This is a genomic window from Pseudovibrio sp. W74, assembly GCF_001623085.1.
Lineage (GTDB): Bacteria > Pseudomonadota > Alphaproteobacteria > Rhizobiales > Stappiaceae > Pseudovibrio.
Genome location: NZ_LMCJ01000002.1, coordinates 272752 through 330422, shown reverse-complemented (window position 1 = coordinate 330422; position 57671 = coordinate 272752). Strand labels below are relative to the sequence as shown.

46 protein-coding genes (1 of these 46 running past the window's edge) are annotated in these 57671 nt (G+C 51.6%); 24 read left to right on the top strand and 22 right to left on the bottom strand.

Going from position 1 to position 57671, the window contains the following annotated elements; genetic code table 11:
• A protein-coding gene (locus PsW74_RS02200; RefSeq protein WP_063287648.1) for an isocitrate lyase/phosphoenolpyruvate mutase family protein crosses the window boundary here: on the top strand, nucleotides 1-94 show its 3' portion. The gene continues 671 nt to the left of window position 1, outside the view; 94 of the gene's 765 nt are visible here — the last part of the coding sequence; its start codon lies off the left edge, out of view; its stop codon occupies nucleotides 92-94.
• Between the two features lie 49 nt (nucleotides 95-143).
• Here the strand turns inward: PsW74_RS02200 and PsW74_RS02195 are convergent, their stop codons facing one another.
• The 7 genes from PsW74_RS02195 to PsW74_RS02165 form a co-directional block, all read right to left on the bottom strand.
• On the bottom strand, nucleotides 144-524 hold the full coding sequence (locus PsW74_RS02195; RefSeq protein ID WP_063287649.1) for a hypothetical protein: 381 nt from the start codon (nucleotides 522-524) through the stop codon (nucleotides 144-146).
• 258 nt (nucleotides 525-782) lie between these two features.
• Complete coding sequence (locus PsW74_RS02190; protein WP_057462935.1) at nucleotides 783-1121, bottom strand: hypothetical protein; 339 nt, start codon at nucleotides 1119-1121, stop codon at nucleotides 783-785.
• A 308-nt stretch (nucleotides 1122-1429) separates the two neighbouring features.
• Nucleotides 1430-2443, bottom strand: coding sequence for a glutathione S-transferase family protein (locus PsW74_RS02185; protein ID WP_063287650.1), 1014 nt, complete (start codon nucleotides 2441-2443; stop codon nucleotides 1430-1432).
• A gap of 61 nt (nucleotides 2444-2504) precedes the next feature.
• Nucleotides 2505-3419: an alpha/beta hydrolase gene (locus PsW74_RS02180; RefSeq protein WP_063287651.1), complete on the bottom strand. Its 915-nt coding sequence runs from the start codon at nucleotides 3417-3419 to the stop codon at nucleotides 2505-2507.
• A 130-nt stretch (nucleotides 3420-3549) separates the two neighbouring features.
• Nucleotides 3550-8298: an Ig-like domain-containing protein gene (locus PsW74_RS02175; RefSeq protein WP_063287652.1), complete on the bottom strand. Its 4749-nt coding sequence runs from the start codon at nucleotides 8296-8298 to the stop codon at nucleotides 3550-3552.
• 36 nt (nucleotides 8299-8334) lie between these two features.
• Nucleotides 8335-9180 (bottom strand): hypothetical protein, encoded by an 846-nt coding sequence (locus tag PsW74_RS02170; RefSeq protein WP_063287653.1) that lies wholly within the window; start codon nucleotides 9178-9180, stop codon nucleotides 8335-8337.
• Between the two features lie 361 nt (nucleotides 9181-9541).
• Entirely contained in the window at nucleotides 9542-10798 is a 1257-nt protein-coding gene (locus PsW74_RS02165) for an Hsp70 family protein (protein WP_063287654.1), read from the bottom strand.
• A 322-nt stretch (nucleotides 10799-11120) separates the two neighbouring features.
• Here PsW74_RS02165 and gmd point away from each other — a divergent pair, with 322 nt between their 5' ends.
• The 3 genes from gmd to PsW74_RS02150 all read left to right on the top strand — a co-directional run bounded on the left by gmd (nucleotide 11121) and on the right by PsW74_RS02150 (nucleotide 13633).
• Nucleotides 11121-12182, top strand: a complete 1062-nt coding sequence (gmd, locus tag PsW74_RS02160) for a GDP-mannose 4,6-dehydratase (protein WP_208987798.1) — start codon at nucleotides 11121-11123, stop codon at nucleotides 12180-12182.
• Nucleotides 12175-13143, top strand: coding sequence for a GDP-L-fucose synthase (locus PsW74_RS02155; protein WP_063287655.1), 969 nt, complete (start codon nucleotides 12175-12177; stop codon nucleotides 13141-13143). The genes gmd and PsW74_RS02155 overlap by 8 nt, the downstream gene beginning before the upstream one ends.
• Nucleotides 13144-13288: 145 nt before the next feature.
• A complete protein-coding gene (locus tag PsW74_RS02150) occupies nucleotides 13289-13633 on the top strand; it encodes a RidA family protein (RefSeq protein ID WP_063287656.1) in 345 nt (114 codons plus the stop codon).
• 670 nt (nucleotides 13634-14303) lie between these two features.
• Here PsW74_RS02150 and PsW74_RS02145 read toward each other — a convergent pair.
• The gene (locus PsW74_RS02145; protein ID WP_063287657.1) at nucleotides 14304-15827 is read right to left on the bottom strand and encodes a CoA-transferase; all 1524 of its coding nucleotides are present in this window, start codon (nucleotides 15825-15827) and stop codon (nucleotides 14304-14306) included.
• 228 nt (nucleotides 15828-16055) lie between these two features.
• On the opposite strand from PsW74_RS02145, the gene PsW74_RS02140 reads away from it, so the two are divergent.
• From PsW74_RS02140 to PsW74_RS02105, 8 genes are all read left to right on the top strand, one after another.
• On the top strand, nucleotides 16056-16718 hold the full coding sequence (locus tag PsW74_RS02140; RefSeq protein ID WP_208981797.1) for a YrbL family protein: 663 nt from the start codon (nucleotides 16056-16058) through the stop codon (nucleotides 16716-16718).
• Nucleotides 16719-16954: 236 nt separating this feature from the next.
• Nucleotides 16955-18244 (top strand): MFS transporter, encoded by a 1290-nt coding sequence (locus tag PsW74_RS02135; RefSeq protein WP_063287658.1) that lies wholly within the window; start codon nucleotides 16955-16957, stop codon nucleotides 18242-18244.
• Between the two features lie 115 nt (nucleotides 18245-18359).
• Entirely contained in the window at nucleotides 18360-19517 is a 1158-nt protein-coding gene (locus tag PsW74_RS02130; RefSeq protein ID WP_063287659.1) for an iron-containing alcohol dehydrogenase, read from the top strand.
• Nucleotides 19518-19544: 27 nt separating this feature from the next.
• Complete coding sequence (locus PsW74_RS02125; protein ID WP_063287660.1) at nucleotides 19545-20003, top strand: thioesterase family protein; 459 nt, start codon at nucleotides 19545-19547, stop codon at nucleotides 20001-20003.
• 228 nt (nucleotides 20004-20231) lie between these two features.
• Nucleotides 20232-22628 carry a HAMP domain-containing methyl-accepting chemotaxis protein gene (locus tag PsW74_RS02120; RefSeq protein ID WP_208980592.1) on the top strand — a complete coding sequence of 799 codons (2397 nt, stop codon included), beginning with the start codon at nucleotides 20232-20234 and terminating at the stop codon, nucleotides 22626-22628.
• 366 nt (nucleotides 22629-22994) lie between these two features.
• Nucleotides 22995-23519 carry a PAS domain-containing protein gene (locus PsW74_RS02115; RefSeq protein WP_057462945.1) on the top strand — a complete coding sequence of 175 codons (525 nt, stop codon included), beginning with the start codon at nucleotides 22995-22997 and terminating at the stop codon, nucleotides 23517-23519.
• A complete protein-coding gene (locus tag PsW74_RS02110; protein ID WP_063287733.1) occupies nucleotides 23497-24822 on the top strand; it encodes a methyl-accepting chemotaxis protein in 1326 nt (441 codons plus the stop codon). The genes PsW74_RS02115 and PsW74_RS02110 overlap by 23 nt, the downstream gene beginning before the upstream one ends.
• 107 nt (nucleotides 24823-24929) lie before the next feature.
• Nucleotides 24930-25949, top strand: a complete 1020-nt coding sequence (locus PsW74_RS02105; RefSeq protein WP_063287661.1) for a hypothetical protein — start codon at nucleotides 24930-24932, stop codon at nucleotides 25947-25949.
• Between the two features lie 34 nt (nucleotides 25950-25983).
• Here the strand turns inward: PsW74_RS02105 and PsW74_RS02100 are convergent, their stop codons facing one another.
• On the bottom strand, nucleotides 25984-27603 hold the full coding sequence (locus tag PsW74_RS02100; protein ID WP_063287662.1) for an alkaline phosphatase family protein: 1620 nt from the start codon (nucleotides 27601-27603) through the stop codon (nucleotides 25984-25986).
• A gap of 180 nt (nucleotides 27604-27783) precedes the next feature.
• Here PsW74_RS02100 and PsW74_RS02095 point away from each other — a divergent pair, with 180 nt between their 5' ends.
• Nucleotides 27784-28683, top strand: coding sequence for an alpha/beta fold hydrolase (locus PsW74_RS02095; protein ID WP_063287663.1), 900 nt, complete (start codon nucleotides 27784-27786; stop codon nucleotides 28681-28683).
• A gap of 124 nt (nucleotides 28684-28807) precedes the next feature.
• Complete coding sequence (locus tag PsW74_RS02090; RefSeq protein ID WP_063287664.1) at nucleotides 28808-29641, top strand: alpha/beta fold hydrolase; 834 nt, start codon at nucleotides 28808-28810, stop codon at nucleotides 29639-29641.
• A 63-nt stretch (nucleotides 29642-29704) separates the two neighbouring features.
• Here the strand turns inward: PsW74_RS02090 and PsW74_RS02085 are convergent, their stop codons facing one another.
• Nucleotides 29705-30166 (bottom strand): SRPBCC domain-containing protein, encoded by a 462-nt coding sequence (locus PsW74_RS02085; RefSeq protein ID WP_208987787.1) that lies wholly within the window; start codon nucleotides 30164-30166, stop codon nucleotides 29705-29707.
• Nucleotides 30150-30500, bottom strand: a complete 351-nt coding sequence (locus tag PsW74_RS02080) for a metalloregulator ArsR/SmtB family transcription factor (RefSeq protein ID WP_063287665.1) — start codon at nucleotides 30498-30500, stop codon at nucleotides 30150-30152. Before PsW74_RS02080 ends, PsW74_RS02085 begins: the two co-directional genes overlap by 17 nt.
• A gap of 417 nt (nucleotides 30501-30917) precedes the next feature.
• Here PsW74_RS02080 and PsW74_RS02075 point away from each other — a divergent pair, with 417 nt between their 5' ends.
• Nucleotides 30918-31808, top strand: coding sequence for a DMT family transporter (locus PsW74_RS02075; protein WP_063287666.1), 891 nt, complete (start codon nucleotides 30918-30920; stop codon nucleotides 31806-31808).
• Between the two features lie 82 nt (nucleotides 31809-31890).
• Entirely contained in the window at nucleotides 31891-32625 is a 735-nt protein-coding gene (locus tag PsW74_RS02070; protein ID WP_063287667.1) for an MBL fold metallo-hydrolase, read from the top strand.
• Here the strand turns inward: PsW74_RS02070 and PsW74_RS02065 are convergent.
• From PsW74_RS02065 to PsW74_RS02045, 5 genes are all read right to left on the bottom strand, one after another.
• Nucleotides 32622-34310: an EAL domain-containing protein gene (locus tag PsW74_RS02065; protein ID WP_063287668.1), complete on the bottom strand. Its 1689-nt coding sequence runs from the start codon at nucleotides 34308-34310 to the stop codon at nucleotides 32622-32624. The two genes, PsW74_RS02070 and PsW74_RS02065, sit on opposite strands and share 4 nt — an antisense overlap.
• A gap of 435 nt (nucleotides 34311-34745) precedes the next feature.
• Complete coding sequence (locus PsW74_RS02060) at nucleotides 34746-35816, bottom strand: Gfo/Idh/MocA family oxidoreductase (protein ID WP_063287669.1); 1071 nt, start codon at nucleotides 35814-35816, stop codon at nucleotides 34746-34748.
• Complete coding sequence (locus tag PsW74_RS02055; RefSeq protein WP_057461049.1) at nucleotides 35816-36598, bottom strand: ThuA domain-containing protein; 783 nt, start codon at nucleotides 36596-36598, stop codon at nucleotides 35816-35818. The genes PsW74_RS02060 and PsW74_RS02055 overlap by 1 nt, the downstream gene beginning before the upstream one ends.
• 326 nt (nucleotides 36599-36924) lie before the next feature.
• Nucleotides 36925-39432, bottom strand: coding sequence for a glycoside hydrolase family 95 protein (locus PsW74_RS02050; protein ID WP_082830447.1), 2508 nt, complete (start codon nucleotides 39430-39432; stop codon nucleotides 36925-36927).
• Between the two features lie 11 nt (nucleotides 39433-39443).
• On the bottom strand, nucleotides 39444-40472 hold the full coding sequence (locus tag PsW74_RS02045; protein WP_063287670.1) for a LacI family DNA-binding transcriptional regulator: 1029 nt from the start codon (nucleotides 40470-40472) through the stop codon (nucleotides 39444-39446).
• Nucleotides 40473-40865: 393 nt separating this feature from the next.
• Between PsW74_RS02045 and PsW74_RS02040 the strand changes: the two genes are divergently transcribed.
• The 6 genes from PsW74_RS02040 (at nucleotide 40866) to PsW74_RS02015 (ending at nucleotide 49476) form a co-directional block, all read left to right on the top strand.
• Nucleotides 40866-42821 (top strand): ABC transporter substrate-binding protein, encoded by a 1956-nt coding sequence (locus tag PsW74_RS02040; protein ID WP_063287671.1) that lies wholly within the window; start codon nucleotides 40866-40868, stop codon nucleotides 42819-42821.
• A 72-nt stretch (nucleotides 42822-42893) separates the two neighbouring features.
• A complete protein-coding gene (locus PsW74_RS02035) occupies nucleotides 42894-43898 on the top strand; it encodes an ABC transporter permease (RefSeq protein WP_063287672.1) in 1005 nt (334 codons plus the stop codon).
• Complete coding sequence (locus PsW74_RS02030; RefSeq protein ID WP_063287673.1) at nucleotides 43898-45022, top strand: ABC transporter permease; 1125 nt, start codon at nucleotides 43898-43900, stop codon at nucleotides 45020-45022. Before PsW74_RS02035 ends, PsW74_RS02030 begins: the two co-directional genes overlap by 1 nt.
• 11 nt (nucleotides 45023-45033) lie before the next feature.
• Nucleotides 45034-47136 carry an ABC transporter ATP-binding protein gene (locus tag PsW74_RS02025; protein WP_063287674.1) on the top strand — a complete coding sequence of 701 codons (2103 nt, stop codon included), beginning with the start codon at nucleotides 45034-45036 and terminating at the stop codon, nucleotides 47134-47136.
• A 5-nt stretch (nucleotides 47137-47141) separates the two neighbouring features.
• On the top strand, nucleotides 47142-48203 hold the full coding sequence (locus PsW74_RS02020) for a LacI family DNA-binding transcriptional regulator (RefSeq protein WP_063287675.1): 1062 nt from the start codon (nucleotides 47142-47144) through the stop codon (nucleotides 48201-48203).
• A gap of 43 nt (nucleotides 48204-48246) precedes the next feature.
• A complete protein-coding gene (locus PsW74_RS02015; RefSeq protein ID WP_063287736.1) occupies nucleotides 48247-49476 on the top strand; it encodes an HAD family hydrolase in 1230 nt (409 codons plus the stop codon).
• 90 nt (nucleotides 49477-49566) lie between these two features.
• On the opposite strand, the gene PsW74_RS02010 is transcribed toward PsW74_RS02015, so the two are convergent.
• The 4 genes from PsW74_RS02010 to PsW74_RS01995 all read right to left on the bottom strand — a co-directional run bounded on the left by PsW74_RS02010 (nucleotide 49567) and on the right by PsW74_RS01995 (nucleotide 54257).
• Entirely contained in the window at nucleotides 49567-50949 is a 1383-nt protein-coding gene (locus PsW74_RS02010; RefSeq protein ID WP_063287737.1) for an FAD-dependent oxidoreductase, read from the bottom strand.
• Nucleotides 50950-51173: 224 nt separating this feature from the next.
• Nucleotides 51174-52133 carry an ADP-ribosylglycohydrolase family protein gene (locus tag PsW74_RS02005; RefSeq protein WP_063287676.1) on the bottom strand — a complete coding sequence of 320 codons (960 nt, stop codon included), beginning with the start codon at nucleotides 52131-52133 and terminating at the stop codon, nucleotides 51174-51176.
• 147 nt (nucleotides 52134-52280) lie between these two features.
• Nucleotides 52281-52793 carry a GNAT family N-acetyltransferase gene (locus PsW74_RS02000; RefSeq protein ID WP_063287677.1) on the bottom strand — a complete coding sequence of 171 codons (513 nt, stop codon included), beginning with the start codon at nucleotides 52791-52793 and terminating at the stop codon, nucleotides 52281-52283.
• Nucleotides 52794-52886: 93 nt separating this feature from the next.
• On the bottom strand, nucleotides 52887-54257 hold the full coding sequence (locus PsW74_RS01995) for a cytochrome P450 (protein WP_063287678.1): 1371 nt from the start codon (nucleotides 54255-54257) through the stop codon (nucleotides 52887-52889).
• A gap of 259 nt (nucleotides 54258-54516) precedes the next feature.
• Between PsW74_RS01995 and PsW74_RS01990 the strand changes: the two genes are divergently transcribed.
• Nucleotides 54517-54786 carry a DUF2798 domain-containing protein gene (locus PsW74_RS01990; RefSeq protein ID WP_057461061.1) on the top strand — a complete coding sequence of 90 codons (270 nt, stop codon included), beginning with the start codon at nucleotides 54517-54519 and terminating at the stop codon, nucleotides 54784-54786.
• Between the two features lie 214 nt (nucleotides 54787-55000).
• Nucleotides 55001-55933, top strand: a complete 933-nt coding sequence (locus PsW74_RS01985) for a DMT family transporter (RefSeq protein WP_063287679.1) — start codon at nucleotides 55001-55003, stop codon at nucleotides 55931-55933.
• A 24-nt stretch (nucleotides 55934-55957) separates the two neighbouring features.
• Here the strand turns inward: PsW74_RS01985 and PsW74_RS01980 are convergent, their stop codons facing one another.
• Both PsW74_RS01980 and PsW74_RS01975 read right to left on the bottom strand, forming a co-directional pair.
• Nucleotides 55958-56704, bottom strand: coding sequence for a formyltransferase family protein (locus tag PsW74_RS01980; protein WP_063287680.1), 747 nt, complete (start codon nucleotides 56702-56704; stop codon nucleotides 55958-55960).
• A 33-nt stretch (nucleotides 56705-56737) separates the two neighbouring features.
• A partial coding sequence (locus PsW74_RS01975; RefSeq protein WP_208987786.1) for a hypothetical protein occupies nucleotides 56738-57671 on the bottom strand: 934 nt, incomplete at its 5' end.

The following is a 57671-nucleotide window of genomic DNA, read 5'->3' as shown; positions in this document are numbered from 1 at the left end:
AACGCTTGGCGTTTCGCGGGTGAGCTTTGGGCCGGGACCTTATCGGGAAGCAATGGTTGATCTGAAGCGGAAAGTTGAAACCATACTTGGTTGAAATGAGAGGGGAGCATATGCTCCCCTTCCCTTTTTGTAGGCGCCCTGTCTTATTTGCCTTCTTTGAATTTCTTTCTCATTTTATCGCGCATTTCCTGCTGCATCGCGCTGAACTTTTCCATCTGCTCTGCGCTGAGAACCTGAGCCATCTGCTCATTCATCTTTTCTCTGGACGCTTGCATTGGACCACGAACTTCGCGCAGTTGTGAGAGGGTTGGCTTCTTGCCACGCTCAATGCCAGCATCTTTCAGGATCGCGCGGCGTTCTTCCATGGATTGCTTCATGATTGGGCGGACTTTTTCTTTCTGCTCATCCGTCAGCTGTAGCTTTTCAGCCATCATTTCCAAACGTTGACCCTTGCCAGGATTCGCCTGGGCGATGAGAGGTGTTGCAAAGAGGAGAGACAGGGAGAGAGCGATTGCCTTGAACATGGGGGCTCCTTTTTTTTGTAAGTCGATAGCTCATGAAGACAGTGCGTGGACGCTGCGTTAAGTGCAAACCAATTAGTGTAAGAGAACGTCTTCGTTCTGATCCTTGTGACAGGTCGTTACACTTTCACTAACCCATTAAAATTATTGGGAAATATTCTATTCAGGTTATCTCGCATTTTCATAAAGATATGCCCGCCTCGGGTATGAGGCGGGCACTGTTGCCAGCATTGGGATTTAAGGCAACTTTAAAGGTGAAGCTCAGTCAAAAAGATCCTGACGAGCTTCGGTTCTGCGAATGACACGGCGCGCGGTTGCTCTGTCCTGACGGCGGTCCCATGCTTTGGGGGCGACAGCGACCGGGGCCGGAGTGACAACTGTTGTGGTCGGGGCTGGTACAACAACTGCAGCAGGCGCCGCATTCATTCGGCAGATCTGGAGTGGATTGCGTCCGGAGTCATAAATGGCAACGCATCCGGTTAATGAGTTTGTCTGAATAATCGTCTTGGTGCCGTTGCTGTCGTAAAAAGTCAAAGCATCGGCGAAAGCTGCGCCAGAAAGAGTAACGAGAGCGGCGCTTGCAATAGCAATTCTTTTCATTCTGATCTCCGGTGGTTCGGTCGTCCAACATGTCTGTTTGGGGTAAAGACACTGTTTGATTGCGTTGAAGGGACTATCGGAGATCAGTTGAAAGAGAGCAATTTGAGTTTTGTAATCGGCTGTCGCTCATCTTGAACTCTGACAAACTCGGTTACAAATTGGGCAGATAAGCGTCGTTGATGGATACATTTTGATGCACACCATCGCAGTTTTCTGCCGATTTTGGGGAAAAGTAACGCACAAGCAGGTGAGTTTGGCAGGGCGTGGGTGACTTGGCAGCTGCCAACAATTGCTGCCAAGTCGGAGTTTTAAGAGGCGGGTTGCACCAGTGAGACGTCGAGGATCTCTGTCCCTCCAATGAGGAACTCGCTGAGTGTTTCGCGGTGCTCAGGCGTCAGCTTCACCCACTCATCCCGCAGGCGGTCGAGGCACTTCTTCTGGTATTTGAAGATGTCTTGCGTAAAGAAACCTTCTGGCAGATCCGCTGTGAAGGTCGCCTCCCCTTTGTCGATGGCATTGGAGTTCGCTAACAGGAACGGTAGATAAGTATCGCCTGCCATCTTAAGAAGCTCTTTGACTGCCGGAGTAAGCTCGGTGATCCAATCACCGTCAAAACCGGAGGCGTCATCTATGTGGTCAAGCCAGCGGAAGACGAAAGGGAACTCCTTTTGCAACATGGCAGACGGGGTTGGGTCGTCTTTGAGTTGGTAGAGCTGGCCGAAGAGAGCCACATCTGCCAATGAGGCCATATCGCCAAACAGGAAATGCTGCTTAGACAGAACCGCTTGTTCCAAAATAGAAAGCATACGCTTGGTGGATGCTTCAATGATCGGCGCTGTTTCCGGTGTGCATCCAACCTTCGGCATGCGGCTGATCTGGCGGGCACCAAACTGCTGACCCATTGCCTTGATGGTTTTTTCATCCAGACCAAGACAAGCGTCGTAAAGCAACCAGCTCGGCACGATCTTTCGGTCTTCCTCATAAAACCACCGATAATGGAACATGGCTTTCACAAGCCACTCGTCTGCCATGTCCTCAATCAGGTAACACGCGAACCGTATCAGTGGATCGTCGGGAACAAGCGACCTCCCCTCCCCTTCTGCCTCCAGGTCCAAAAGCAGCGGAGTGGAATCGTTCACCCAGGTCTCATCCGGATACTTGACGACAGGGATGACTGGAATCTTCACATGCTTGGTCGGGCTGTTTGGCCCCATAGGTGCGCAGAGTTTCCATGCGTGTGGAATGCGTTTCGCTCGGAACGCTGCACGCACCTTCATTGAGTATGGTGACCCCAACGCGCCGTGTATTTCAAAATTCCCCATATTCCCCTCCCCTGACTTGGCAGATTCTGAATTCCCTCAGGTCCACTGCCAAACTTGGTTTTTAAATGTCGTTCAAGATCGCTCCATCACCCTGCCACCGGATCTCCTCTCCCCTCTCCATCTGAGCCATCATGTTCAAAATGGCGGCTGGATTTTCCATTGGCAGGAAGTGAGTGTGATCAGGAACGTAAATGTCTTTTGCATTGGGCATGTTCTCTGCCAGCAGCTCCCAAGTGGGCGATGGTGAGAAATCATGCAAGGGTTCATCTGGTTGCCGACGACGTGCGCGTACAATTGTCGTTGGCACAGTCACAGCATCCAGAAGCGGATAAATGTGGTCTCCGTAACAAGTGCGATAAACCTCTGCTTCAGCATCTGGTGGACAAGCGAGTTGGTATCCTTCGCTCTGCTCTGAAGCGACTAATCCGTGGTCGCAGTAATCCTGCAAAATTTCTGGCAGCCAGCTGTTGTATGGTTTGCGGGTTTTGAACCGCTCAAACATCTCGTCTACATCCGCCCACTGGTTTCGTCGCCGGGCAACCGGATGGTCCTGATCTGCAATTTGCTTGAAGAACGGAAGCAGCGGTTTAGGAAACACGACCGGATCCAACAGAAGAATGTTTTTGTAGAGTTCAGGAAACTTGGCAGCTGCCAAGATAGACAAATGACCTCCACAGGAATGGCCGACACCGAAGACTTGATTGAGCCCGAGTTGCTCGACCACTGCGAAAAGATCATCTCCCAGATCAGTCCAGAGTTTCGGTAAGGCGGCGTTGTCGCTTTGGCCATGACTGCGCATATCCCATGCTATGACATGGCGACCGGGAAAATGCTTGATGATGTAATCCCAGACGCGTCCATGAAATCCTGTGGCATGGAGAAGCAAGAATGTAGGACCTTCGCCCGCCCATTCATGAAGACAGATCTTATGATCTCCCGTATGGACGAACTTCTGAATGGGGGTATCTGAACGCATGGAATTTCCTCTGCAGCAATGTCAGAAGAAGTGTAGTCATACCGTATGGGAGAACAAGCTCTACCAAAGCAGAATAGTGATTTTATTTCGAAATTCTCGACTTGGCAGCTGCCAAGTTTGGTAAGATTGCCTAGGACATTGGGAATGCATTTTCAATTGGTAGCTCGACCTCCGGCATAAAGCCTTTCACTTCGATGCTCATTGTAGCTCCGCTTGTCGTTGTGTCCTGGACGTCGACTTTGGTGACAGTTTCCCAATCTTCGTTATGATCTTTTCCGTCTAAATCGACTTGCACTGCGTATTGTCCTGCTTGATTTTCTATTATGCGAATAAACTGGTCGGGAAAGTGATAATGTTGATCCCATAATTTATCACTATAATCTTCGAGCAATTTGGATAGATCTATAACGTCTCGGTCTCCGCCTGAAGAGCTGTTCAGTTGGAAGTCTGTGATGTGATCTGCTGCTCCATCGAGTTGCTCGAAGAAGAAGATATCATTGCCTTCACCACCTGTAAGTTCGTCTGATCCGGCTCCGGCAGTCAGTTGGTCGTTGCCTTCAAAACCATTGATCACATCATCTTCATCGGTGCTTTTCAGAGTGTCGTCGCCGGCTGTCCCGTCAATCTGGTTCCTTGGATCGGCGGCATCGTCATCTGGATTGGAGTGAACTTGAATACTGGAAATGGACGGGTTGGAGTTCCCATCCTCGGATTGAACAACGATAGAGAGGCTGCGCGCCTCCAAGCTTTCAGATGTGGTTGTGAAGGTGATTGAGTTCAGCAAATTCTGATAGGTCGAAGCATCGGCTACTCCAGAGAACGTGAGTGTCATAACTCCGCTGCCGTAGTCTTCCAGTTGGCTGGAGACGCCATCGACATCCAAGAAGTTGAGATGATCCCCATTTTGTGCATTGAAGAGTTTTAGAGTCAGACCCGAAATCTCATCCTGAACTCCATCGATCTTGGCAGACTTGGCAATTGCCAAGTCGTCATCTCCAAGCTGAAAGGATGCCTCAAAGTGTTGCTGTTCCAATGGCTCTGGCTGGACTATTGAAACTGTCAGTTCCTCAATTCTCAATGTGTCTGCGGCAGTGAGATCCGCTGGTGCAACCAAACGGATCGTTGTCGCAGATGAGATGTAATCGCTTAGATCAAGGTTGATCGTCTGAGACTGAGTGTGACTGATCAGACTGGAAATCTCGCCAATCTGGTGGACGGAGCCATCAGCCAACAGGGCTTCAATGTAGAAAGACTTCGCCGGGTCGTTCAACGCGAACTCTGCTGCGTATGTGAGTTGGATTGAGGCACTTTGCGCGCCTGTCAGGTCAAACGTTTTGCTGATGCAGGCGAGATTGTCGTCTCCCTCTGAAGACGAACCGGATCGATCTGAGAGAACCAATTCGCCAGTATCGGCGTCTATGTAGATATCTGAGGAACCATCACTGGCGGCTTTAGCTTCTCCATCATCTCCACTTTCTACCCAAGGCGTGGATTGAATTTGGCCCATTAGCTCAGAAGAATACGAGGTTTCATCGAAAGTCCAGCTGACTTGGTAACTGCCAGGTTCTCGGGTGTGAAGGAAAACGATGGGCGGTGCAGCGGGCGTACTCGGGCCTTCGGTGACTTCAATGCGGAACTGTTGAGCAGCCTCCGCGCCAGAACTATCTTTCGCGACTACAGTGATCTCATAGATGTTGTCACCGTCCAGATCCATGGGTGCTTCGAAGGATACATCTTCTTTCCAGCTTACCTGGCCGGTCTGCTCGTCGATGTTGAAACGGGCCTTGTCAGACCCTTCGAGAAAAAAATGGAGAGGGTCTCCATCAGCATCTGAAGCATTTGCCGTGAACACAGTATCGGGACCATCATCCTCGACACTCATGTGAAGCGGCGTATCCTGGCCGACGCCAGAAAAGATCGGTGCGTCGTTTTCCGGCGATAGCTCTATAGAAACAGTGACAGTATCACTGCGCTCTCCATCCGCATCCTCAATGTAGTAACTGAAGCTGTCCGAGCCATTGGCGTTGGGGTGACCCGTGTAGCTAAATGTATTGTCCGGGTTTTGCGAGAGATGACCCTTGGCAGGTGCCAAGATGATGCGAACAGTGAAGCCTTCACTGCTGAGAGTATCATTGCCTAACAGATCTAACACAAGCGGTGTATCTTCCGTACCAGAAAACTGATCAGGGGACGCCGATGACTTTCCATCCGAGATGCTGAAGGTGAAGTCCAGAGGGATCGTGTCTCCGTCACCGTCAGAAGCCACTGCTGAAAACGATAGTGAAACCTCGCTTGCTGATGTGTGGTCAATCGGTGTGAAGAACTCGACTTCGTAGTTTCCTGATCCGGTTGGATCCAGTTTGATCGTGAAAACAAGCGTGCCATCCTGCGTCTTTGCGCTGAGTTGATTGCCCGTACCTTCAATGGAGTAATAGACCTGAGCGCCGTTGACAGTGAAGGGAGCAAGGCTGCCGCTCATGCTGGAAGAGAAGGTGAGCATCGTTGCAGACTGTGTGTCGGCGCCCCAATGAACGTTCAAATCACCACTTTGAACGATCGAGGCTTCATCGTTCATACGCGCTTCGAAGAGAGCATTTTCTGAAAGACTCAGCGCTTCAGGCGCAGAACTGAGGATGGGCGTGCTGTCTGTAATCGTGATTTGCAGCTGACCATTAACGGCGTCCCCATCTGCATCACTTGCAACATAATGCAGTTGAAACTGTTCAATGCCTCGAGCATGGTTCAATGGCGCATGCTGATCGACAGAATACGCGCCACTGCTGGAATTCAGCGTCGCGGTGAAAATTGCCGTCGTATTTTGGAAAAGCGTCAGTTTCTCGCCAGTCAAATCCCAGCTGAAGCCGGAAGGGAGAGCGGACTGTGTCCATGAAACCTGCCCTCCATCTACACCAGTTGAGATGGGGAGTACACCGGTTAAGGCATGAGTATCCTCAGCAAGTCCATGTCGTGGCGCACGTGAAGTAAATACGTCGTCACTTAAACTGAGATGGACCGGTTCCCCGACTTCCGGATTGTCGTCTTTGATAGACACCTGAAAGTGGCCCGCAGCGGTATCGCCATCTCCATCCGTAATCACATAGGGAAGGCTGATTGTTTGCTGGTCTACCCCATTATGGTGTTGCAAGGGATTGTGCTGTTGAACGGCGTAAGCACCTTTGCTCTCTGTAAACTGAGCGGTGAGAATGAGCGTATCGCCTTGCAGAACGGTGAGCTGTTGCCCCTCGATGATGTAGATCAGCCCCTCGGGATCATCAGGTAACTGCCAGCTGATCGTGGCAGTGTCTGCTCCTGCTGAATGAGGCAGATACTCAGAGGAATAACTCAGCTCGGTTTGAGTACTCAACTGGCTTTCGTCAAAGCTGATCTGGTTGAGCGGAAATGCTTTCGGCGCATCATCCAGCGAAGAGACCAGAAGCTTGCCTTCTGTCGTCTGGCCTTGCGTGTTGGTTGCGATGAAACTGAGATTGAAGACGGCGTCTGCATCAGCTCCATGATTGATCGCGCTGTGTTGCGTGACGCTATAAGTGCCCGTTGTTGAGTTGAGCGTGACTGACAAAACAACTTTGTTGCCTTGCAAGATCAGGAGTGTTTGCCCCTCTTGATGAAAGCTGAACCCTTCCACCGGAGATGCTGTGTTCCAGGATAAGACGACCGGACCTTGCGATGCATTGATCGGCAAGTCTCCTGAGGCTGTGGCTTCAGCGGGATTGCCTTCTGACCCTCCTGGAAGTCCGGCTTCTGAAACTGTAGCCGTCAGGTTCCATTCCGACGGCATCGGATCATCTTCAACGCGGATGTCCAGATGAGAAACAAGAGTGTCACCATCTGCATCTTTTGCAATGAAACGGAAGCTCATTAAGAGATCCAGCGCACTGCCCGTGTGATCCAACGGTGCAAACTGCTCATAGCTGTAGGTGCCGTTTGGTGTATTTGGGTCCAGCGTGACCTTTAAAACAAGTGTTCCATCACCTTTCAAACCCTTCAATATGTGTTGGCCTTGCGGTCCAAACTCAGATTGAAAAAGAACCCGCGCACCGCCACAGGTAATATCGAGCGGATCACCTGAGCGGCCGAGTGGGCGTCCGGCAGCATCAAGTGTAAAGAGCAGTGCGCGGGAGTTGGTTCCATCCACGCCGAAATCAAGAGCGAGACTATCGCTGACTGAAATACTGTTGGATGTGCGAAAGGATGCTTCCTGAACAGAATGGACAGGAAGATCACTTGCCCGGGTAACTGTGCTGTTTGGTTGAACGTATAGATCAGAGACAGATAACCGTGGAACAATGATGTTCTCTGATTGTGTGTTAAGAGCGCTTACAAGTGGAACAGCCTGATAGCTATCCTGCGTGTTTTCAGAAAGCTGATCAGGCTGTGTAAGACTGTTCAGCTTTTCAAGCGCTGGTTGGTGGTGAACTGGCTGCAAACTTGTTTTGGATATGGGCTGCCAATTGGTTTCATCTGAGGACTTGTCAGCATCCTCCGTTTCTTTCTGGGCAGGGGAGGGGAGGTCAACTTGAAAGCTGCCAAGTCTTGGTGCCGTCTCGACTTCAACGGCCTTAAGAAACTGGCTCTGTGTTGTGAGCGGACCTGATGGCATCAAAATGAAGAATTCGTTGGCAGGTCCACCAAAGAACTGTTCAATGACAACAATCTGCCCATTGCCATCCAAAATATGAAGCTCGTTTCCATCACGGATGAGTTTTGCTGTGCCGATGGTTTTGGAGAGGTCAACAAGCTGGCCTTGCTCCCGAACCATCAAGATTGGTGTTCGGGAGGGCGCGAGCGGCTCGGCAAGCAAGATTGGCGGTGGTGCGGACTGAGAAGGTGCAGTCGCGGGCGTTGCGGTCAGGTTCGTCATGGCTGCGTCTCCTCTTTCTTTCGGTTTACTCTGTGCTTATTTGACGTGCTGGCGTGCCAGATGCTTCCTGCGGGCGAGCTTCTTCTTTTCAAGCAGCCGGGGGGAAAGCCCCAGATACAACAGTATGTCTGACTGTCTGGTTCTCGCCTGAAAATGCAGGCGCACGAGGTCAGCTTCAGAGACCGCCAGCTTCAGGTCTGCTTTTTGCAGATCATTGAGGGCACTCAGAAACTCCGCAAACAATGCCGGATCAACCAGATTGGCCGCGCGGGCCTGATGATAGGCACGTGCCCGCCGAGCTGCATAAAATTGCAGCTGTTTGTGCTGGTCAACGGCGCGCTGAAAACGCTTCTCAGTTCTGCGATTGTCTCTTGTGAGCGTAGACCCGCTGAAGAGAGACGGACCGAGGGAAGACTGCAGATTTGATGCGCGCGCTCCAGTCAGCTCAACGTACTTTGCATGTGCAGTAATGAGTTGACTTTTCGCTGAAATACTCAATTTATTCAATGTGTTAATGGTGTGCTCGGATGCTTTCCCAACAAGCTCAAGGGCCTCAGGAGAATGGACGCCTTCAGTATCTGTTAGCGTGCTGGTAAATGCCTTCAACTCACTCTCAGATTTGCTGTAAATCTCAAGAGTTCGGGTGTTCAGGTGAAGCGCCAGATAGGCCTCAAGAACGCTCAGGCAAAGGTCGTTCTTCTCTTGCTCTGATGCCTTGATCCAACTCCCGCCAGTTTCAGCTGTGGTGAAGAGGAAGCTATCTTCTACTGCGTCGCGAAACGTGGTTGCACCGCTGGATGTGACCATGAAGGACGCAACAATCATGCTGGCAAATTGATAAAACCAACCATGTTTGAAACACCAATTTTGCCACTGTTTCATGACGCCCCCTCAAGGCGCCCAATCCACCCTCCGGCAGCACCTCTCCTCTTAAGAATTCATTAGCATTTGCATCTAGGGAACCTGAATTGGTTGAAAGTGACAATTCTGAAAACAGGGTAGAGAGATAACGTAGATTTAAATATGGGGTGTTGTTTTTGAGGGGGCGCTTTCCGCAAGGCAAAGGATCTTGTTCATACGCCACCGTGGGGGAGGGGGTATTCGTTCATGCTGAGACGAGGCAAGAAAAAAGAGGCCCGGTGGCCTCTTGATGTATTTTGGGAAGGTGTATGCACGTTGGTCAGCAGCTCAAACATCCTGAGCAAAGCGCAAGCCTACTCAGCATGGTTCTGGTTCGATAACCCTATGCAAACTTGCGGCGGGCATCTGCTGCAAGGCCAAGGCCAACAGCGCCAAAGACGTTGCCTTCAACCACAGACGCGTTTGGCATCAAGGACTTGAAGTGTTCGCGCAGCATCGGGATGCGGGTTGTACCGCCAGTGAGGAACATGCTGTTGATCTGATCTGCGGTTACGCCAGCCTTGTTCAACGCTTCCTGAATGGTGGCTTCGATTTTGCCAACGGATGGGCCGATAGCGGCATGGAAATCAGCGTTGGTTGCATCAACTAGAACGTCTTCTTCTTCCAACTCAATTTTGAGACTTGCGATCTCTGCAGAGGACAGGTCGATCTTGGTCTGCTCCACGCGGGTTGCCAGCATGTGGCCGTCTTTTGCGCGGATCACTTCGCGCAGACGTTCCACCAGATCAGGCTGCGCTGCTTCGCGGCGCACTTCCCCCAATTCCCGCAGGATATTAGGCGAGTAAAGCTGGTTGATGAACTGCCAGGTTGCCAGATCAAAATAGTATTTTGAGGGCAGGGCGCGTTTGCCATCTTTGGTCAGCGTTTTATAGCCCAGATGCGGCATAACCTGCGCAAGTGAGAGCAACCGGTCAAAGTCGGTTCCGCCGATATGAATACCGGTATTGGCGAGAATATCACTGGTGCGGTCTGCTGCGGTTTTGCGTTCTGGTGAAACGCGAATGACGGAAAAGTCGGCGGTACCGCCACCAATATCCAGTACCAGAATAAGCTCTTCGCGCGTTACTGTTTGCTCATAGGCCAGCGCCGCTGCAATAGGCTCATACTGAAAGGCAATGTGCTCAAACCCTTCCTGACGGGCGATCCCTTCCAGCGTTTTTTCTGCTGCACGGTCAGCAGTTTCATTGCCATCGATGAAATGCACCGGACGCCCCAGAACCACGCTGGAAACGTTCTCCTGCATGTGCGTATCCAGCTTGCGTTTCAGCTGGCGCAGGTAGAGCGCAATAATATCTCTGAATGCCATACGGCCGCCCATGACAGCCGTTTTTTCCTGAATGAGGGAAGTGCCCAAAACGCTTTTAAGCGCCTGCATAAGGCGGCCCTCATCGCCCCTGATGTACTCTTCCTTGGCTTTGCGTCCATAAACGATCTGCTCGTCTTCAAAATTGAAGAAGATGGCAGACGGCATTTCGCTGTGGCCGTCTTCGAGCATCACAAGTTCAGGGCTTGCGCCGGAAAAGATGCCCACGGTTGAGTTGGAGGTTCCAAAATCAATGCCTGCAAATGCGCTGTTCATTTTTTAGACCTCTCATCACGCCTCAAGTCAGGCAAAGGTGGACGGCTGCCAGACAATTGGCGGCACCAATGGGTTTTCAGTTTCGGGATACCTCCCTAGGCATTGGGGAGGGCGAGCTTGATACACGCTGCTTTACGGGATTGCCAGTGAATTTTGACGGGACTTGGATATCTTTGTGGGTGAAAATCAAAACCCGTTTAAAAACATCAGATTGTAGAAACACCCAAAGAATACAGGGGCGTGTTTTCAGAATTGCGACAACAACCAATCTGCTTCTAGGTTCATGCTCTGTTTCCCTCAAATTTTTGAGCGTGCCATGGCCTTGCAGAAAACCGCTTTGATAACAGGTGTTACCGGACAGGACGGAGCGTATCTCAGCCGCTTTCTGCTGGATAAGGGGTATGTGGTGCACGGTGTTAAGCGCCGCTCCTCCAGCTTCAACACGGGTAGGATTGAGGGGATCTATCAGGATCCTCATGAGGAGGATGCCTGTTTCGTCTTGCATTATGGCGATCTGACAGATGCCACCAACCTCATCCGTATCATGCAGGAGGTGCAGCCCGATGAGGTTTATAACCTCGGTGCGCAATCTCATGTGAAGGTGAGTTTTGAAACGCCGGAGTACACTGCAAACAGTGATGCGCTGGGTGTTTTGCGGTTGCTGGAGGCGATCCGTATCCTCGGATTAGAGCAGAAAACGCGGTTTTATCAGGCCTCGACCTCAGAGCTTTTCGGTTTGGTGCAGGAAGTACCGCAAAAAGAGACGACGCCGTTTTATCCGCGCTCCCCTTATGCGGCGGCCAAGCTTTACGCCTATTGGATTGCGGTCAACTACCGGGAAGCCTACGGAATTCATGCAAGCAATGGCATCTTGTTTAATCATGAGAGCCCGCTGCGCGGTGAAACTTTTGTAACGCGCAAGATCACTCGCGCCGCAGCAGCGATCAGTCTGGGGCAGCAGGACAAGCTGTATCTGGGCAATATTGAGGCTACCCGGGATTGGGGGCATGCGCGCGACTTTGTTGAAGGCATGTGGGCCATGCTGCAGCAGGATGAGCCGGATGATTATGTGCTGGCAACAGGCATAACGACTTCAGTGCGCAAGTTTGCAGAACTGGCGTTTTCAAAATGCGGCATCACACTGGAATGGCAGGGCAGCGGCATTGATGAGAAGGGGGTTTGTTCTTCAAGTGGTCGTACTCTTGTTGAGATCGACCCACGCTATTTCCGTCCTTCAGAAGTGAATGAGCTGCTTGGTGATGCGAGTAAAGCCAAGGAAAACCTTGGTTGGCAGGCAAAAACCACCCTCGAAACACTGATTGAGGAGATGGTGCAGGCTGACTTGCTGGAAGTGAGAGACGGCAAGGTGCTTGAAGATGCCTGAGCCGCAAACCACTGACTTTGATCTGACTGGAAAAACGGTTTTCGTAGCCGGGCACAAGGGCATGGTTGGTCGTGCTCTCATGAAGCGGCTGGCGCGGGAAAACTGCACACTTCTGACTGCGGACCGGGGGCAAGTAGACCTTACCATGCAGGCCGAAACCCTTGCCTTTTTGCAGGAGGCGAAGCCAGAGGTCGTGATTGTTGCTGCCGCCAAAGTGGGGGGCATTTGGGCAAACAATGAGTACCCCGCCGAGTTTCTTTATGAAAACTTGGCAATTGAGACCAACCTCATTCGCGGAGCCTTCGCAGCTGGCGTTCAAAAACTGCTGTTTCTGGGGTCATCGTGTATTTATCCCAAACACGCCCCACAGCCGATAGAGGAGGGGGCTTTGCTCTCTGGCCCTCTCGAACCCACCAATGAATGGTATGCCATCGCCAAGATTGCAGGCATCAAATTATGTCAGGCCTTCAGGCGGCAATACGGCTGTGATTTCATTTCTGCCATGCCCACCAACTTGTATGGACCCGGCGATAACTTCGATCTGACAAGCGGCCACGTGTTGCCCGCTCTTATGCGCAAGGTGCACGAGGCGAAAGTGAGCGGAGCTAAATCCTTTGAGATCTGGGGCACAGGTGCGCCGCGCAGAGAGTTTCTGCACTGTGATGATTGCGCGGATGCCCTGGTGCATCTGCTGAAGACTTACTCAGCAGAAGAGCACATCAATGTTGGCTTTGGTGCAGACATTTCAATTCTGGAACTTGCGCAACGCATCTCCAAAATTCTGGGTTACCAAGGCACCATTACACAGGACCCCTCCAAACCAGATGGAACTGCGAGAAAACTGATGAGCTCGGCTCGCCTGCAGCAGCTGGGTTGGGTGCCATCCATCTCGCTGGATAAGGGAATTCACCATACCTATCAGTGGTTCTTGGAAAACCGGGTGCAAAAAGAGCTGGTTTAACGCAGCCCTCTCGAAAACACTTGGACACTCGCAAATGTCACAGTGAAATTAAGAGCAGTTTCAGTCATGTTATCCAGCTGAAATTGGGCGTTGGAGCGGATGTTGATCTCTGCATCCTTCAGCCCGAAACCAAAGGGATAGCACCATGATTGAACGCATGCACACCAAGCAGCGTATGAGCAAGATCGTTAAACACAACGGCACAGTCTATCTGTGTGGCCAAGTTGGCGTGCGCGGTGAAAGCATCAAAGAACAGACAGCAGAATGTCTGCGCCGTGTTGATGAACTGCTTGTTGAAGCGGGCTCCAGCCGCGAGCAGATTCTGCAAGCAATTGTTTGGCTTTCTGACATGCGTGATTTTGCTGAAATGAACGAAGTTTGGGATGCATGGGTGCCAGAAGGGCATGCGCCTGCACGCGCGTGCGGTGAAGCCCGCCTTGCTTCTCAGGAACTGCTGGTAGAAGTCATCGTAACAGCGGCTTACGACTAAAACGCGCAGGCGTTTGGAGCTGACGACTGGGGGATACATTCAACCGAACGGTGCAGCTCCAAACACCCGACTATGCTTTTCATGATTGGAAATGAGCAAGAGGAGCGCCGGACTGAACAACCGGCAAGCGAACTGCTGTTTTTCCTGCATTGAAGTGGGCTGCTGATCCCCTAAAACTTATTCCCCTTTCCAATTTCTCCCGTACTCTGAATTTATGCCTACGTAACGGGCAGCTGGCGGACCGTCCGTCAGTTTGTCGTAGGCTGGGTGGGGCTACTGGAAGAAGTAACGTATCTTTCAGTGGTCCGGTGGAACCGATTTTCAAACGTGACCGCATGGTTTGAGAGGAAGGGCCCAAGTCTGAAGGGCATCACGCGGTGGCACAAACCAGTCAGAGTGGTGCGTGTCAGGGATGAAGGAACTGTTTTAGTAAGGAAACTTGCTGGAATAAGCCATTGTCCTTCCAGGAAACTGGCTATCGTGTCTTTCAGGATAAGAGGCGATGTTGTCCATACCAAAATGCCCGGGCAAGGCGACAGCCAATGCCGAAGAAACTAACTACAACAAGTAGCGCAGGTGTTGCCTGCTCGCCTTGCTCCTCCCGTCTTTCGGGAATTTAAGCTCCAACACTGCCGGCATAGCCGTGCGGTGCTATTCGTGTTTGTAACGGCTACAATGCGTTGAATATGTGCTCCGGCATCTTGCGCTGCACATCCACTTTGCAGGCAAACCCCATATGCGCCAGTACATCCCGCTTGGGCTTTATGCCAGGGGCAACTTCAGTCAGCACTAGCCCATTAGGCCCCAGCTGGAAGACGGCGCGCTCGGTCACATAAAGCACTTCCTGCCCATTGGTTTTGGCATTTAAGGCATTGAAGGTGATGTGGTCTGTTTGCTCCACAAACTTTGTGTGGGTGCCATTGCGCGTCACCTTGAGTTTGTCTTTGCGGTACTCAACCTGAGAATCCACGCCCGTCAGTAAACCGCAAAACACGAGCTTTCTGGCGTTTTGTGAGATGTCGATGAAGCTGCCCGGCCCAACGATTTTACCATTCACTTTGGACAGGTTCACATTCCCATGCCGGTCCACTTCGCTCATGCCCAGAAAGGCAATATCCAGCCCGCCGCCGCTATAAAAATCAAACTGATCCAGTGAAGAAAGCAGTGCTTCAGACCCCAGAGCTGCGCCATAAAGAGAATCTCCCAGGAACTGGCCGTTGTGATGTCCGTGTTCGCAAGAGAGCCAGATCCTTTCCGCCAACTGCTTGCGCTGCTCAGCAAAGCGAATGCCAGCAGGAACGCCAAAGCCGATATTCACGGCTGCGTTTTCAATCAACTCCTCCGCAGCCCGGCGAGCAATCACCTTGCGGGCAATCTCGCTGGGTTCGTTTTGAACTCTTGTATGAGAGGGTTTGATATCCCCGCTGAGAGCAGGGCTGTACGGCGTGTCATAGGCAATGGTCTGGCCGGGGGCTTCGACAATCGCATCCAGAAACACTCCCGGAACCGCAACAGAGCGGGCAGGTAGGCTTCCGGTCTGCACCACGTTTCTAACCTGCGCAAAACAATGGCCACCACTGTTATGCGCAGCCGTCGCCAAACTGAGACAATCAAGTGTGACGGCTTCTTCATCAAGGCTGAGATTGCCTTTCGTGTCCGCCGCAGACCCGCAAATCAGAGCAAGGTCGATCTTGAACGGGCGGTACCGGAGGTATTCCTGACCATGCAGATGAAGCAGTTCCACAAGCTCATGCTTGGAAGACTTGCTGCATTTACCGCCGCCATGTCTGGGATCAACAAACGTCCCCAGTCCGGTGCGGGTGAAGAGACCGGGACGACCCGCACCAATTTCGCGGATCAACTGCTGAATAACACCAGCCGGAAGGCAATAAGCTTCCAGCTTGTCTTGAGAGATCAGTTTTTGGAGGGAAGGAGTGAGAACGAAGTGAGAGGTGATAATGCCGCGCAGCATTCCCTTATGAGCAAACCGGTTCAGCCCCCGCTTGTCGCCATCTCCGATGGAGAGCGAGTTGATGATGAATAGGTTTTTGGGTTGCCCTGTTGAAAGAAACCGCTGCTCAATGGCCTCCAGCAAAGCTTCCGGCGTTGCAAGGCCCCGCCCACAGCCGCCAATGACGATGGTGTCGCCATCTTCCACAAAGGCCGCAATTTCACGCGCACTGCAGATCTGCATCCTGCTGGTTCCCGGAGTTCGTGTCCGTTTTGTCTTTGAACCAATTATCCCTCAAACCCTGAAAAGTCCGGTTAAGGCGCATGCAGATGAAATAAAGATCTTTGGAAGCAATACTTTAAGCATGTGTGGCAAGAAAGATGCTTTTCAAACCATTATAACTTGTTATGTAAGTGGCTCAAATTTACAAAAAAGACTGGCTTAAAGTTGATTGTGTTTCAGGAAGATCAAGTGTTTCAGGTGGGAGAGTTCATTCGTGGGGGCGGATTCCGTGACACTTATGAATGTGCGTCTGATCCAACGAAGCTCCTGAAGTTTGACCGGTACGAGGCTGGTGAGCGCAAAGTCAAAAGCCGCGGATTTTTGAAAGATCTGTTTCGGTCAGTGCGTGCGAAACTAGGTTACAAGAAGCAGCGCCTAAGCGGCAATCAGGATGAGTTGCTGGGGTGGCAGCACATTCAAGACGTTGGTTTGGATGAACACCAGTCTTTCGCGAAAGTCTATGGGATCGTGGAGACTGATCGCGGACCTGCTTTGCTAACCGAGAAGATCGACAACTTTTGGCACCCGGAAATCCGCAGTATCCGGGATTACATCAGTCGCCATGGTCGCGTTGAGGACAAAGAACTTATTCGCGCTCTGATTGATTACTTTAAAATCTTACGTCAGAACCACGTTTCCTGTTTTGCCGACAGGCCAGAAAACATGGGCATAGTTCTCGATGCTGCAGGCAATAAGTACATCAAGAGCTTTGACGTAAAACCATACCTGAATCATCAGTTGCTGCCTCTTCATAAGGTTGATTATCTTAACAAAAAGCGGATCAGGCGGCGGTTAGATCGTCACCTCGATATATTAAGTGGCGAGAGCTCTGGCGACGGCCATAAGATTTGATCTGGCCAAGCTGAGTGGCTTGTTTTGTTAAACTGACCTCTGATTGAGAAAGCCAGCCTCATTTCTCACCTGCAGTTCGTTTGCTCTCCGTATTTCAGCCAATTTTCTTCACCTATGCGCGCCTTGTATCTGGGGTGGCTTCGGTTAAGCTGATGGGATTGCAAATTTGGTGAGCGCGATATTTTGTGCGCTGATTTTTCTGGTGTTATCAATCAAATGAAATTGGGGCGGGCTTCGTGGCGCAGAGTGAGGCAGTAAATACTTCCGTGTTGGCATTGTTTAAGCTGAGCGCGTTTCGTCGATTTTTTGGTGTTCTTGTTCCGGCAGCATTTGCAGACTGGATCGACTTTATCGCGATCATGGTGCTTGTGAGCTACAGTTGGGACATGGGAGCGACTGAAGTTGCCAGTGTCATTATGGCCGCGACCTTGCCCCGTGTGATCTTCGGTCTGCCAGCCGGTGTTCTGGTTGACCGGATTGGGGCTGGGCCTGTGCTGATAGCCGGGTTGATCATCCGAGCGGGTTTGATGGTTGGCATGTTCTTCTTTGCCACCAGCCTTTCGCTTCTTATTGCTTTTGTGTTTTTGAAAGCCACAGTATCTGCCGCTTTTATGCCTGCACAGCAACTGGCGTTGAAGAAGATCGTGCCGTCAAACATGCTGACACAGGCGGTCAGCGTGAACCATTTCGTCATTCAATCGACCAAGATCTTTGCGCCGGTTTTGGGGGGCGCTTTGCTCGCCGTGTGGAGCCCACATATTGTCTTTCTACTTGGTGGCGCCAGCTTTGCTGTGGCCTCTCTGATTTGCCTGAGCTTGTTAGGAGTGCTGAAAAAGGACGCTAAAGATGCCTCCGAGGAAAGCTCCGAGACAAGCAGTGTGGTGAATGATGCCAAGGTCGGACTGGCTTATCTTTGGAGAACACCGCGTCTCCTCTTAGGCATGACGCTCATTTGCCTCTTTATATTCAGCGTGTTTCTTTACGAGGCGGTGCTGCTGTTGCTCATTAAAGAAACCGGGCAACCAGAAGCCGCCGCGGGGCCAATTCTGGGTGCTATTGGCGTTGGCGGGCTTGTTGGAACTTATCTGACGGCCAAGATCGGTGATCGTGTCAACTTGCACCTGCTGATGGTGATTGGTTCTTTCTTCGGGGGCGCTCTTACCATGGTAGCGGGTTGGCTTCCGTTTAGTCCGGTACCTATCGGAATGCAGGAGCAGATGGCTATCTGGTTTGTTGGTGGCGCATTTACTAGCCTCATTACAGTTCCGTTTGGGGCAATCGTTGTTAAACAGACGCCTGAACATCTATTGGGGCGTATCACTTCAGTTGGGGAGATGCTGCAATCGAGTCTCATGCTGATTGCCATCCCGATTGGGGCCTTTCTGGCCGAGCAATGGTTTGTCTCCATGCCCTTCTTTGCGGGCGGTGCTATTATGTGTGGTGGAGCGGTGATTGGACTATTTGCCGTGCTTAACCTTGGCAAAGTGCCTGATGCGGAACCTGTGATTTCAGAGGAAGTTGTCTAAGCGTTCCATCAAGCCGTTACGACTTTAATTGCGCTCGACCTTGCTTGTTGGCTGAGGCATTCTCGCTGCATTGCTCAAATTTGCCACCTGCACTGAGCAATGAGGGGGGAATGAAATGACAGGCTTTGTATTTAACACGGCAGCGAGCGTTGTCTGTGAGCCGGGCGCGGTTCAAAAGCTGGATGAGCTTACACTGAAGACCATTGGTAAACGCGTTTTTCTGGTGAGCGATAAAGGACTGATGAAAGCAGGTCTTGTTGACCCTGTGATCGCTCAGCTGGAAGCTGCTGGAATAAACGTTACCCTGTTTGATGATGTTGTTGCCGACCCGCCAGAAGCCATCGTCTTGCAAGCTGTAGATTTAGCTACATCGGCTGATGTGGATGGTGTCATCGGCCTGGGCGGTGGGTCCTCACTGGATGTTGCCAAGCTCGCTGCGTTGCTTGTTGGGGGGGGCGAACAGCTTACTGATATCTACGGTGTTGGAATGGCGAAGGGGAAAAGGTTGCCGCTGATCCTTATCCCGACAACCGCTGGCACAGGGTCTGAAGTGACGCCAATCTCCATCATCACGACGGGTGAGGCTGAGAAGAAGGGCGTTGTGTCTCCGTCCTTGTTGCCGGACGTGGCGCTGCTGGATGCGGATCTCACGGTTGGCCTGCCTCCGCATGTCACGGCTGCAACTGGCATTGATGCGATGGTGCATGCAATTGAGGCCTACACGTCGACATCTGCAAACAATAACCCGGTGTCTAAAGTGTTGGCGCAGGAAGCCTTGCGTTTGCTGGGTGCGAACATCGAAAAAGCCGTGAACACGCCGCAGGATAAAGAGGCACGTTCCAATATGTTGCTCGGCTCCATGTTGGCAGGGCAGGCGTTTGCCAACTCTCCGGTGGCGGCTGTGCATGCGCTGGCTTATCCGATTGGCGGCATCTTCCATGTGCCTCATGGAGTTTCCAATGCGCTAGTTCTGCCGCATGTGATGCGGTTCAACCTGCCAACCTGTGCGCAGGCCTATGCTGAGCTTGCTCCTCTGGTGTTTCCGGAACTTTCAGAAATTCCGGCGGATAATCGAGGCGGCGTATTTGCAGACCGGTTGGCGGAGCTTTCCAAAGTTCTGGGCGTTGAAGCAACGCTTCGCGAAGTGGGTATTGGTGAGCAGGACGTCGTGAAGCTGGCCAGTGAGGCGATGAAGCAAACGCGGTTGCTGGTGAATAATCCACGTGAGGTGGATGAAGACAGCGCCTTGAAGATTTACCAGCAGGCTCTTTGAGAACGGATTGAAGCGGAGACATAGACTATGAGCAAACCCAAAAAGCCGGCTGCGCATACCCGTGCACATTACGCGTTCTTCAGTGATGTCCAAACCCGTTGGGAAGACAACGATGTATATGGGCACATCAATAATGCGGTCTACTACAGTTATTTTGATAGTGCTGTGAACGCCTACCTCATCGAAAACGATGCCCTCAACATACATGAGGGGGATGAGATCGGGTTGGTTGTGGAATCTGGTTGCCAATACTTCTCTGAGATCGCCTACCCGGAAAAGATCGATATTGGGCTGCGTGTCGGGCACCTGGGCAACAGCTCCGTGCGATACGAACTGGCCTTGTTTGCGCAAGATGCTGAGAGAGCAGCCGCACAAGGTTTTTTTACGCATGTGTACGTAGATCGTGCGACACGCAGGCCGCAAACGCTCTCCGGCAATCTGCGTACTGCACTTGAGGGGCTTCTACTACAGGTTGCTGATTCTTGATTGTTAAAAATGTAATGATTAATTGCACTTATAATAAATAGATGACGAACGCATAAAACGATAAAACTTTCAGAAATTACTCAATTAATGCCTTAAATACCCACGGGTTAACCACTGGTTGAGATTTACAAGCTTAGGATGCCGCCAAGTCATGGGCAATGACTTCTATTCGGGAGAAATCGGGTCATGAGGCGGGTCCTCCAGCTATTTACGAATTTGCAGCTGTCGATGAAAATCGGTGGTGGCTTCATTATTGTACTCTTGCTTTCCGCTGCAGCTGGTGGGATCGGAATCTTTTCTATCTCTCAGCTCACCAAGCAAACAGAGATGACAAATGCAACCATGCGTTTAATGCAGGGCCTGCATGATACGACATCAGCGCGCGAAACTTATTTGCGCAGCTTGAGCAAGTATGATGCAACCGCTGCGGCTGATGAGCTGAATCTGTTGGGCGCAGATCTGGAAGCTCTTCATGAGCAGGTTGTTGCAGATGGCAAAGATGGTACCGCCTTTGAAGAGACCCACGAAAATGTGCGGGCTCTGAAAGGTTTGTTCAGTCGTGTTCGTATGTCGACTGATATTCAGGAATCTCAGGTTGCCAAGATGATGTCTGCTGTTGCCAATCTTCAGATGATTGGCAAAAAGGTTCAGGCTGACATCTCAAAGATTGCGGCCTCGGCAACAGAGCAGGACAAGTTGGCCAAAGAGCAGCTGAAAGAAGCTGACAAAGCAGGCCGTCTTGTTGCGACTATTCAGAGCCAGGCCCTGAACATGCGCTACTTCTTCGTGAAGGCGACAACAAGCTCTGAAGAAGGCGCTCTGCGCAAAACATTGCTCAGCGCTGCAAAAGCGCGCCGTGAGATCAAGAAACTGCAAAAAATCCAGCTGTCACATCTGGATGCCAAGGTTCTTCAAAGTCTGGCAGGTGTCTCAGATACGCTGGTTGATAAACTGAAAGCCCTGCGCGATTCTACGGATTTCTCCGAGATGTATTCGCTGCGTCAGGACATCACTGCAAGTATTGATGTGCTCGGCGAAACGGCTCAGCTGGTCATCGGCTTTACCTATCGCTCTATTGATGATGCGAACAGGAAGCAGGCTGAAGCGGTTGATCGTAAGCAGCAGGTTGATGCCGCTCTGGCCTCTGTCTCCAACATCACACGCCAGACACTGGCCGTGAGTTCGTCTTCTCTTTCCTTCCTGCGTGCAGGTTCTGGTGTGAAGTCTGAGGAAGTCTCCAAGGAGATTGATCAGCTTGGCGCAGCAGGCCGCGAGTTTAAAGCGGGTGTGAAAGACATTGAAGGGGGCGTGAAGGCGTCTAAAGATGCCATCAAAGAAATCGCTGCGATCCGCTCTGGTTTCGGCTCAATGGCAAATGGCAAGAAAGAACTTGCCAGTCTTGTTACAAAGCTCACTGAGCAATCTGAAACTGTTCAGGGTCAGATCATCGACATTGCAGCCTCTGAGGCTGAAAATGCGAGCGCGGCTGGTGACCTTGCAACCAATCTGATTGCGACAACTGTTGCTGTTGGTCTTGTACTTGGTGCGTTGATTGCACTGGGCCTGTCTCTTGCCATCACTCGTCCGACCAAGCGTCTGACCGGCATCATGGAGCGTCTGGCAAATGGCGATACTGATGTTGAGATCGCCGGCGCAAAGCGTAAAGACGAAATTGGTGACATGAGCCGCACGGTTCAGGTCTTCCGTGATAACGCTTTGGAACGTGCACGTTTGCGCGAAGAGCAGGCACATGTTGCTGAAAAGGACGCTGAAAAGCAGCGCGAAATTGAGCAGCTGATCACTGACTTCAGAAATACAGCCGCAAACTTGCTGACCTCTGTGAATGACAGCATGGGTGAGATGGGCGAGACAGCCAGCGTGATGGCAGATCTTGCTCGCGGTACCTCTGATCAGACAGAGCGGGCAGCGGCCTCTTCCACTGATGCTGCCAACAACGTGCAGATGGTTTCTGCCGCCGCAGAAGAGCTGAGCAGCTCCATTGAGGAAATTGCACGTCAGGTGAGCGCGACAACCTCTGTTGTTGCCAAAGCAACTGAGAGTGCGCACGTTTCCAACGACCGCATCAATGAGCTGGCCGATGCCACAGTCAAGATTGGTGAGGTTGTCGGGCTGATTCAGGCAATTGCCGAGCAGACCAACTTGCTGGCTTTGAATGCGACCATCGAAGCGGCGCGGGCTGGAGAAGCTGGTAAGGGATTCGCAGTCGTCGCGGCTGAGGTGAAAGAACTTGCCAACCAGACGTCCAAGGCCACAGAGGAAATTAGTTCCCAGATCTCCGCGATTCAGAACTCCACGACAGATGCTGTATCCTCCATCGAGGGCATCTCGCATACAATGGATGAGGTTACCGCATTTACCTCTGCAATTGCGACGGCTGTTGAGCAGCAGGGGGCTGCGACAACTGAGATTAGCCGCAACGTGCAGGAAGCTGCTGTGGGAACATCCAGCGTAAACGAGAATATGACGTTGGTCTCTGATGCAGTGAGTGAAACCAATACCGCGTCCTCACGTGTGCTGACAGCCTCTACAGAGGTGACTGAAAGTACGCGTGCGCTAGGCAGAGAAGTTGATGACTTCCTGACTGCGGTCGCGAAAGTCGGCTAACACACTCAAAATTCTGAAAATTGGAAGGCAGCTTAGATATTCTAAGCTGCCTTTTATTTTGTCTTGATTAAACAAAATGATTTCATTTATATATTTCCGGGAGGAATAGCATTTTAGAGTTGTAATAGTTCGAATTTATAGAATTACACGTAAGTATTTTGTCTTTGTTGTGTCGCAAAGATAAATACAAAACGCTGATATATATGTATAGAATAACATATGCATGCTGAATATACTAAGGAATGACTTGGTGAATTAATAACAATCGTTTTTTATATTAACTGCTCGTCAATTTATGAAATACATATTCTGTCTGCTTGAATTTTATTCACTTAAGTAACGAAATAGAAAAACATAGAGGCAGCTATGTCGCCGGGTGCACATCTGTCCGATACTGAAAAAACATTCAGTGAGGCAGACATCATTGTTAGCAAGACTGACCTAAAGGGCCGCATTACGTACTGTAATGAGATCTTTTGCGAGATTGCGGGATACTCCTACAAGGAACTCATAGGTCAGCCACACAGCATTATTCGTCATCCAGACATGCCTCGGTGCGTCTTTGAACTTCTTTGGAAGCGGATTGCGGATGGGCATGAGGTTTTCGCATATGTGAAGAACCTTTGCCGGGGCGGTGAGTTCTATTGGGTGTTCGCCCATGTCACTCCCACCTTCGACAATGCAGGAAAGATCATCGGATATCATTCAACACGCAGAGTGCCAGAGCGAAAGATCCTCAATGACGCGATCATTCCGTTCTACCAGCAGCTCATTGAGATGGAGCAGGCTCCAAAGAGCCGGAAAGACGGGCAACACAACAGCTCTGAGTTTCTGGCGAACTACCTCTCCGATAATCGGGTGACCTATGATGAATTTATCCTCACTCTCTAAGAGTGTCTTCCTGAGTTGCCTGACGGCTGCAATCTGCGTTGGTATTGCGCTTCAGGGAATGGGAGGGGAGAGCAACCTGCTTTCAATCCTCTCTGGTCTGGCTGGTGTGGCAGCAGTGTTCTCACTGTTTTTCGTGCTTAAGGTACGGCGCGTGCTGAAGCATGTGACAGAAATCGCGACCTTGCAGGCAAGTGGTGATTTGGAAGCACGCACGCTTGTGGGAATGGATCATGGTGAACTGAAGGACCTGCTTGCGAGTGTGAATTACTCCACTGACAAGACAGATTCCTTTATTCGCGAAATGGTGGCATCCACGCACGCTTTGTCAGCGAACAAGTATTATCGGCGTGTCGTCACGCGCGGGCTGCAAGGCTCGTTTCTGGTTTATGCAACTCAGGTGAATGAGGCGATCGCGAAGGTACAAAACCGGATCTGCGATTTTTCTGGTCAAACCGATGCCTTTGAACAGCTGACCCGCAATGCGACAGACTTGCTTTCCAGCTCGGGCCAGAACATGAGCGACAACGCGCAGCAGATGGAACAATCCGCCGACCTGACCCTTCAGCGCGCATCTGCCGTGACCGTGGCGTCTGAAGAGACATCCGCAAATGTGCAGACCGTATCTGCTGCTGTTGAGGAGCTTTCTGCCTCTGCCGCAGAGATCGGCAATCAGGTGAAATTTACCGCTGATGTCACCAGAACCGCTGTTCAGGAAGTTGAAGCTGGCGAAACCAAGATCAGTAGCTTGAGCGCCGCCGCTGAGACCATCGGCGATGTTGTAGAACTCATCAGCTCCATTGCCGAGCAGACGCATTTGCTGGCGCTCAATGCGACGATTGAAGCAGCGCGGGCAGGGGAAACGGGCAAAGGCTTTGCCGTTGTGGCGGGTGAGGTAAAGGATCTGGCAGGCCAGACTTCTGATGCGATCGGTCAGATCTCCGGTCAGATTGAGGCCATCCAGTCAGCGACTGCGGAAACAGTTGTCTCGTTTAAGCAGGTCGCAGAATCCATTTCCAAGATCGAAAGCGTCACAGACTCAATTTCGCTCTCTGCAAGACAGCAAGCAGAAGCGACCACCGAGATTGCCCAGAACATTGCCGAGGCTTATTCTGGTACACGGCTTGTGGCCAGCAACGTGGCGGATGTTTCGACCTACGCGAATGAAACGGAAAATGCTGCTGAGCATGTGATCGGATCTGCGGTTGAGATGAACCAGCAGATTGCATCGCTGTCTTCCGCTGTGACCGAGTACATCACCGAGCTGCGCAACGGGCCGCTGAGCAACAGCGAGATGCGCACCTGATACCTCCTTTGTCCTGAAACACGATATGAGAGACCTAATTCGCGTTTCAGGACGCTCTAAAGGACTGAGCCACCTACCACGTTGCTATCACAACAAAGGATAGCAACATGAAAACTCTGGTTCTTGGCACACTCTTAGCAATGATCTGCACGTCTACTTTGGCGGAGCAGCAGATCGCGGGCTATGACCGCCTTACCGTATCGGCCCCTCATCGCACGTCTGCTGTTGCAGCGTCTATGTGGTATCCGATCAAAACACCAACCTACCGCAATGTGATTGGCGACAATGCGGTGTTTAAGGGCACCTCCGCCTATGTTGGCGCCGCAATCAAAGAGGGCAAGCATCCACTTATTGTGCTCTCGCATGGTTCTGGCGGTAACATGGATGGGCTTTCATGGCTGTCATCCGGACTGGCGCTGAAAGGCGCAATGGTCCTCGCAGTCAACCACCCGGGCAGCACCTCCGGCGATTCATCTCCCCGCCGGTCGCTGCGCCTTGATGAGCGTGCTAAAGATTTGACGGCAGCACTGGATGAGCTTTTGAGTGATCCGGCTTTTGCAGACTATATCGATGAAAGTCGCATCAGCTCACTTGGGTTCTCGTTGGGAGGGGCGACCGCACTGAACCTGGCAGGTCTGCGGTTTGATGGTGATCAGTACAACGAGTACTGCAACGGGATTGGTAAAGGACAAGCAGACTGCGTCTTTCTCTCCAAGGGCGGCGTTGATTTTTCCAGACTGCCTGCAGGCTTTTCAAAAGAGGCACAAGATAGTCGGGTTACCGCCGCGATTGCCGTCGACCCCGGCTTTACTTATGTCATTGATGAACAAAGCCTGATGGAGGTTAAGCAACCTGTGCTCTTACTAAACATTGGCGAAGAGAACCTTTGGAAGGCGGCTGATGTGGGACCAGAAGGCAGTAACCTGATTGCTAAGCTGGAAAATGCGAGCCTTGCTGTCGTCAAACCCGGACACCACTTCACATTTCTGGCGGAGTGTAAGCCAGAAGGGGCTGCCGTTCTGGCAGCTGAAAATGATGATCCGGTATGTGATGATCCTGAAGGAACTGATCGGGCACAGATCCATGAGGACATTCTTGAAGAAATCGCACGCTTCTTGAAGCTGTAGACGGAGAGAGCTGCGAAGCTCCCTCTCCATGCAATCAGAGGAGGCCTTGCTCGCGTTTGGCCTCTTGCAACTCTTCTTCATCGGTATATCCGATGAGAATACCGGCCTGAAGTTCTTTGCCTGCGTTGGCTTTGATTTGCTCGTCGGTCATCGTAATGCGAGTGTGATGCTTGCGATACCAGGTAAACAAAGCCTCGCTCATACGTTCCCGTTCTGCGGCAAAGGCAGGATCAGCGCCAAGGTCATTCAACTCTTGTGGGTCTTCTTCAAGATCAAAGAGCATAGGGCGGAAACCTTCCGCATGGATAAACTTCCAGCGCTTGTCCATGATCATCGCAAGGCGGCAATCTGCCACCGGCAACCCAAGATCCATCCGCGCATTGCGCATAGAATAATCGTACTCACTAATGGCAAACTCACGCCACTGAACAGGCTCAACAGTTTCGAGCGACGGCAAGAGAGAGCGGCCTTCAAGCACGTTTGATTTGGGCGTGCCGCCACAGAACTCAACAAAGGTCGGCGCCAGATCGATTGCTTCGACCAACTCTTCGCTGACGGTGCCCCGCGTCTCGTCAGCCTCCGCTCTTGGATCAACAACGATCAGCGGAATTTTGACAGATGGTTCGTGGAAGAGCTCCTTCTCGCCCATCCAATGATCGCCCAAGTAATCCCCATGGTCGGAGGTGAACACTATCATGGTGGTGTCTGTCAGGCCCTTTTCGTCGAGAAACGTCATGAGCTTGCCGATTTCATCGTCGATCTGTTTGATCAGACCCATGTAGGCAGGAATGACTTTAGCTCGGGTCTCATCATTGGAGAACGCCTTGGAAACGCGCTCACCCATAAAGGCCTGAAACACAGGATGTGGATCTTGCTTCTCGTCATCTGAGCGAACGACAGGCAGAACATCATCTGCTCCATACATGTCATGGTAAGGGGCTGGAACGATATAGGGCCAGTGAGGTTTGATGAGTGAAAGATGCACGCACCAAGGCTCATCACCGGCAACGGCAACAAAGTCTTTGAACCGCTGGATCATGTAAGGCGTTTCAGCATGTTCAGCCTGAACCCGCGCTGGTTTGTCAGCGTGACCAAGCAACCAGCCGGAGAGGATCTCACCGTCCTCGCTCTCAGCTGAGTTCGCCCATTGCTCCCATTGGTTTGGGCCATGGTATCCTTTGGCCTGGAGGTAACTGTCGTATTGCGGATTTGGAGAGTATGACCCATCGGGGTGAAGTCCGTCATCTCGCTCGAACACTTCAAACCCGCATTCAGCAACGCGGGCACCAATGAAGCTTTCCGGAGAGATGCCGAGACGGGCCATGCCGTCAGAATCTGCACGCATATGAGTTTTACCAACCAACACGTTGCGCACACCAATCTCTTGCAAGTGATCCCCGAGCGTTGGCTCCCCGACACGAAGCGGTATGCCGTTCCACGTGCTGCCGTGAGAGCGCACATAACGCCCGGTATAGAAACTCATGCGAGATGGGCCGCAAATGGGAGATTGAACATAAGCGCGGTTAAACCGGACACCTCGTTCCGCAAGTTTGTCAATATGTGGAGTGTGCAGATGTGGGTGACCGTAACAGCTCAGATAATCAAACCGTAATTGATCACACATGATCCAGAGCACATTGCGCCCGTTAGCCATATCAAACACCTCCCCTGATTGATGTGGCTATATTCCCTTATTTGTCACGGGATTAGCAAGAGGAACTCCGTGTTTTACTTGACCTAAATGGCGTTGAGTTTTTCAACCATTGCTGAGTAAATTTTGCTGGTTATACTCTTGCGTGTTTCTGAATTAAGAATTTTGAGGGAGATAGTTGAAATGTATTTGTCGAATAAGTTTATTGCATCGAGCGTTGGGGTAATGGGCTTAATCAACTTGTTTATGATGCAAACCGCAAGCGCTGCAGAACGTGTTGTCTCCATTCCTGTCGACAACCAGAGTGTGGTCGGTACTTTGGAGACCGCAGCACAAGAAAACGCCCCAATCGCAATTCTGTTGCATGGTTTTACCGGAACGCGTGATGAGTTACCGGTAAAGGAAACAGAAGAAGGTGTCTTCTCTCGCATGGCACGTTTGCTGGCCGAAGGCGGTGTTTCATCGCTGCGGATTGACTTTCGGGGCTCAGGCGAAAGTGATGGAAAGTGGGAGGACACAACGTTCTCCGGGCAGATTAAGGATGCCGTCACAACCATTGACTGGGTACGTGCTCAAGAGCAATTCAAAGGCACTAAGATTGCTTTGATTGGATGGAGCCAGGGTGGACTTGTTGCCAGCCATGCAGCTGCTGTGCGGCCAGATCTGGACACAGTTGTTTTAATGGCACCCGCAACCAACCCACTAGTAACGTTTACAGGTCTCTTTGGGATGGAGCTGGTGAGCAAAGCTATGACTGCTGAGCCCGAGACGCCGATCACAGGAAGCTTGCCATGGGGTGTTGAAACAACACTGAAAGCTCGGTTCTATCAGGAGATGCCAGTTACCAGTCCATTGGCAGCGATGGCGCACTATGACGGGCCATTGCTTGTAATGATGGGTCTTAAGGATGCCCTGATCACACCACAGCCAGCAATTGGTGAGGCGTGGATGGCATATCATGATGGCGAAGAGAAGCTCATCGTGCTCGATACAGATCATGTTTGGAGTGCATTTGAAGGCCCGCAGATGATTGATGAACACGTCGTTCCGGATATCTTAGAATGGTTTGACGCGCAGCTTTAAAGCTGAGCTTGGTCAGCTGCTTACACCAGGCAGCTGATCGCAGCTGAATAACTTTCAGTATAGTTTTGCCAATGTTCCACTAAGCTTTGTGCTGCAATACAATGGAAGCTTAAGGGCAAGCAAGGTGCTGGATGTAAAACTAAAAGAGCAAACAGTCGCGATCCCAATCGGAGAGCAAAAGATTATCGGAACACTCGCTGGTGCGACGGAGGCAAAGACACCCCTATTGATCCTTCTGCATGGCTTTCATGGAAACCGCGATGAGCTTGCGATCAAAGGGACAGAGGAAGGCATCTACTCTCGTATGGCTCGTATACTAGCCGAAGTTGGCTATGCTTCCTTGCGCATTGATTTTCGTGGGTCTGGTAACAGTGACGGGGCTTGGGAAGATAATACATTCGATAGCCAGAGAGATGATGCTGTTGCAGTTATTGATTGGGTCCGCAGGCAAAATCATTTTTCATTTTCAAAACTCATCCTGGTTGGATGGAGCCAGGGTGGCTACATAGCTGGCTGCGCAGCAACCAAACGGCCTGATCTTGATGGCATTGCCTTACTGGCGCCAACTGTGCACCCGAGGAAGACGTTCCGGCATTTGGTTGGTGAGAAAGTCAGAACCTGTTCGGCCTTATCAGATCCAGATCGACTGGTTTCCGCGGAGTTTCCATGGGGAACCAAGATTCAGATTAAAGCCCGGTTTTTTCACGACTTGCCCGAAGTTCCGCGAGTTCTGGAGCAATCAGGCTTTGCCGGAGCGATGTTGGTCGTTGCTGCCATAAATGACCGAGTCATTTTCCCTCAACCAACCGTCAGTGAAATCTGGCTGCGTCGCCATTCGGGACCAAAGCAACTTGCTGTCATCAACACAGATCACGTATTCGGCGTGATGGAGGGCCCAGAAGAATTCGATCACCAGCTCATGCCCGCATTGTTGAATTGGTTGGTAACTCGCCTTTGAAGGTGCTGCACCCACCCACGATATCGGATCGTGAATGGGCGCTTCTTGGGAGGGGAGAGCGTCTTAGCTTTCGACGAAGCGTTGCAGGTCGTTGAAGCTGCTGCTCCAACCGTGGTTGTGGTTTTTGGTCTGCTCTGGATCGGCGAGTACTTTTTGTAACATGATCATCCGGGTGCCATCCTTGATTGGCTCGAAGGTGACCTCAACGTCTGTCTCGTGGCCGCGAACGCCATCATTTATCCAGCCCCATGTGAAGCAAAGGCGGTTAGGACGATCCAGAACTTTGTAGATGCCCGAAACCGTATAAGCTCCGCCGTCCTTGGTGGATGTCATAGTGGTTTTCCATTTGCCACCTGTGCGTACATCCATTTCGCATTCTGGTGTGGTCATACCTTCAGGGCCCCACCACTGCACGAGCATCTCTGGATTTATCCAGGCATCAAAGACTTTTTCGGGAGAGGCTTTGAAGTCCCGTGTGATGCGCAGTGTGGTTTCTTCCTGTGTCATGCTATCGGCTGCCGTCATTGTCTTCCCCTTGCTGTTTATCGAGTAACGCTTCCAATCGGTCGAAACTGGTGTTCCAGAAGGCTCGGTAACGCTCGATCCATTGATGCAGGTCTGCAAAACGTTCTTTTTTCAATGCACACACTCTCCATTGCTTTTCGACGCGTCGTTCGATGAGGCCAGCGCTTTCAAGCAGTTTAAGATGCCGGGATATGGCCGGAGCAGACATCTTGAAGGGTTCAGCCAGTTGTCCGACTGGCAAGTCTCCTTCATTGAGAAGTCGCTCGACAATGGCAAACCTCGTCGGGTCGGCCAAAGCTCCAAATACTTCCGGCAAGTTGGTTTGTGTATTCATTTCACCATCTCTTTAATTAACATAATTGTTAAATGAAGATTCGAGCTCCGTCAACCTGCACGACTGATTCACGTATTGTAGGATTTTCTTTTGTTTGGGAGAGAAAGGTATCTATGGAAGCGATTGGCGTAGAAAGTTGCTCACAGGCTGAGTAATTTACAAATATATCTGCGCGTCATTTTGGTAATAAACAATAACAATTGGTGCCCAAAAAATAGATCTGCCAAACGCTGCAATTTATTCAACATTCAGCGGCAGAAAGCCATAGAAAACCAAGAAAAACTGCGGTAGGTGGCAATCTATTCTTTGGTGTCTGGACATAAGTTTCAGCACCTTCCCTCAAAATCAAACGATGTGTCGCTCGCTGGCCAATTTCTGCGGGAACAACGGCACAATCCCGGAATTCGCAGGCCAGTTATGAGTGAGATGGTTTCGCATGCCCCAGCTCAGGGGAACGTTAAATTTGGCATCCTCTGGATGGTAGCAGCCATGTTTATGTTCGTCATTGTTGATAGTGTCGGCAAGTATCTGTCTTTGTCCTATCCGGTGCTGCAGGTGGTCTGGGGCCGGATGTTTTTCCATCTGCTGTTCATGCTGATCTTCTTGGCGCCCCGTGTAAAAACCATGATCACACCCAACAACGGGTCAGTCGTATATCTGCGTGCAATTCTTGTTTTGGTTATGACAATCGGTTCGGTCGCTGCTGCGCAGCTGATCCCCGTCGCAACGCTCCACGCCATTGCCTTGCTTTCTCCTATGATGGTGACGGCCATGTCTGTTCCAATTCTTGGCGAAAAGGTAGGTTTGCGGCGTTGGGCTTCAATCCTCGTGGCGTTCATCGGAGCGCTGTTGATTGTAAAACCGGGTGCAGGTGTACTTGATCTTGGCGCGTTGATCGCTGTAGCGACCATTGTAGTGTATTCCGCAGGTCATATCGTGGCGCGGTACGCCAGCAAGTTTGATAGTCCGTCGACAGTTCTGTTTCATACAGCTCTGCTGGGAGCTGTCGTCACCTCCCTGTTTACGCCGATTTTCTGGCAGGCACCTGATTTGGAGGGTTGGGCTTTGCTGGCATTGATCGGCGCGGTGTCTGGTTTTGGGCACTACGCTATTGTGAAAGCGTTTTCTTTTGGGGAGGCTTCAACCATCGCCCCCTTCAGTTACAGCAGCCTCATTTGGGCGATGCTGATTGGGTTGATGTTCTTTGGTGAGTTTCCTGACGGACTGACTCTTGTTGGCGCTGCAGTCATCTTTGGGTCCGCCATTTATATGTGGCATCGGGAAAAAGTCTTGGGGGGAGCGGCGTAGATCAGCTACCAGTTCGGCATAATGCTTTGATTGTTAAAACTCTCTGCTTTAAAACTGGGGGATCACTGCGAGGGGGAACAGTATGCATGTGAAAATGCTTGGTTGTGGCGACGCGTATGATCCGCAAAAAACGAACTCATCTTTGTTGATCTTAGAAGGTGAGTTCAAGCTTCTTATTGATTGCGGCCCAACCGTGCCTCAGGCGTTGTTTGCAAATGGCATGACAGCTGAAGATATCAGCTGCATCTACATCTCGCATTGCCATCCGGATCATTGTCTTGGTTTAACAACGCTGCTCAATTACATGAAATCGTTCAAGCGCTCGAAGCCGTTGACCATCTTTCGTCAGGCTTCTCAGCATCAGGCCTTGTATCGGCTTATGGAGTTTGCATACTGGCCGGAAAAAGACTTGGGGTTTGACCTCCACTGGCAAGATTCTGAGGACTTGGCAGTCGTTGGGCCTTGGAATGCGGCGACCACCGCCAGTAATCATTCAGTTCCAAACCGCAGCCTGCAGCTCAAAAGCGAAACCGTGACCCTGTTTTATTCAGGCGATGGCCTGTTGTCTCCAGAAGGGGAGCAGCTTGCTGCACAGGCGGACCTTGCCTTCATAGAGTGCGAGTACATGACTGCCGCAAACGGGCATGGCTCCTGGGCAGATGTAAAAGACTTGTCGCGAAAAGCAGGCAGTCGCTGGGTGCTGTACCACATTGATGACGCGTCCAGACCTGCCGTGGCTGAAGCCATTAAGGATTATGCGGAGTTTTCTCTGGGGGAAGATGGTCGTGAGTTTGAACTCGCGGAACTGAAGGTTTAGGCGACAGCCTGAGCCTTTCCAAGCCAGTCAGTGGCAAAGATTTTTGCCGTTAGAGGCTTTGCGAAATGATAGCCTTGCGCATAGCAGCATTTGATATCTTTGAGCAGGTCAACTTGCGTCAGGTTTTCAACGCCTTCTGCAATAACCTTCAGGTCGAGCAGGCTGGCCATCGCGGTGATTGCTTCAACAATATCGCGTGTGGCCTGATCTGTTTCCATCCTCTGCACAAAGCTATGATCAATCTTGAGCTTGTCCAGCTTTTGGGTGCGTAGTTGCCAAAGTGCAGAGTGGCCGGTGCCAAAGTCATCAATGGCGATGATCATGCCAGCATTGGCAAGGGCATCCAGATTGGTTTGAGTATGGCCTGTTTCGTTGATGAATGCGGACTCACTTAACTCAATCTCGTAGATTTCTGGTGGAACTTCCAGGCTCTGCAGCAGAGCGAGAATCTCGACCACACGATTTGGCTTTGCCAGCTCTCGTTCCGAAAGGTTGATTGCGATGCGGCCTGCGAACTCGAACCCTTCAGCAACCCATTGACGATATTGGCAGGCTGTCTCGCGGAAGAGCCAGTCTGAAATGTCGTCGATCATATTCTGACATTCGGCAATCGGAATGAACTCGGAGGGGGAGATCGCACCAAGGTCCGGGTCTTCCCAACGCATCAACGCTTCAACGCCATAAAGCTTGTCGTTCTTCAGCTCTACAATTGGCTGATACTTGAGGCGCAAGTTGCCTTCCTCAATCGCAGTTGTGAGCTTTTCGGAAATTAGAACTTTGCGCACGACGGCTTCTTCCATCTGACAGGTGTAGAAGCTGAAGCCGAGGTTGTTGTACTTGGAATGATACATGGCAATGTCGGCTTGCTTGAGCATAGTGCTGCTGGACGCACTTGCCAGTTGGCTCACAGCAACGCCGATACTTGCAGAAAGAATTGGAGATTGCTCGCCCAGATCAATCGGGGCGACCATTGCTGTCTCCAGACGGTGAACCGTCATTTCGGCTTCGGCGTTGGAAGTATCTCGCAGCAAAATGACAAACTCGTCACCACCAAGGCGAGAGAGTAGGGCATTCTCGGTCAAAACGCTCTCAAAGCGCTTAGCGGCCTGCACCAGGAACTGATCGCCAGCGTCATGCCCCAATGTATCATTGATCTCTTTAAAGCGGTCCAGATCCATATAAATGACAGCGCACTGGTTTGAACCATCCTTGGTCGTTGCAACAGCGCTTTCCAACTCTTGCAGAAAGTGCGCGCGGTTTGGCAAGCCAGTCAGAGCATCCGTGTAAGCGAGTTTGGAAAGCTCCTCTTCGCTCTCTTTTTTAGCCGTGATGTCTTTCTTGATCGCCAGATAGTACTTCTTGTTCGCGCTGCCGCCTTGCCATTCAACCGGAGAGATCTTGGAGTGCTCGACGTACTCGGAGCCATCTTTGCGCCGGTTGATGAATTCACCTTCCCATGGCTTGCCATGGTTCAAGGTTGTCCAGAGATCATCAAAGGTTTCGCGTGGTGTCTTACCGGAGCGCAGGAAGTCCAGATTTCGACCAACAGCGTATTCTGCGGAGTATCCGGTCGCTTTCTCAAACTGTGAATTCACATAGACAATTGTACCTTCATGATCTGCAACCATGATGGTTTCAGAACATTGCTCTACTGCAACTGAAAGAAGCTCAGGAGGTACTGGCACAAGATCCTCGGCTAGACTCGAAATAAAATTGCATGCACTGAATAATTAAACTCAAAGATAATCGCAATGCTTCACTGCAGATAATTAAGGGAAAGATTTAGTTATAATTGTCTTTAATGTTTCGTTTAGGAATAATGAAATCTAATCACCGAAGTATGTGTAAGTATTGGTGTGTATTTATATTATAAATTTTGGTGATGTATTAGTACTGTGTGGCGCATTTTTGCGCAACATTAAGTCTTATGGGGCATTTGAGTTGAAATAGAATTTGCATTCAACATCGTGCCAATGTTTCTTTGAGTGTTTGGAAAAGAATATTTACCACTACATTTATAACTAGAGCTTTAGTTCTAATTATTGTCCATAGTTTTCACGGAGTATACAAGGGTAGATTGCAGATCAAAAAAGGAGAGCAATTGCTCTCCTTTTTGTTGGTTATGCGTTCTGCAGCTGTGCGGCTATCGGGATATCCCGACGCCCGCCGGCCGTGCTGCTTTCAACGGCGAGGTCAAGGACTTGCTGAAGATTCGCTGCATGGCGGAAGGTTGGGTGGCCATTCACACCAGATTGCACGGCCTCTGCAAATTTACGGTAGTTGTTTGGTGTTGGAGCAAGCTCAATCTGCTCCCATTCCGCCTTCTCAAGGTTTGGGCCTGAACAGACGAACAACTCACCCAGACCACCGGTGTTGGTGACTTTTATGCCGCCCTTGGTGCCATGAACCTGAAGGTGCAGGTCGTTCATATGCCCGGAAGCAAAACGGCTAGCATGAACAACACCAACAGCGCCAGATGTGGTTTCTGCCATCATGGTGAAGCTGTCATTGGCATCCAGTTTGTACTCTCCAATCTGATTGCCCGGTGCTTTGTCAAAGGTCTTCAGGTGGCAGGAGATAGACTGGTACGGTGCGCCAATCGCAAACCCGGCAAAGTCGAGAATGTGAATGCCGACGTCCCCCAAAACGCCCAGTGACCCGTGCGCTTCAGAAAGGCGCCAGAGCCATTTCTCTTCTTTGTCCCAATGACCCCATGCAGGTTGGGTCAGCCAGCTTTGCAGATAAGAGGCCTCGAAATGGCGAACTTCACCAATTTCACCTGCTGCAATCAGCTCATGAGCTTTCTGAAGGGCTGACACGTCGCGATAAGACAGGTTGACCATGTTGATCAGACCGGCTTTTTCGGCTGCAGTTGCCATTTCGTCAGCATCGGCAAAATTGCTTGCCAGTGGCTTTTCGCAGAAGACGTGTTTGCCACCTGCCAGAAGCGTCATTGTGGTTGGGTGGTGGACAGCATCAGGCGTGACATTTGCCACCGCATCAAATTCGTCCCACGCAAGAGCGTCTTCCAGTGAGGTGAAGCGTTTGGCGATGTTGTGTTCATCGCAGAAGGCTGTAAGGCGTTCTTCATTACGGTCAACGCCGCCAACGATTTCAACACCGTCGATTTCACCGAACTTGTTGGCATGGCTGTTTGCCATGCCGCCGGTTCCTACAATAACGAGACGCATCAACGATACCCTTCCTCGCCTGCTTCGTGCAGACGTGGTCCGCGTTCTTCAATTTTCTCTGGTGCTTCATCTACTGGCACATTTGGAGCCGCATTCGGGTCAGCAATACGTGGTTGCGGGTTGTAGGCCCATTTCACGCCGTTGGCGATGACGCGCTGTACGGTTTCGTTGTGGTATGTTGGATAAGTCTCATGGCCTGGGCGGAAATAGAAAATATTACCTGCACCGCGCTTGTAAGTCAGGCCAGAACGGAAGACCTCACCGCCCTGGAACCAGCTGATGAAGACAGTTTCTAGCGGCTCTGGCACACCAAATGGCTCGCCATACATTTCTTCATTTTCCAGCTCAAAGCTGTCTGGAATGCCCGCAGTGATTGGGTGGTTGCGGGATGTAACCCAAAGACGCTCACGCTCGCCAGCTTCGCGCCATGTCAGGTTACAAGGTGCGCCCATCAAACGCTTGAACGGTTTTGCAAAGTGCGCAGAGTGGAGGAAGATCATGCCCATGCCAGACCAGACACGTTCACACACACGTTCAACGATTTCGTCAGAAACGTCCCCGTGTGCTGCATGGCCCCACCAGATCAGAACATCTGTGTCTGCAAGACGTTCTTCGGTCAGGCCGTGCTCTGGATCTTGCAAAGTTGCGGAGGTTGCAGAAATTTCTGGATCATTGTTCAAAGCAGCAGCAATGTGATTGTGCATCCCATCAGGATAGATGTCGGCAACAACTTTGTTTTTTTGCTCGTGGACGTTTTCGCCCCAGACAATGGTCTTAATCATTGGCGTATTCCGATAGATGTGGAGTGTCTTGCCTGAGGGCCAGACAAAACGGAGATATGGAAAGGGCCTTCCCCATTGCGAGAAAGACTGCGGACTTGCTCATTTTTGTAGGTGCGATGCTATCGCGTCTTGGGACCGCAGAACGCGGTTGACTGCAACTCTGCTTCAACCTTGGTATGAAATGCCAATGAAATATCAAGAAATTCACCGAAACATTTGTTGCAGTGCAACCGATTTACTGCGAACTGTAGAATCCGTCTAAGTAACGCGAAGTTCTCAGTCGAATTCTACAATTAGTCACCCCATTTTCTAGCAGGTTTTACGGACTAGGAGACCAGTAGGGCTTCGTTAAAGGCCAGTGCCAACGTTTCTCCCGCGACAGTTTTTTGTGTCGCTACATAAAGTTGTAGGGTCTGATCAAAAGTAGATCCCCCAAATGGCGTCTTACAAAGCACAGTCAGGTCGCCTCCATGATGGCTGGTGACTTGGGCCTGAGTGGGCTTGTTATCTTCCCAGATAAGGTCGATCTCGAAACCGCCACGGGCACGCAGACCGCGAACTTCTCCTTTCGGCCACGCGCTTGGCAAAGCAGGCAAGAGCTGAATGCCGTTGTGGGTCGTGTTCATCAGCATCTCGGAAACGCCGCGTGTGTAACCAAAGTTGCCGTCGATCTGAAATGGCGGATGCGCGATCATGAGGTTACCATAAAGGCCGCCATCTTCACTCTTCGGCGCTTCATTCTCCACGCGGTTGAACATGTTATGGATGATCTTGTAAGCATGATCACCGTCACCGACACGGGCCCAGAGGCAAATCTTCCACCCCATGCTCCACCCGGTTGCCAGATCTCCGCGGATCTCAAGAGCGCGCACGGAAGCTTTCAGCAATTCTGGTGTGTCTTTGCCGATTTGATCACAAGGGAACAAGCCATAGAGGTGAGACAAGTGGCGATGCGTTGGCATGAACTCTTTGAAATCCTGAGACCATTCTTGCACCTGACCTTGTGCTCCGATCTGGTAAGGCAACAACCGTGCAGCCTTTGTCTCTAATGTCTCTGCAAGATCGTCATCAAGTCCCAGTAGTCGGGCCGCAGCGGCGGTGTTGGTGAAGGTCTCCCGAATAATGGCGCAGTCCATGGTGCTGCCCTGATCGACTGTAATGACGTGCCCATCCTCATCCAGATACCGGTTTTCCGGACTGGTGCTGACCTTCGGCACCAGATAACCATCCTTGTTCTCACAGAGCCACCATTCGTAGAATGCCGCTGCAGATTTCATCAAAGGGTAAGCGCGGTTCTTGAGGAATTCTTTGTCGCCAGTGTAAAGAAAGTGCTCCCACATATGAGAGAGCAACCAGCCTGCTGCCATGGGCCAAAACGCAGAGGCTGGGTCACACGGAGATGGCACACTGTCACGCCAGATCGTCGTGTTGTGGAACGCACACCATCCAGGAGCATTGAACATTTTCCTGGCTGTGCGAGCGCCTGAGACTGCCAGTTCTTCAATTAGCATGAAGAGCGGCTCATGCAGTTCGGAAAGGCCTGTGATCTCGGCAGGCCAGTAGTTCATCTCCAGATTGATGTTCATCGTATAATTGGAGGACCACTGCGGGCGGCGCAGGTTGTTCCAGTTGCCTTGCAGGTTTGGTGGCTGACTACCTGAACGAGAAGACGCAATCAATAAATAGCGGCCATACTGGAACTGCAACACGGCAAGGGCTGGATCGCCTTTGTCCTGAAACTGCTCCAGCCGCGTGCTGGTTGGCAGATCGGGAATGGGATCATTGCCCAGTTTGAGCGATACACGGTCAAACAGCTTCAACACATCATCCATGTGTTTTTGCAGCATGCCCTCATAAGGAATAGAGCCTGCAGCTTCCAATGCCTCTCTTACGATAGGAGCCGGATCTTTTCCTTCACGGCTAGGGCTTTTGTCCGGTCCGTTGAAGCTGGTTGCCACCGCAATACGAAGGGTAACGGTTGTTGCGCCTTCAACATGCAGTTCACCGCGTTCTGGGCGGATACTCCCGCCTTCCAACTCAACAGAAAGGCCTGCCTCAAAATACGTGCCTTCCCCCAGGCCATCTTCGCTGTAAACAATACCGCCGCGATGTCCGTCCTGCTCATTCTCAGCAAAGGGTCGGAGTTTGCCGTCTGCCCCAAAAATCTCGGGATTCCGGGCCTGTTCCTGATCATGCTCGATGCGCTCAATCACACGGCTGCTGGTAAAGGCGGGAGCTTGGCCGCGAAGATGCAAGCGCGTGTTGTCAGCTTCCTGCGTTGTACGGCATGTCGGGTGCGGGCTGTCATAACGCAGACTGAGGGAGAGTGTGCCTGGCTTATCTGTTGTCAAGCGAACGACAATGACATTATCCGGATAGCTGGCAAAGGTGGCGCGCTCGTATTTCACGCCGCCTTGCTCATAGCTCTCATGATGCAAAGAATGACGAATATCCAGTGCGCGGCGGTAGTTTGATGTTTCGCCTTGGTCTGCCATTGTGATGAACAGATTGCCGACTGGTTGGTATGCTTGCCCTTGTCGTCCCGTCCAGTTCTTGCGCACGAACTCTTGCGCTTCAAAGAGCTTTCCGTCTCTTAAAAGTGTTTCAGCATGCGCAATCTGACCTGCTATTTCCGGCACCGGGTAAATACGAGTTGGTTCACCCGAATAGAGCGTATCTTCGTTGAGGTGAATACGGGCGTTTATTGGGCTGCCATAGATCATCGCGCCAAGGCGGCCATTTCCGAGTGGTAAGGCCTCGTTCCAGTGAGCAGCAGGTGTATCGTACCAGAGCGTATGAGCGGGATCAGCGTTTGGAAAGAAATCTGTAATCACGATGAAATGTCCTAGGAAGTACGGGCGGGTCCGGTGCTGTCGCGAACCTTCAAAATGTTGGATATAGAAACGGAGCGAGGTGGGATTGTGGGGTCTTCAATGATGGAAAGCAGCAATTTCCCCGTCGCTTCTCCAAGCGCATCAATGGGTTGGGAAACCGTGGTCAGGCGGGGGTGCATGGATGAGGCGACATAGCTGTCGTCATAGCCAATGATTGAAAGATCTGAGGGGACGGAGAGGTTCATCTCCTGCGCTGCATGAAGAGCCCCGGCAGCGAGCAGGTCTGTTGTCCCGAAGATGGCCGTGGTGTTGGGTGAAGTCTTTAGCAGAGCACGCGTGGCTTCAAATCCAAAGGCGACCTGATCTTTCGCATTGTCCCGTCTGATGTGAAGCTCAACGGGCTCTGGAAACTTTGCAATTGCGCGCTGAACGGCTGTCAGGCGCAAGTCATGCGGGCCTTCCGTATGCCACGGTTCAAACGGCAGCAGCATACCGATGGAGCGGTGACCCAACTCAAGCAGATGTTGAATGGCAATGTGCCCACCCTGCACATTGTTGAGATTGGCATGAAACTGCAGAGGATCGACAGGATAGCTCTCCACCAGCACGCAAGCCACATTCGCCTGTTCAAGACGATGGATAAGAGAAGGGATGTGCGAAGTGTCCTTAAACGGACGCAGTAAAATACCACCAACGCGCATGTCGAGCAGAAATTCAATCTGCTCCTTTTCCATTGCCCGCTCACCATAGGTGTTGCTCATAATCGTAGTAAAGCCATGATTGAAGAGCGTATCTTCCGTAGCATCTGCAAATATTGAGCTGAAATGTGTGCTGTGGTCGGTCTGTAAAATACCGACGATGCGGGTCTCTTTTTGCCGCAAACTGCTTGCCATCTTGTTGGGCCGATAATCCAACTCAAGAATGGCTTGCTGAACTTTTTCGCGGGTTTTGGCATTCACTGGGCCAGTGTTGTTGATGACCCGCGACACCGTGGCCGTGGATACGCCTGCTACCTCAGCTACACGACGAATATCTGTCATGCCAAAAAAGTCCTCGTGAAAATATATTATTATGTAACACTCATAAGAGCGTGGGAGCGGGTCTCTATGAATCAGAGTTTCATAAAACAGTCATGTAAAAATACGACCAAAAACATGTAAACGTTACACTTTGATGTTTCATGACTGTGATTTATGGGTTTATACTAATTTTCGGGGTGTAACAAGTGAAATTGAAACTCACAACTGTTGCAATTCTGCGAATAGTATAGATCACCTAGGGGTGTCGGTATGGGAGGAGACCTGCTGGCAAGCTTCAATATAAGACGCCGATTCGTCATATGAGTGTTATGTGTGGGAGCAAAAAAGTGAAAAGGATTACAGTGATTCCGATTGCTGGTAGTCTTTACACAAAGCTTGCGGAGGAATTTTGCAATGAGTTTGAAACGTAGTCGGCAGATGGTTTTTGGCGGAGCAGTCAGCGCGCTGGCCCTTGTGGCAGCCACAGCAGCAGCTTCTGCCAATCAATGTTCAGTGTATCATCAGGCACCACTTCTGGATCAGATGTCCGGCCTGCCAACCGTCGCGGATCGCCTGCCGGTTAATCCACTCGTTGTTGAAGGGATTGAGGGTATCGGCACTTATGGCGGTGAGATGACTGATGTATATGCCGGATCCCGTATCGGTGATTATCGTCGTTATGGATACGACCCGTTGGTGCGCTGGAGCCCGGATGGTTCCGAGGTTCTGCCTAACATCGCTGAGAGCTGGGACATCTCGGCGGATGCGACCACCTACACCTTCAAATTGCGCGAAGGCCTGAAATGGTCTGATGGCAAGCCGTTCTCTGCAAAGGACATCCAGTTCTGGTGGGATCACATTGAAACCAATCGTGAGATCAACCCCAAGGGTCCTCGCAAGATGTTCATCGTCAATGGTGAAGAAGCGAAAGTCGAAGCGTTGGACGACACAACAGTGCGCTTCTCCTGGAGCCAGCCAAACGGTGTCTTCATGCTGGACATGGCTTCGCCTTACGGTCAGCGTGTCGTCCAGTTTGCTGAGCACTACGTCAAAGACTTTATGAAAGACCTGAACCCGGACGGCGTTGCCAAGATGATGGCAGATGCAGGTGAAGCTGACTTCGGAAAATGGTGGCTTGGCCGTATTGGAACCTACGGTAAAAATGCTGAGCACAACGATCCCAACCGCCCAACCATGCTGGCGTGGCGTCCGACTGAAGCGGTTCTTGGCAAAGAGCGTTTCACCTTTGAGCGCAACCCGTATTACTGGAAAGTCGATAGCTCCTGTAACCAGCTGCCTTACATCGACAAACGCACATGGGTACTGGCGAAAGATCCGGAAGTTGCGCTGCTGAAGACTGTTCAGGGTGAGATCGACATCTCTCCGCGCAACATCTCAACGCCGCCAAACCGCTCTGTCTTCTTCGATAATAAAGAGCGGGGTGACTACCGTCTCGTGACGGCAAACAGCTGTAACTACAACAATGCGCAGTTCATGTTCGCTATGAACCATCCTGACCCGATCAAGGCGCAGGTATTCCAAAGCAAAGACTTTCGTATCGGTCTGTCTCTTGCAATGGACCGGGACCTGATCATTGATGCCGTGTATCTGGGGCAAGGGGAGCCATATCAGGTCAGCCCGCGTCCTGAATCGCCGTATTACAACGATCAGCTGGCCCGTCAGTACACTGAGTTTGATCCTGAATTGGCAGCAGAGCATCTCGAGAAGATCCTGCCAATGGGCCCGGACGGCAAGCGTGTAGGTCCTGATGGCAAGCCATTCAAGTTCATTATTCATGTGAACGAAGGCTTCCGCCCGGACTGGGTGGATATGATGCAGATCATCGCGAAAGACTGGCAGGAGCAGGGTCTTGAGGTTGTGGTGAGCGTGGCCAGTGATGAGATCCACATGGCAACATTGGGTCGTGCAGACAAAGAGATCACCATCTGGGTGGGTGAGAATGGCTGCGGCCAGTTCCCGCTGGTGAACCTTGAGCGACTGACCAACTTCAAAGAGCACGGCAACTGGGAAGGCTGGGATGCATGGCATGACCTGAAAAAGGATGCCGACGCAACTGTTCGTGAAGGCGTTGTACCAACTGAGCCGCCTGCCGGCGTGAAGCGCATGTATGAAATTACTGACCTGGTACCAACCAAGGTGGGTGATGAGCAAACGGCGCTGATGGAAGAGTTTATGCAGCTTTCTGCAGATAACTTCCTGTCCATGGGTATTGCGTTGCCGGGCGGTGGTTTCCGCTCCATCAGCAACAAGCTGCGCAATGTGCCTGACACGCTGTTGGAAGGCTGGCTGTATCCGGGTCCTGCACCTGTGAACTTCTCCAGCTTCTACATCGATCCTTCCAAGAAGTAATCGATCGCCCGAACCAATCTGCCTCTCCCTGTGTGGAGGGGCAGAGCCTTGCAACTAGGATATCTGCATTAAATGGGAATGTTTGTTGTCAAACGGGTCCTGCTGATGATCCCAACCTTGCTCGCGATTTCGCTCGTCGCGTTTTTGGTGATCACGCTGCCACCTGGAGACTATATTGACCGACTGGTTTTGGAAGCATCGTTGGATGGAGATTACATCACTGCTGCTGAAGCCGAAGGTCTGCGGAAGATATATGGATTGGATAAATCCGTTCTGGCCCAGTACTTTGACTGGGTCTGGAAGATGGTAGTGCATGGAGACCTCGGGCGCTCTTTCAGTTATGAGTTGCCGGTTGAAGAGCTGATCTGGGACCGTCTGGGCATGACGACGCTGCTTTCGATTTGCTCCATGGTCTTCATCTGGACTGTCGCCATTCCCGTTGGCATTTTCTCCGCTGTTCGCAAATATTCCCTTGGTGACTATGTCGCCACCTTCCTTGGTTTTATCGGCCTCGCTGTGCCAAATTTTCTGCTGGCGCTTGTGCTGATGTATGTTTCGTTCCGCTATTTTGGTCAAAATGTCGGTGGGCTGTTCTCACCGGATTACGTCAATGCGCCGTGGTCCTTTGCCCGCGTCGGTGATTTGACGGCCCATATCTGGATTCCCATGATCGTTTTAGGGACTGCTGGAACTGCAAGCGTGATCCGCACCATCAGAGCAAACTTGCTGGACGAGTTGCACCGTCCCTATGTGGTCACCGCCCGCGCCAAAGGCATGCCGGAGCATTGGGTGCTCACCAAGTATCCGGTTCGTCATGCGTTAAACCCGTTCGTGTCCAGTCTCAACGAACTATTTGTGCAGATCGTGTCTGGTTCCACCATTGTTTCCATTGTGCTTGGTTTGCAAACCACAGGTCCGTTGCTGTTTGATGCGTTGCGTCAGGAGGATATGTACCTGGCTGCTGCCCTTATCATGTTCCTCAGTTTTCTGACTGTGATTGGAACGTTGTTCTCCGACATACTACTTGCCTGGCTTGATCCGCGTATCCGCCGTCAGTTCAACAATGGGGGGCTGTAATGAGCGCTACTGATTTCGCTGGTGCACCAACAAGTTCACGCGCTTATGAGGGCCAATGGCGCCTGATGTGGCGCCGTTTCCGCAAACATAAACTCGGCATGCTGGGTGGCATCATCACACTCCTGATCTATCTGATCGCCGTGTTCGTGGAGTTCCTAGCACCGCATGACCCTAATGACTTCAGCGTGCGCAACACCTATGCGCCGCCGCAGAGCATTCATTGGTTGCTGGAGACAAAGGACGGTACAGTGTTTCAGCCGCATGTGTTGGGATACCGCTCCAAGATTGACTACAACTCAGGTCGCCGCACCTTTGTTGAAGACCCGCGCCGTGTTGTGAAGCTGGGCTTTTTCGTCAAAGGTAAGCCTTACAATCTGTTTGGTTTCATCCCTGCTGAGCGCCGCCTGTTTGGCCCGGTCAAGAAACGTGATCGCATGTTTTTGTTGGGAGCGGACCGTCTTGGCCGTGATGTGCTGAGCCGCACCATCCATGGCACGCGCGTATCCATGACCATCGGTCTTGTAGGCGTAGCCTTGAGCCTCGTACTGGGTGTGCTGATCGGCGGTCTTTCCGGCTATTTCGGAGGCTGGGTGGATACGGTCACGCAGCGTGTTGTTGAGTTTCTTCAATCGTTGCCAAGTATCCCGCTCTGGATCGGCCTCGCCGCTGCGATTCCGCCGGATACTCCACCTTTGCAGACCTACTTGCTGATCACGGTAATCCTGTCGATCATCGGTTGGACAGGGTTGGCCCGCGTGGTGCGCGGCAAGTTTATCTCTCTTAAATCGGAGGACTTCGTAAAAGCCGCTCGTTTGGACGGATGTTCTGTTCCGCGTGTTCTGGTAGGCCATATGGTACCAAGTTTCATAAGCCATATCATAGCGGTGGTGACGCTTGCCATTCCGGGCATGATTGTTGCTGAAACGTCTTTGTCCTTCCTGGGGATTGGCCTGCGCCAGCCTGTGGTCAGCTGGGGTGTTCTGCTGCAGGAAGCGCAGAATATCCGCTCTATCGCCAATGCTCCATGGTTGTTCTGGCCGGGCGTGATGGTCGTGATTGCTGTGCTTGCACTCAACTTCTTTGGTGACGGTTTGCGTGATGCTGCCGACCCGTATTCCAAGTGAGGATTGAAACCATGAAACCCATGATTAACGTCACGGATCTCAGTGTTTCCTTCTCAGGAGATGATGGGAAAGTAACCGCGCTGGACAACATCAGTTTTTCCATTCCCGAGGGAAAAACGGTGTGTCTGGTGGGGGAGTCCGGCTGCGGAAAGTCTGTCACCGCAAAGGCGCTGCTGCGTATTCTGGATAACCACGCTGCCATTGAAAGCGGCAGCATAGAATACCAGCGTGCGAGTGGTGATCTGCTTGATCTTGCCCGAGGTCCTGCAAAAGCAAAGCATATTCGTGCCATTCAAGGCAATGAGATTTCCATGATTTATCAGGAGCCGATGACCTCGCTGTCACCGCTCTACACCATTGGTAATCAGATTGTAGAAGTGCTGCGCTGGCATACGAACCTGAGCAAGGAAGAAGCCAAGTTTCAGGCGATTGAGATGTTGCGGCTGGTGGGCATTCCATCTGCTACTGACCGGTTCGACAGCTACACCTTTGAACTGTCTGGTGGTATGCGCCAGCGTGCCATGATTGCAATGGCGTTGATCTGTAACCCACGCCTTCTTATTGCAGATGAGCCGACCACCGCGCTGGACGTGACCACGCAGGCGATCATTCTGGACCTGATGCGTGATCTGCAGAAGACCCGCAATATGTCCATGTTGTTCATCACCCACGATCTGGGGGTGGTGGCAGATATCGCCGATGAGGTGGTGATCATGTATCTGGGCAATGTGGTGGAGCAGGGGCCTGTTGAACAGATTCTCACCAACCCGCAACACCCTTATACCAAAGGGCTTTTGGCCTCCCTACCTCACACAGATGGCAAACGCCGTGCGCGTCTCAATGCCATTCCGGGCGTCGTACCAAGCCTTCAGAACCGGCCCAAGGGCTGTCCATTTCAGGAGCGTTGTGACCACTTTGTCACCGGTCTTTGTAATGAAAAACTACCAGAACTGACTACGACCAGTGGGGTGCAAAGCGTCCGCTGTCACGGGTTTGGGGCACAGGCAGATCTTGTCCCACTACATGCGTCGACCTCCCAAGTTGATGACTGCCTGCATGTCCCAAACCCGGTAGACCGCACAGCTGCGCCAATCCTTGAGCTACAGAACGTGAGCAAACACTTCCCGATCCGCTCAGGCTTCTTCAACCGTCAAACGGGAACAGTGCGCTCGCTGAATGATGTGTCACTCAACATCTGGCGCGGCGAAACCCTTGGTCTTGTTGGAGAATCTGGCTGTGGCAAGTCCACACTGGGCCAGACAATTATCGGCCTGCACAAGGCAACCACGGGCAAGGTGGTGTTCCGTCCAAACGAGGAAGACGTTGAGCTGACTGGCAAAACGGACAGTCAGTTGCGTCCATACTGGGCGGATATTCGGATGGTGTTTCAGGACCCGAACTCCTCACTCAACCCTCGCATGGCGGTATATGATATCATCGCTGAAGTGCTGCGGGTTGGACAGGAGCTGAAGAGCTCAAAGGACATTGAGCATCGTGTTCTTGAGGTGCTTGATAAAATTGGCTTCTCAAAAGAGTTCCTCAAACGCTACCCGCATGCTTTCAGTGGTGGTCAGCGTCAACGTATTGGAATTGCACGTGCTTTGGCTCCTTATCCGAAGGTGATCATTGCGGATGAAGCAGTTTCTGCGCTGGATGTTTCCGTACAGGCGCAGATCCTCAACCTGCTGAAAGACCTTCAGGAAGAGCTGAACCTCACCTACCTGTTCATCAGTCATGATCTCAGCGTTGTTGCCCATATCAGTGACCGTGTTGCTGTGATGTATGCAGGGCGGATTGTGGAGCTGGCAGATACGGAGACGATCTTCAACGCATCAAGGCATCCTTATACCGAAGCGTTGATGAGTGCGATTCTGGAACCGGTGCCGAATGCCCACGCGGATGACACGCGCATCCGTCTGGAGGGCAATGTGCCGGACCCGGCCAACTTGCCAAAGGGATGCCCATTCGCGCCGAGATGTCGTTATTCTTCAGGTATTTGTGAGAGTTCTGATCCTTCGCTTGGTGAGATCAGCACGGACCATCTGCTTGCTTGCCATCATCCCGATGTGGTGCAAAATACGCCAGTAGACCAGCTTGAAGCAATGGCGGGGTAGCACTGATGGCAAGTATCCGGGATGTAGCAGAAAAAGCTGGAGTTTCAACGGCAACCGTCTCTCGTGTGTTGAACAAGGATGAGCGGGTGAAGGATGAAACCCGCGCAAAGATTCAAGCTGTCATTGATGAGTTGGGGTATCGCCCTAACCGTCTGGCAACCTCTTTGCGCCGACAGGATTCCAATCTCGTGGCGCTGTTCCTGGAGAACCAGAAATCCCCGTTCGCAACCATGCTTTATGCCTCCATTGAGAAGACGCTGCATGACGAAGGCTTCAAGGTCCTCTCCTGTTGCACACGGGGAGAAGCGGAGCGGGAGCGCAAGTACACCCAGACCATGATCGAGATGCAGGTGGCGGGTGCAATCGTTCGTCCGTCCAACTCGGCAGCTGAGACACTGAAGAACGTTAAACGTTTGCAAGCCAATGATATTCCGACGGTCTACGTGGATATTCTGCCGGGGCGCCGCTCTGAATCCTTTGTGGTTTGCGACAACACTGAGGGTGGCAGGATTGGTATGCGCTACCTCGTTGCTCTGGGGCATAAACATATCGGCGTGCTTGCGACCAAAGCTGATCATGATCCGCGCCGCGAGAGCGTTGGCAACCTACGTATGCGCGGCATACTGGAAGTTGCTCGCGAGTATCAGATTGAGAAGTCTGTCTACCTGCCAGAGCCCAATGAGCGTAAGCGTTATGATCTGGGGTACGCAACCGCCAATGAATTGCTGGATCAAAACCCTGAGATTACAGCGCTTTTTGCGATTACGGATACTGCAGCCATTGGTGCTATGCATGCGTGCTTTGACCGTGGTTTGCGTGTGCCAGAGGACATTTCCATTCTCGGGTACGATGGTATCCCGATAAGCAGCATCACCTCACCGCAGCTTTCTACTATCCAGCAACCGATTGCTGAAATGGGAGCATCTGCTGCCCGTTATGTCATTGAAAAGATACGCAATCCTTCCAGTAAGCGTCTGCATGAGACCAAGCCGGTTGAGCTGAAACAACGGCGTTCCGTTTCTCATCCCCGTAAGGGATCTCTTCCTCTTTCTACAGGTGCTGCGTAAGGCGCCAACTTTCTTGCAGGACAAGAAGAACAAGGAGTTTCAATTGAACATTTCCGCAGCCCCTCTGTCTTTTTCTGAGGCAACATCGGCAGATATTGCAGAGCTGGTGAAGCAGCATGCACCTGTCATCCGGTTTGACGACAAAGAACCTTTCCTCCCGTCAGCACTGGGGTATACGCTCTATGATCAGGACGGCATATCCGTCTCAAGTGCCCATAAAATAAAGCTAAACGGCGCTGCGCTTGCAATCGAGTATGCCATCTGGTGGGACTGGGATATCCAACACCTGTATGAGCTGGAGCACATCTGGGTGTACCTCAGCGAGGCTGGTGAAGTGGTGCGTGTTGAAGGCAGTGCCCATGGCTGTGCTGGGGAATTGAGCACCTGGAACCATCAGGTGCCGCTGCAAGAGGGGCGGGTAACCCTTTATTCTGAACCGGGAAAACACGCTTTTGCAGCGAGTTCTGAAGCGCTACGGACGAATTTTGCAGTGACTTGCATCTGCTGTGGTGAGCGGGCCGGATCAGGCTCCATTCTTGTGCAGGATATGTTTGCCGCAGAGCTGGTTGACCTGAAGCCTTATGATCATCATGTCGCTCGTAAGTATATGGAATCTAAAGCGTTCAAACCCTCTTATCATTTTGACCAGATCTTTGATCTGCGCTCTGTTGAGATGATGCCTTGGGAAGAGTTGAAGGCTTCTGTTCCGTCTCGGGTTCGTTCTGTTTTGGCGCAGCTGCGAAAAGAGGCGAAAGGCGTGAAGGCTGTGTTCCTCGATAGCGGGGATACTTTGATCGATGAGGGATCACAGGTTTTCGTGGAAGAGGAATTAGTGCTCTCCGCAGAACCGATCCCGGGCGGGGATAAGCTGGTGGACTGGCTCAAGGAGCGCGGCTACATGGTTGCACTGGTTGCAGATGGTCTGGTGGAGAGCTTTGAGAATGTCCATAAGGCTATGGATTTCTGGCATAAATTCGATGCACGGTCGATTTCTGAGGCCGTTGGTTGCCACAAGCCGGATCCGCGGATGTTCCTTGCAGCGGTCAAGCTTTTGGGGCTGGAAGAAGCGGATCACGCAGGCTGTGTCATGGTGGGGAATAACCTTGAGCGTGATGTGGCAGGCGCCAACCGCTTAGGGATGACATCTGTCTGGATCAACTGGACGCCGCGCTATCCGACAGAGCCAGCAAATGCGGATGAAGAGCCGGATTACACAATTGGCCTTCCGCATCAGCTTCTGGATGTGCTCGAAGAGATTAATTCCAAGGCATAAGCTATTGAGATAGCAGATGAAATTTTGAAAAGGATTAAGCCGTGGGATTACTCTCCTGCGGTTTTTCATAACGATTGAGGGGAAAGAAAGCTAAAGTATTGTTTCCATTGCAACTTTTGCAGCTTTTTTGCCACTCAGATATGCACCGTGAACGGTACCATGATACTTAAAATCAGTATGTTCTCCGGCAAATGTCAGGCAGTGACCAATAGGTTCGGACAAAATATTGAAATCATACGGGTCACTACCAACTTTTGCGTAAGAAAAAGAGCCCTTCGTGTAAGGGTCTTGCGACCATCGGGTTGCAATGTAGTGACGAGGATCAGGTGTATCCGAGCCAAACATTGTGCGCACGGCTTTCATAGCATCTTCAAGCATATAGTCGTGATCCATGGTCTCGATCATGCGGGAGTAATTGCCAAAGCTTAGAGCGGTGAGTACGTTTGCGTTGATAAAGGGCTTATGATTGAGGAAATAATTCCAGCGGCCCTGAGTTTGCGTCATTAAGCCAAAATACTGTGTTTTTTCAGGCCAGTGGAGTTCATCGAACTTCATCGCTATTTTTGTGACGTCGCCCATACCAACGCGTTCAATTGCGTTCCTATGTATTTTGGGCAAGGGGGGGATGAACTCGATGTCCTTCGCCTTGAGCACGCCGAGTGGTACTGTGACAATCACAAAATCACTTTCAAAGATCTCTTTGTCGGTCTGTACGAACACGCCAACTCGGTCATGATAAGCGATGCGTTGGACCGGTTTGCGGTTGAGGATTGGGATACCGTGGGTGAGAGGTTCCAGAAGCCGATCGTACCCGTCTACCAAAACCACATCTTCACCTTCGAACATGTCATTTTGGCTGAAATACATGGCGGAAAGTTCGCTCACCGGACTGCCTGTATCAAATTCAGTATAAGCGGATGTCATCCACCTGAATATTGGGTTTCGAGTCATTCTGGGCGCCATATGCTCCAGAACCTCCGAAAGAGCCATATCTTTGTTCATGCCAGAGCCGATCAGGCCCAGCATCTGTTCATGTTCTTGACCCATTTTAGAGATTTTCTGATTGGAAACTTGTTTGCCCATATGGTTGTAAACGGTGAAATTGGAATCTTTCGTGACGAAGGTTTTTTGGCCAGACTGTTCAGCCAGTTTCATGATGGGGTTGTTTTTAGGGCCATGTATCCAGCCCGCACCTTCTTCAATTGGGACACCCAGTGCGCGGTTGGTGCGAATGCGCCCGCCAATCTTGTTGCTTGCCTCTAGCACCAGCACACTATAGCCCGTGTCCATCAAATCGCGGGCGGCGGCGAGGCCTGCAATACCAGCTCCGATAATGATCACACGTTTGCCTCTGGCCGACACATTGGGCCGGGTCTGGTTCAGATCAAACAGACCGGCAAAGACGACGGAAGAGGCTGAAGTTTTAAGGAAATTCCTGCGGTTTAGGCTGCTATTGCGGGGGCGAAAGACCATTGGAAACACTTTGGTTTGAAAGAGGTGCGCCTGCAACCTTGAGGTGTTTTATCGCAACCCACAAGGGAAACTCAGGGACAGCCCTAACAAACCGAAAAAGCGTTTTGGGATATTCAAGCAGCTAAAAACACACTGCGTTCATACGAATACGCGCAGCATGCATAATTATTCGATGCTGCACTTATTCCGCCCCGAAGGCCGGGGACGATCTTCGGATTTTGTCCCTAGTTATGCCCGGTTAAGTCGCAACATTCCTGCCAGAGCTCTGCATTGTTCTGGACCTTCAAAATCCATGAAAGTGGAATGCCTTTGTCGGTATTCAGGCCATGTACTGCGCCAAGAACTGCACCGATCAAAATGGAACGGCCAGCGCTGTCTCCACCTGCCAGAATGTTGGCTTCAATCGCTTCACGATAAGAACCTGTGTTCTTGAGGATGTGGAAGCTCAGCGGCACACCCATGCCAAGGTGACAGGCACGGCCCGTGCTCTCACCGTATGCAACGGGGTCCGTTTCTGATGCGGAAAGAGCAGCCAAAAGCTTTTCCTGAATATCAGGATGGGCAGCATCAGCTGCAGCAGACAGGGCGCTTTGCAAGTCTTCACCGTTCACAACACGGTCCAGAAGATCGGCAAACATAAAGCCGTAAGCGACGGATTCTTCATTGTCATTTGTGGAGCGGATAATCGCTTCCACCTGATCCTGCATCTGCTCGCTCTGCTCATAGGCGAACAGCACTGCCGGAATCTTGGAGAGTGCAGGAAGCTGATCATCATCTACGCCAGAAGGGGTGAGCTTCTCATTAGCAATGTTTTCCAGTGTGCCCCGTGTTGGGCGGTCAATATAGCCGTTATAGGTGCCACCAGCGCCGAAGTGAGCCGTAAAGGCCTGCTGAAACTCTTCCATCTTCAGGTGTTTGTCGTGAGCCAGCAGATGCTTCAGTGCCAGATGCAGGTTTTCACCGTATTGGGTGAACTGGCCGTCCTGCCGATTGGCATGAGCGAAGTAAGCTGGCACGCCCTCAAAGTAAGATGGGGTCAACGGCACGAAAGCAGCAGAGTCATCGTGCTCCTGCGTGACATGATGGATGCGGTCAACATCATAGAGCCAGTGCAGCCCCAGCGAGGCGGCGTCCGCAACAAATGCACCAAGAAGGCTATGGGCCTTAAACGCTTGCTGACTCATACAATTCTCCATTCCGATAGGATCGGGTTCAATCATCACTAAAATTTTGATGAGATAATAGGGAGAGGCTTGCCCGTCGAAAAGCCCCTTCAACCCATTGTGATTGATGTTGGCAATGCTCTGCTACGCTTTTGCACCAGCTGTTGGTTAGGTGCTTGAGGCCAGAGCGCTTTGGCTGGAGAAGTGAAGGAAGGTCATCTCTGTTTCTTGATAGTCACTGGAACGAGTCTCATAGGCGGCGTTGGTCAGATCAGAGATTGTCTTTGTCCAGAATGCCAGTGCTCCAGTGTTTTTGGGTAGCACGCGAACTTGCCAGTCTCCCGGATGCAGCTTCAGGCAGGCTTTCAGGGCCGCTTGTCCCAAGCTTTGCCGTGTGAACTTTCCAAGCACGAAGAACTGGCCCATGTCGATCAGCGTGGTGTCATAAGGATACTGCCGCACCAGCGCAAAACCTGCGATCTCACCAGCCTGCACTATGAAATAGGGATGGTGGTCGGCTTCGCGGAAGTAAGCAAGCACGATGTTCTCATCAAACTCAAACCCGCCCGATGCAGAAACCGGCCAGTGCATGTATTTGGACATGTCGTAGAGGTAGAGCTGAAACATATTTTTCAGCACAGGCACATCCGCCAATACCATCGGCTTCAACTCAACAGACATAACCACCCTCACATGTCAGAGCTACTCAGCAGAGCAATGCATTAGCACTGAATGAGGACTGGCGTCGAGCGGTTGTGATGTTGGAATGCCCGCCTAACTGCGGAGTGGCGTGACTTTGCAGACGATGGGGCGGGTGGGTTCGAGGAAGAGGACACCTTCCGGCTCTACTTTGTCGGCGTTGAGAATGTCTATGTCGAACCGGGTAACGAGGTTTGCCAAAATGAGCGTGCCTTGGAGAATGGCGGAGCTTGCGCCGGTGCACATGCGCAGGCCGCGTCCAAAGGGCAGGAAACTCTTCATGATGATGTGCTGATCTTTGCGCATATAGCGTTCAGGATCAAAACGGTCCGGATTGAACCAGTATTGCTGATGTCGATGCACAATCCATGGGGACACTGTAATCTGCGCACCTTCCTGCAAGTCCAGTTTACCCAGTTTGATTGGTCTGCTGGCGCGACGGGTCAGGTGCGGAATAGGCGGGTAGAGCCGCAGGATTTCGCGGAAGACATTGCGGGTGTATCTGAGGCGTGAAAGCTGCTCGAACTGAATGTCGTCTTGCCCACCCACTTTGCTGACCTCTTCACGGATCTTTTGCTTGGCCTCAGGGCATTGGGAGAGAACAAAGAACGCCCACATCAAAGCTGCGGCTGCCAGCTCCTGACTGTTCAGGATTGTGGTGACGTGGTCCACGATTTGCTTGCGAGTGAAGGGGATATTGGTTTCTGGAGAGCGGGCGATGAGAAACTTATGTAAGAAGCTGTGATGGGAAAAGCTGTTGTGCTGGATATTGCCATCAATCAGCATACTGACCAGATATCGCAGTTGCTGGGCCGCATACATGGCTGTTTGTGGCAGCTTGGGCAGCTGCCAGGCAACACCTTGTTCTGCCGTCTCACGGATCACCTGCGAGATGCGCTTTTCAAAGTCACGGGCATGGGAGTTGATTTCGTTGAACACATCTGTCGGCAGCTCGTTGGAAAACAGCATTCTGTAAGCGATGTCTGCATTCAGGCGTCTGAGCAGCAAAGACAGGTCAATCACCCGGTTTTCATTTTGAATTTCTTCGCAATAATCTTCGAACCGGTTGATTGAGTTCTGGATGTGCTCAAAATTCACCTGCTGGGTGCGCATGGTACCGATGGGCCGGATCATATCACGTTGGTCCACACACCGGTTGTTGCTCGTCACAATCGGATGATCGCCCAGCAACGGGCGCAGCAATTCAATCATCCCCTCGGCTTTGACGAAGATCTCGGGTTTCTCTTCAAAAATTACGGAGATGAGGTCCGGGTCGTTGATCAGGTAATTGGGTTGCTCTGCCGTGGAAATGTCAACGATATCTGCTTTGTAAAGTTCTTCCGGGAGGTGCCTCAGGAGGTTTGTCTCAACGCCATCAAAGTCCCCCGTGCCTTCAGTGTATGGGTGAGGTGCCGGAGGGCGATATAAGCTGTTGTTTGTATCCATAGAGCCTGACTCGATTGCATCATGATGGTCACATCGAGGGTCCTCGCGGGAAATGACCCGATGCGCGAGTGTAGGCATTGCCGCTTTAATAATTCGCTGAATTTAATGTCGGATCATACTGAAAATACAATGCAATTACTGGTGGTTTTGGTGAGATGATGAAACCACGGCTCTGCATAACTGCCATGCGCTACGGTATCTTGACAGTTTGACTTGATTTCATATAGTTTGACCTCAAACAAAAATTAGAGATAAGTGCATGAATGTTTCCCCACGGACCTATGGCTACCTGCTGCGTATCAGCATTTCATTCTTCATGAGCATTATGATGTCATTTGCCATGCTGGTGCTGAACCTCGGGTTTGTCGAAAACTTTATGGCGCTGTGGTTCAAGTCGTTTTCTGTTGCCTTCGCGCTTGCTGTTGTTATCAGTTCACTGGTCTTTCCCCTGGTGATCGCCCTGCTGTCGAAGCTTGTGAAAGTATGTGACGAGCCTGCCGACCTGCAGGAAGTGACAGAAGGCTGCTAAGCTCCGTTTTTCAAAAAACAAAGCACCTGACCTAACTGTGATGCAAAAAGGAGTGTCCCTTGCTTTTTGCATTTGCTTTGTGATGCATCACAGTATACGTGCAGTATTGATGTCGATTGGCATCCAAGAATTCTTTTCAGCACATTTCCTCCCACTGTATTCGCTTTCTGGTTCGCCTCAGTAAGCGGATTTGTGCTGCTAACAAGGACACAAAATGGCTCAGCTCCTCGGCAAGCGAAACATGGGTATCGCGCTTACAATCCTGTCTACGCTCATCTTCGCGATGCAGGATGCGATCACCAAGCAGCTCGTGTCAGACCACCCGGTCTGGTTCATCATGATGGTGCGCTTTTGGGTTTTGCTGGTGATTGCGGTTGGCTGGGCTATGATCAGTGAACAAGGGCTCTATAATGTGGTGCGCACCAAACGTCCGGTGCTCCAGATTATTCGTGGCCTTCTGCTGTTTGCAGAAATCTGCCTGATCACCTTCGCCTTCAGCATGCTGGGACTGGCCGATGTAACGGCAATTTTTCAGGCCCATCCGCTGATCGTGACGGGGCTTGCGGCTCTCTTCCTTGGCGAAACGGTTGGCTGGCGCCGCATTCTGGCAATGTTCTGCGGTATGGCAGGCTTGCTGGTGATGCTGCAGCCAGACGGCAACATCGGCGGTTGGGGCGCTGTGGTGGCGCTGGCTGCCTCGGTCAGCTTTGCGCTCTACCAGTTGTTTACCCGTGTTGCGAGCCAGGATGACAGCGCGCTCACGTCATTCCTTTATGTTGGCATCGTGGGCACTGTTCTCTCCACCATCATCGGCTCTCAACACATGATGGCGTTTGATGAGGTGGAATGGGCGTTGCTGCTCGGCATTTGCGCAACGGGGACCTCCGCACACTTCCTGCTGATGAAAGCTCTTTCGCTGGCACAGGCAAGCGACATTCAGCCGTTCAACTATCTTCAGCTGGTCTGGTCGATCCCGATCGGATTCCTTGTGTTCTCTGATCTGCCAATCTGGAGCACCATTCTCGGTGCAATCATCGTGGTGGGTGCAGGCCTGTTCTCGCTGTCTCGCCAGCGTATCCGTGCGGCTGAGAAGGAAACGGGAGCTGAACCTGAGACCTCAGAGGAAGTGGCTGCGCGCGCTGACTAACGTGTCGCGTGCCTGCCGTGCGGTTTAAAGCCGGTTGCCGCGGGCCAGAAACCTCAGGACATCGCCATTGGTGGGCCAGCTGCGATACCGCGGCGCCCGGTCATCCGGCGCTGGTGGGCAGTCGTTCTTGCCAAGAAAATGGGAGGCGACGAGCTTCCCCGTCTTGCGGAACAGGTCAAGGTTGGTGCGAAAGAGCGTTCTCTTTTCCGGCACCACAATCGTTTCCGCCAGCACTTTACCCGCATCAATCTTTTGAATGCTCTCATGCAGGCTGAGAGTGAAAGCCTGTTCATTCTCTAAAATTGCATGAAAGACCGGATCCGGCCCTTTGTAGATCGGCAGTTTACCGGGATGGATGTTGTAGGTCTTGCCGGAAAACCGCTCGTAAAATGTCGCGTTCAAAATCTGCCCCAGATGAACCGTGAGGATCAAATCCGGCTTACAACGCTCAATAAAGTCGAGAGTCTGAGGCGCGCTGGCGTCATTCGTTGGTAAAACAGGACATTGCAGGCTATGAGCCCAGGTCCGCATGCTCTTCCATTTGGGAACATGTGGCATTCGGTAGGCCGGCTTTGTCACGGCGCCCAGGTATCCCGCATAAAGCGGACCAGAGCGGAGCATAAGGTCCTTATAAGCCCGCCAGTCATTGCGCTTGCCAGATACGGCGGTGCACTTCACAAGGCCACAGATCTTGATTTCCGGGTATGCCAGCAAAGAATGTAAAGCAGCATCAGTGTAAACGCTGGCGTTGGAAACAAGACAGATCTGCATGCGTACTCCCCAATTGCATAGTGTGGTCGTCAACTACATAAAGTAGTCGTAGGTGACGCCCATTTTCCGTGCTTTTTCCATCCTTGGCGGCTCAACCCGTTTCAGGCGTTGCTCTGCGTAGGAGGTGGAGAGGATCTTTTCTGCTGTCCCCTTTGCCGCAGCTTCCAGGCCAGCCGCATTGTAAAGCGACCCGCGCACCTGAATGGTGGTTTTCAACGCATCGATAAACTTGCGGAACACATCTGGCTCCGGCGGTGTTGCTGAGCGCCAGAACGTTTCCCAATCGCCCTGATGCGTCAGGCCATCCATATCGTAAATTGTTGGCAGAATGCAGCAGGTCGGCACACCATACTCAAGTGCTTCAATGCCGGCAGAGCTATTGATGGTCAGCATCCCAAGGGATGGTTCAGCAAGTGCTTTGATCGTCTGTCCATGAATGAGCTGCGTGCGTTCTTCAACACCATGCTTCCGACTGGCCTCAACAATTGCCCGAGACAGCTCCTTGAAGCGATATTCAAGCGGATGGCTCTTGAGCAGCAGCAGTGTCCCCTCTGGTGCATTGCAAGCAAAAGAGGCGATGACCTTCTCAATGGCCTCATAAATGCTGGCAAAGGGAGAGTGATCCCGGATCTGAAAATCCCCATTCAGCTGCAAGGCAAAGAGATAATAAGGTGTGCCGCTTTGCTTCAACTGGCTCCAGATAACATCGGCTTCCTGCTTTCGGCGCTTGGCCTGTAGGCGAGCCTTGAGCCAGCCACCATAAACCTGCACACGAGATTCCGTGCGGTGATTGTGGTAATGCGGAAACTTGCGGGCATGAACTGCGTTGTAGAATGTGAAACCGAGCTCTTGCAGCACAATCTGCTTATAGCTGCCAGGATAAAGGACGGTGGACGTGTCATTCGCCTGCTGTGTCTCCAGCGCCATCAGATCCTGCTTGTTCTGCGGGAAATGGGAAAGCGCAGAA

What these genes read in the sequence shown, in the direction of transcription:
- PsW74_RS02195 (WP_063287649.1), bottom strand. Translation starts at nt 524, where the DNA reads ATGTTCAAGGCAATCGCTCTCTCCCTGTCTCTCCTCTTTGCAACACCT.
- PsW74_RS02190 (WP_057462935.1), bottom strand. Translation starts at nt 1,121, where the DNA reads ATGAAAAGAATTGCTATTGCAAGCGCCGCTCTCGTTACTCTTTCTGGC.
- PsW74_RS02185 (WP_063287650.1), bottom strand. Translation starts at nt 2,443, where the DNA reads ATGGGGAATTTTGAAATACACGGCGCGTTGGGGTCACCATACTCAATG.
- PsW74_RS02180 (WP_063287651.1), bottom strand. Translation starts at nt 3,419, where the DNA reads ATGCGTTCAGATACCCCCATTCAGAAGTTCGTCCATACGGGAGATCAT.
- PsW74_RS02175 (WP_063287652.1), bottom strand. Translation starts at nt 8,298, where the DNA reads ATGACGAACCTGACCGCAACGCCCGCGACTGCACCTTCTCAGTCCGCA.
- PsW74_RS02170 (WP_063287653.1), bottom strand. Translation starts at nt 9,180, where the DNA reads ATGAAACAGTGGCAAAATTGGTGTTTCAAACATGGTTGGTTTTATCAA.
- PsW74_RS02165 (WP_063287654.1), bottom strand. Translation starts at nt 10,798, where the DNA reads ATGAACAGCGCATTTGCAGGCATTGATTTTGGAACCTCCAACTCAACC.
- PsW74_RS02155 (WP_063287655.1), top strand. Translation starts at nt 12,175, where the DNA reads ATGCCTGAGCCGCAAACCACTGACTTTGATCTGACTGGAAAAACGGTT.
- PsW74_RS02150 (WP_063287656.1), top strand. Translation starts at nt 13,289, where the DNA reads ATGATTGAACGCATGCACACCAAGCAGCGTATGAGCAAGATCGTTAAA.
- PsW74_RS02145 (WP_063287657.1), bottom strand. Translation starts at nt 15,827, where the DNA reads ATGCAGATCTGCAGTGCGCGTGAAATTGCGGCCTTTGTGGAAGATGGC.
- PsW74_RS02130 (WP_063287659.1), top strand. Translation starts at nt 18,360, where the DNA reads ATGACAGGCTTTGTATTTAACACGGCAGCGAGCGTTGTCTGTGAGCCG.
- PsW74_RS02125 (WP_063287660.1), top strand. Translation starts at nt 19,545, where the DNA reads ATGAGCAAACCCAAAAAGCCGGCTGCGCATACCCGTGCACATTACGCG.
- PsW74_RS02120 (WP_208980592.1), top strand. Translation starts at nt 20,232, where the DNA reads ATGAAAATCGGTGGTGGCTTCATTATTGTACTCTTGCTTTCCGCTGCA.
- PsW74_RS02115 (WP_057462945.1), top strand. Translation starts at nt 22,995, where the DNA reads ATGTCGCCGGGTGCACATCTGTCCGATACTGAAAAAACATTCAGTGAG.
- PsW74_RS02110 (WP_063287733.1), top strand. Translation starts at nt 23,497, where the DNA reads ATGAATTTATCCTCACTCTCTAAGAGTGTCTTCCTGAGTTGCCTGACG.
- PsW74_RS02105 (WP_063287661.1), top strand. Translation starts at nt 24,930, where the DNA reads ATGAAAACTCTGGTTCTTGGCACACTCTTAGCAATGATCTGCACGTCT.
- PsW74_RS02100 (WP_063287662.1), bottom strand. Translation starts at nt 27,603, where the DNA reads ATGGCTAACGGGCGCAATGTGCTCTGGATCATGTGTGATCAATTACGG.
- PsW74_RS02095 (WP_063287663.1), top strand. Translation starts at nt 27,784, where the DNA reads ATGTATTTGTCGAATAAGTTTATTGCATCGAGCGTTGGGGTAATGGGC.
- PsW74_RS02085 (WP_208987787.1), bottom strand. Translation starts at nt 30,166, where the DNA reads ATGACGGCAGCCGATAGCATGACACAGGAAGAAACCACACTGCGCATC.
- PsW74_RS02080 (WP_063287665.1), bottom strand. Translation starts at nt 30,500, where the DNA reads ATGAATACACAAACCAACTTGCCGGAAGTATTTGGAGCTTTGGCCGAC.
- PsW74_RS02075 (WP_063287666.1), top strand. Translation starts at nt 30,918, where the DNA reads ATGAGTGAGATGGTTTCGCATGCCCCAGCTCAGGGGAACGTTAAATTT.
- PsW74_RS02070 (WP_063287667.1), top strand. Translation starts at nt 31,891, where the DNA reads ATGCATGTGAAAATGCTTGGTTGTGGCGACGCGTATGATCCGCAAAAA.
- PsW74_RS02060 (WP_063287669.1), bottom strand. Translation starts at nt 35,816, where the DNA reads ATGCGTCTCGTTATTGTAGGAACCGGCGGCATGGCAAACAGCCATGCC.
- PsW74_RS02055 (WP_057461049.1), bottom strand. Translation starts at nt 36,598, where the DNA reads ATGATTAAGACCATTGTCTGGGGCGAAAACGTCCACGAGCAAAAAAAC.
- PsW74_RS02045 (WP_063287670.1), bottom strand. Translation starts at nt 40,472, where the DNA reads ATGACAGATATTCGTCGTGTAGCTGAGGTAGCAGGCGTATCCACGGCC.
- PsW74_RS02040 (WP_063287671.1), top strand. Translation starts at nt 40,866, where the DNA reads ATGAGTTTGAAACGTAGTCGGCAGATGGTTTTTGGCGGAGCAGTCAGC.
- PsW74_RS02035 (WP_063287672.1), top strand. Translation starts at nt 42,894, where the DNA reads ATGGGAATGTTTGTTGTCAAACGGGTCCTGCTGATGATCCCAACCTTG.
- PsW74_RS02030 (WP_063287673.1), top strand. Translation starts at nt 43,898, where the DNA reads ATGAGCGCTACTGATTTCGCTGGTGCACCAACAAGTTCACGCGCTTAT.
- PsW74_RS02025 (WP_063287674.1), top strand. Translation starts at nt 45,034, where the DNA reads ATGAAACCCATGATTAACGTCACGGATCTCAGTGTTTCCTTCTCAGGA.
- PsW74_RS02020 (WP_063287675.1), top strand. Translation starts at nt 47,142, where the DNA reads ATGGCAAGTATCCGGGATGTAGCAGAAAAAGCTGGAGTTTCAACGGCA.
- PsW74_RS02010 (WP_063287737.1), bottom strand. Translation starts at nt 50,949, where the DNA reads ATGGTCTTTCGCCCCCGCAATAGCAGCCTAAACCGCAGGAATTTCCTT.
- PsW74_RS02005 (WP_063287676.1), bottom strand. Translation starts at nt 52,133, where the DNA reads ATGAGTCAGCAAGCGTTTAAGGCCCATAGCCTTCTTGGTGCATTTGTT.
- PsW74_RS02000 (WP_063287677.1), bottom strand. Translation starts at nt 52,793, where the DNA reads ATGTCTGTTGAGTTGAAGCCGATGGTATTGGCGGATGTGCCTGTGCTG.
- PsW74_RS01995 (WP_063287678.1), bottom strand. Translation starts at nt 54,257, where the DNA reads ATGGATACAAACAACAGCTTATATCGCCCTCCGGCACCTCACCCATAC.
- PsW74_RS01990 (WP_057461061.1), top strand. Translation starts at nt 54,517, where the DNA reads ATGAATGTTTCCCCACGGACCTATGGCTACCTGCTGCGTATCAGCATT.
- PsW74_RS01985 (WP_063287679.1), top strand. Translation starts at nt 55,001, where the DNA reads ATGGCTCAGCTCCTCGGCAAGCGAAACATGGGTATCGCGCTTACAATC.
- PsW74_RS01980 (WP_063287680.1), bottom strand. Translation starts at nt 56,704, where the DNA reads ATGCAGATCTGTCTTGTTTCCAACGCCAGCGTTTACACTGATGCTGCT.